Source organism: Polaribacter sp., from assembly GCF_024639685.1.
Classification (GTDB): domain Bacteria; phylum Bacteroidota; class Bacteroidia; order Flavobacteriales; family Flavobacteriaceae; genus Polaribacter.
The window spans coordinates 57672-115342 of sequence record NZ_JAHEHX010000019.1 but is presented as its reverse complement, the minus strand read 5'-3'; the positions used below and the strand labels follow the sequence as shown (position 1 = coordinate 115342).

Annotated in this window: 60 protein-coding genes and 2 pseudogenes (2 of these 62 cut by a window edge); 38 read left to right on the top strand and 24 right to left on the bottom strand. The window is 29.3% G+C overall.

Features of this window, described 5'->3' with window-relative positions; all coding sequences use genetic code 11:
- Positions 1-526, top strand: the final stretch of a protein-coding gene (rlmD, locus tag Q0L44_RS06455; protein ID WP_296636834.1) for a 23S rRNA (uracil(1939)-C(5))-methyltransferase RlmD. Its footprint begins 926 nt before the window's first position; only the last 526 of its 1452 coding nucleotides appear in the window; the start codon falls outside the window, past its left edge; the stop codon is at positions 524-526.
- Between the two features lie 12 nt (positions 527-538).
- On the opposite strand, the gene Q0L44_RS06450 is transcribed toward rlmD, so the two are convergent.
- Both Q0L44_RS06450 and Q0L44_RS06445 read right to left on the bottom strand, forming a co-directional pair.
- Positions 539-1006 carry a DUF6702 family protein gene (locus tag Q0L44_RS06450; RefSeq protein WP_296636832.1) on the bottom strand — a complete coding sequence of 156 codons (468 nt, stop codon included), beginning with the start codon at positions 1004-1006 and terminating at the stop codon, positions 539-541.
- Complete coding sequence (locus Q0L44_RS06445; protein WP_296636830.1) at positions 1003-3585, bottom strand: sulfatase-like hydrolase/transferase; 2583 nt, start codon at positions 3583-3585, stop codon at positions 1003-1005. Before Q0L44_RS06445 ends, Q0L44_RS06450 begins: the two co-directional genes overlap by 4 nt.
- A 256-nt stretch (positions 3586-3841) precedes the next feature.
- Between Q0L44_RS06445 and Q0L44_RS06440 the strand changes: the two genes are divergently transcribed.
- The 10 genes from Q0L44_RS06440 to Q0L44_RS06395 all read left to right on the top strand — a co-directional run bounded on the left by Q0L44_RS06440 (position 3842) and on the right by Q0L44_RS06395 (position 9827).
- Complete coding sequence (locus Q0L44_RS06440; protein WP_296636826.1) at positions 3842-4087, top strand: hypothetical protein; 246 nt, start codon at positions 3842-3844, stop codon at positions 4085-4087.
- A 13-nt stretch (positions 4088-4100) separates the two neighbouring features.
- On the top strand, positions 4101-4391 hold the full coding sequence (locus tag Q0L44_RS06435) for a 4a-hydroxytetrahydrobiopterin dehydratase (protein ID WP_296636825.1): 291 nt from the start codon (positions 4101-4103) through the stop codon (positions 4389-4391).
- A 1-nt stretch (position 4392) separates the two neighbouring features.
- Entirely contained in the window at positions 4393-4845 is a 453-nt protein-coding gene (locus Q0L44_RS06430) for a DUF6452 family protein (protein ID WP_296636822.1), read from the top strand.
- Positions 4826-5530, top strand: a complete 705-nt coding sequence (locus Q0L44_RS06425; RefSeq protein ID WP_296636820.1) for a DUF6048 family protein — start codon at positions 4826-4828, stop codon at positions 5528-5530. The genes Q0L44_RS06430 and Q0L44_RS06425 overlap by 20 nt, the downstream gene beginning before the upstream one ends.
- Positions 5531-5656: 126 nt before the next feature.
- Positions 5657-6604 (top strand): 2-oxoglutarate and iron-dependent oxygenase domain-containing protein, encoded by a 948-nt coding sequence (locus Q0L44_RS06420; protein ID WP_296636817.1) that lies wholly within the window; start codon positions 5657-5659, stop codon positions 6602-6604.
- 36 nt (positions 6605-6640) lie between these two features.
- Complete coding sequence (locus tag Q0L44_RS06415) at positions 6641-6964, top strand: translation initiation factor (protein WP_296636815.1); 324 nt, start codon at positions 6641-6643, stop codon at positions 6962-6964.
- Positions 6965-6996: 32 nt separating this feature from the next.
- Entirely contained in the window at positions 6997-7941 is a 945-nt protein-coding gene (locus Q0L44_RS06410) for a DUF1835 domain-containing protein (protein WP_296636813.1), read from the top strand.
- Positions 7942-8811 carry a nucleoside phosphorylase gene (locus Q0L44_RS06405; protein WP_296636811.1) on the top strand — a complete coding sequence of 290 codons (870 nt, stop codon included), beginning with the start codon at positions 7942-7944 and terminating at the stop codon, positions 8809-8811. It begins immediately after the preceding gene.
- Positions 8812-9672, top strand: coding sequence for a substrate-binding domain-containing protein (locus Q0L44_RS06400; RefSeq protein WP_296636808.1), 861 nt, complete (start codon positions 8812-8814; stop codon positions 9670-9672).
- A gap of 17 nt (positions 9673-9689) precedes the next feature.
- On the top strand, positions 9690-9827 hold the full coding sequence (locus Q0L44_RS06395) for a hypothetical protein (protein ID WP_296636806.1): 138 nt from the start codon (positions 9690-9692) through the stop codon (positions 9825-9827).
- Between the two features lie 87 nt (positions 9828-9914).
- Here Q0L44_RS06395 and Q0L44_RS06390 read toward each other — a convergent pair whose 3' ends face one another.
- Positions 9915-10580, bottom strand: a complete 666-nt coding sequence (locus Q0L44_RS06390) for a uracil-DNA glycosylase (protein ID WP_296636801.1) — start codon at positions 10578-10580, stop codon at positions 9915-9917.
- A gap of 37 nt (positions 10581-10617) precedes the next feature.
- Here Q0L44_RS06390 and Q0L44_RS06385 point away from each other — a divergent pair, with 37 nt between their 5' ends.
- On the top strand, positions 10618-12822 hold the full coding sequence (locus Q0L44_RS06385) for a DNA mismatch repair protein MutS (RefSeq protein WP_296636799.1): 2205 nt from the start codon (positions 10618-10620) through the stop codon (positions 12820-12822).
- A gap of 3 nt (positions 12823-12825) precedes the next feature.
- Here the strand turns inward: Q0L44_RS06385 and Q0L44_RS06380 are convergent, their stop codons facing one another.
- Positions 12826-13050 carry a hypothetical protein gene (locus tag Q0L44_RS06380; RefSeq protein ID WP_296636797.1) on the bottom strand — a complete coding sequence of 75 codons (225 nt, stop codon included), beginning with the start codon at positions 13048-13050 and terminating at the stop codon, positions 12826-12828.
- A gap of 24 nt (positions 13051-13074) precedes the next feature.
- Complete coding sequence (locus Q0L44_RS06375; protein WP_296636796.1) at positions 13075-13581, bottom strand: DinB family protein; 507 nt, start codon at positions 13579-13581, stop codon at positions 13075-13077.
- Between the two features lie 80 nt (positions 13582-13661).
- Between Q0L44_RS06375 and Q0L44_RS06370 the strand changes: the two genes are divergently transcribed.
- From Q0L44_RS06370 to secA, 4 genes are all read left to right on the top strand, one after another.
- Positions 13662-14153: a hypothetical protein gene (locus Q0L44_RS06370; protein ID WP_296636795.1), complete on the top strand. Its 492-nt coding sequence runs from the start codon at positions 13662-13664 to the stop codon at positions 14151-14153.
- A 57-nt stretch (positions 14154-14210) separates the two neighbouring features.
- Positions 14211-14786 carry a cob(I)yrinic acid a,c-diamide adenosyltransferase gene (locus tag Q0L44_RS06365; RefSeq protein ID WP_296636794.1) on the top strand — a complete coding sequence of 192 codons (576 nt, stop codon included), beginning with the start codon at positions 14211-14213 and terminating at the stop codon, positions 14784-14786.
- 90 nt (positions 14787-14876) lie between these two features.
- Positions 14877-15098 (top strand): DUF2795 domain-containing protein, encoded by a 222-nt coding sequence (locus tag Q0L44_RS06360; RefSeq protein WP_296636792.1) that lies wholly within the window; start codon positions 14877-14879, stop codon positions 15096-15098.
- Between the two features lie 140 nt (positions 15099-15238).
- Positions 15239-18577, top strand: coding sequence for a preprotein translocase subunit SecA (gene secA / locus Q0L44_RS06355; RefSeq protein ID WP_296636789.1), 3339 nt, complete (start codon positions 15239-15241; stop codon positions 18575-18577).
- A gap of 69 nt (positions 18578-18646) precedes the next feature.
- Here the strand turns inward: secA and Q0L44_RS06350 are convergent, their stop codons facing one another.
- From Q0L44_RS06350 to nadC, 6 genes and pseudogenes are all read right to left on the bottom strand, one after another.
- On the bottom strand, positions 18647-23389 hold the full coding sequence (locus tag Q0L44_RS06350) for a glycosyl hydrolase (RefSeq protein ID WP_296636787.1): 4743 nt from the start codon (positions 23387-23389) through the stop codon (positions 18647-18649).
- Positions 23390-23574: 185 nt separating this feature from the next.
- Entirely contained in the window at positions 23575-24240 is a 666-nt protein-coding gene (gene folE / locus Q0L44_RS06345; RefSeq protein ID WP_296636784.1) for a GTP cyclohydrolase I FolE, read from the bottom strand.
- Positions 24241-24375: 135 nt separating this feature from the next.
- Positions 24376-25740, bottom strand: a complete 1365-nt coding sequence (gene hisS, locus Q0L44_RS06340; protein ID WP_296636781.1) for a histidine--tRNA ligase — start codon at positions 25738-25740, stop codon at positions 24376-24378.
- Between the two features lie 103 nt (positions 25741-25843).
- The gene (locus tag Q0L44_RS06335; RefSeq protein WP_296636778.1) at positions 25844-26788 is read right to left on the bottom strand and encodes a YihY/virulence factor BrkB family protein; all 945 of its coding nucleotides are present in this window, start codon (positions 26786-26788) and stop codon (positions 25844-25846) included.
- A 6-nt stretch (positions 26789-26794) separates the two neighbouring features.
- Positions 26795-27364, bottom strand: coding sequence for a pentapeptide repeat-containing protein (locus Q0L44_RS06330; RefSeq protein WP_296636776.1), 570 nt, complete (start codon positions 27362-27364; stop codon positions 26795-26797).
- Between the two features lie 6 nt (positions 27365-27370).
- A pseudogene (nadC, locus tag Q0L44_RS06325) lies at positions 27371-28227 on the bottom strand (carboxylating nicotinate-nucleotide diphosphorylase).
- A gap of 59 nt (positions 28228-28286) precedes the next feature.
- Between nadC and rlmH the strand changes: the two are divergent.
- The 5 genes from rlmH (at position 28287) to Q0L44_RS06300 (ending at position 32387) form a co-directional block, all read left to right on the top strand.
- Entirely contained in the window at positions 28287-28760 is a 474-nt protein-coding gene (gene rlmH / locus Q0L44_RS06320) for a 23S rRNA (pseudouridine(1915)-N(3))-methyltransferase RlmH (RefSeq protein ID WP_296636775.1), read from the top strand.
- 80 nt (positions 28761-28840) lie between these two features.
- On the top strand, positions 28841-29416 hold the full coding sequence (locus Q0L44_RS06315) for a non-canonical purine NTP diphosphatase (protein WP_296636773.1): 576 nt from the start codon (positions 28841-28843) through the stop codon (positions 29414-29416).
- Between the two features lie 59 nt (positions 29417-29475).
- Positions 29476-30474, top strand: coding sequence for an iron ABC transporter permease (locus Q0L44_RS06310; RefSeq protein ID WP_296636769.1), 999 nt, complete (start codon positions 29476-29478; stop codon positions 30472-30474).
- A gap of 1 nt (position 30475) precedes the next feature.
- Positions 30476-31273 carry an ABC transporter ATP-binding protein gene (locus Q0L44_RS06305; protein ID WP_296636767.1) on the top strand — a complete coding sequence of 266 codons (798 nt, stop codon included), beginning with the start codon at positions 30476-30478 and terminating at the stop codon, positions 31271-31273.
- 70 nt (positions 31274-31343) lie between these two features.
- Positions 31344-32387 carry a M28 family metallopeptidase gene (locus Q0L44_RS06300; RefSeq protein ID WP_296636765.1) on the top strand — a complete coding sequence of 348 codons (1044 nt, stop codon included), beginning with the start codon at positions 31344-31346 and terminating at the stop codon, positions 32385-32387.
- Between the two features lie 63 nt (positions 32388-32450).
- Here the strand turns inward: Q0L44_RS06300 and Q0L44_RS06295 are convergent, their stop codons facing one another.
- Positions 32451-32903, bottom strand: coding sequence for a DUF1569 domain-containing protein (locus tag Q0L44_RS06295; protein WP_296636763.1), 453 nt, complete (start codon positions 32901-32903; stop codon positions 32451-32453).
- A 9-nt stretch (positions 32904-32912) separates the two neighbouring features.
- Positions 32913-33914, bottom strand: coding sequence for a DNA polymerase III subunit delta (gene holA, locus Q0L44_RS06290; protein ID WP_296636760.1), 1002 nt, complete (start codon positions 33912-33914; stop codon positions 32913-32915).
- Between the two features lie 17 nt (positions 33915-33931).
- On the opposite strand from holA, the gene Q0L44_RS06285 reads away from it, so the two are divergent.
- Positions 33932-34375, top strand: coding sequence for a type I restriction enzyme HsdR N-terminal domain-containing protein (locus Q0L44_RS06285; RefSeq protein ID WP_296636758.1), 444 nt, complete (start codon positions 33932-33934; stop codon positions 34373-34375).
- Between the two features lie 46 nt (positions 34376-34421).
- Positions 34422-35420 carry a glycosyltransferase family 2 protein gene (locus Q0L44_RS06280; RefSeq protein ID WP_296636755.1) on the top strand — a complete coding sequence of 333 codons (999 nt, stop codon included), beginning with the start codon at positions 34422-34424 and terminating at the stop codon, positions 35418-35420.
- Positions 35421-35422: 2 nt separating this feature from the next.
- On the opposite strand, the gene Q0L44_RS06275 is transcribed toward Q0L44_RS06280, so the two are convergent.
- The 8 genes from Q0L44_RS06275 to nusB all read right to left on the bottom strand — a co-directional run bounded on the left by Q0L44_RS06275 (position 35423) and on the right by nusB (position 41889).
- Complete coding sequence (locus Q0L44_RS06275) at positions 35423-36043, bottom strand: L-threonylcarbamoyladenylate synthase (protein WP_296636752.1); 621 nt, start codon at positions 36041-36043, stop codon at positions 35423-35425.
- A gap of 65 nt (positions 36044-36108) precedes the next feature.
- Positions 36109-36810 carry a response regulator transcription factor gene (locus Q0L44_RS06270; protein ID WP_296636749.1) on the bottom strand — a complete coding sequence of 234 codons (702 nt, stop codon included), beginning with the start codon at positions 36808-36810 and terminating at the stop codon, positions 36109-36111.
- A gap of 10 nt (positions 36811-36820) precedes the next feature.
- Positions 36821-38389 (bottom strand): HAMP domain-containing sensor histidine kinase, encoded by a 1569-nt coding sequence (locus tag Q0L44_RS06265; protein ID WP_296636746.1) that lies wholly within the window; start codon positions 38387-38389, stop codon positions 36821-36823.
- 112 nt (positions 38390-38501) lie between these two features.
- The gene (gene coaE / locus Q0L44_RS06260; RefSeq protein WP_296636743.1) at positions 38502-39092 is read right to left on the bottom strand and encodes a dephospho-CoA kinase; all 591 of its coding nucleotides are present in this window, start codon (positions 39090-39092) and stop codon (positions 38502-38504) included.
- 1 nt (position 39093) lies between these two features.
- Positions 39094-40032 (bottom strand): hypothetical protein, encoded by a 939-nt coding sequence (locus Q0L44_RS06255; RefSeq protein WP_296636741.1) that lies wholly within the window; start codon positions 40030-40032, stop codon positions 39094-39096.
- A gap of 98 nt (positions 40033-40130) precedes the next feature.
- Entirely contained in the window at positions 40131-40424 is a 294-nt protein-coding gene (gene yajC / locus Q0L44_RS06250; RefSeq protein ID WP_296636738.1) for a preprotein translocase subunit YajC, read from the bottom strand.
- Between the two features lie 13 nt (positions 40425-40437).
- Positions 40438-40899: a DUF1573 domain-containing protein gene (locus Q0L44_RS06245; protein WP_296636735.1), complete on the bottom strand. Its 462-nt coding sequence runs from the start codon at positions 40897-40899 to the stop codon at positions 40438-40440.
- Positions 40900-40950: 51 nt separating this feature from the next.
- On the bottom strand, positions 40951-41889 hold the full coding sequence (gene nusB / locus Q0L44_RS06240; protein WP_296636733.1) for a transcription antitermination factor NusB: 939 nt from the start codon (positions 41887-41889) through the stop codon (positions 40951-40953).
- A 145-nt stretch (positions 41890-42034) separates the two neighbouring features.
- Here nusB and Q0L44_RS06235 point away from each other — a divergent pair, with 145 nt between their 5' ends.
- On the top strand, positions 42035-43789 hold the full coding sequence (locus Q0L44_RS06235) for an ABC transporter ATP-binding protein (protein WP_296636730.1): 1755 nt from the start codon (positions 42035-42037) through the stop codon (positions 43787-43789).
- A 78-nt stretch (positions 43790-43867) separates the two neighbouring features.
- Positions 43868-44236, top strand: coding sequence for a PUR family DNA/RNA-binding protein (locus Q0L44_RS06230; protein WP_296636727.1), 369 nt, complete (start codon positions 43868-43870; stop codon positions 44234-44236).
- Positions 44237-44306: 70 nt separating this feature from the next.
- On the opposite strand, the gene Q0L44_RS06225 is transcribed toward Q0L44_RS06230, so the two are convergent.
- Positions 44307-45371: a chorismate-binding protein gene (locus Q0L44_RS06225; RefSeq protein ID WP_296636725.1), complete on the bottom strand. Its 1065-nt coding sequence runs from the start codon at positions 45369-45371 to the stop codon at positions 44307-44309.
- 7 nt (positions 45372-45378) lie between these two features.
- A complete protein-coding gene (locus Q0L44_RS06220; RefSeq protein WP_296636722.1) occupies positions 45379-45795 on the bottom strand; it encodes a PaaI family thioesterase in 417 nt (138 codons plus the stop codon).
- Between the two features lie 71 nt (positions 45796-45866).
- On the opposite strand from Q0L44_RS06220, the gene Q0L44_RS06215 reads away from it, so the two are divergent.
- The 8 genes from Q0L44_RS06215 to Q0L44_RS06180 all read left to right on the top strand — a co-directional run bounded on the left by Q0L44_RS06215 (position 45867) and on the right by Q0L44_RS06180 (position 55211).
- A complete protein-coding gene (locus tag Q0L44_RS06215; RefSeq protein ID WP_296636719.1) occupies positions 45867-46367 on the top strand; it encodes a hypothetical protein in 501 nt (166 codons plus the stop codon).
- 89 nt (positions 46368-46456) lie between these two features.
- The gene (locus Q0L44_RS06210) at positions 46457-47356 is read left to right on the top strand and encodes an ATP-binding cassette domain-containing protein (RefSeq protein WP_296636717.1); all 900 of its coding nucleotides are present in this window, start codon (positions 46457-46459) and stop codon (positions 47354-47356) included.
- Between the two features lie 19 nt (positions 47357-47375).
- Positions 47376-48221: an ABC transporter permease subunit gene (locus Q0L44_RS06205; protein ID WP_296636714.1), complete on the top strand. Its 846-nt coding sequence runs from the start codon at positions 47376-47378 to the stop codon at positions 48219-48221.
- Positions 48222-48446: 225 nt separating this feature from the next.
- Complete coding sequence (locus Q0L44_RS06200; protein WP_296636713.1) at positions 48447-48983, top strand: T9SS type B sorting domain-containing protein; 537 nt, start codon at positions 48447-48449, stop codon at positions 48981-48983.
- Positions 48984-49061: 78 nt separating this feature from the next.
- Positions 49062-50705, top strand: a complete 1644-nt coding sequence (locus Q0L44_RS06195; protein ID WP_296636710.1) for a carboxyl transferase domain-containing protein — start codon at positions 49062-49064, stop codon at positions 50703-50705.
- Positions 50706-50829: 124 nt separating this feature from the next.
- Positions 50830-51549, top strand: a complete 720-nt coding sequence (locus Q0L44_RS06190; RefSeq protein ID WP_296636708.1) for a YebC/PmpR family DNA-binding transcriptional regulator — start codon at positions 50830-50832, stop codon at positions 51547-51549.
- Positions 51550-51590: 41 nt separating this feature from the next.
- On the top strand, positions 51591-53354 hold the full coding sequence (locus tag Q0L44_RS06185; RefSeq protein ID WP_296636705.1) for an AMP-dependent synthetase/ligase: 1764 nt from the start codon (positions 51591-51593) through the stop codon (positions 53352-53354).
- Positions 53355-53429: 75 nt separating this feature from the next.
- Positions 53430-55211 carry an AMP-dependent synthetase/ligase gene (locus tag Q0L44_RS06180; RefSeq protein WP_296636704.1) on the top strand — a complete coding sequence of 594 codons (1782 nt, stop codon included), beginning with the start codon at positions 53430-53432 and terminating at the stop codon, positions 55209-55211.
- A gap of 57 nt (positions 55212-55268) precedes the next feature.
- On the opposite strand, the gene Q0L44_RS06175 is transcribed toward Q0L44_RS06180, so the two are convergent.
- On the bottom strand, positions 55269-56051 hold the full coding sequence (locus Q0L44_RS06175) for a S1/P1 nuclease (RefSeq protein WP_296636701.1): 783 nt from the start codon (positions 56049-56051) through the stop codon (positions 55269-55271).
- A 123-nt stretch (positions 56052-56174) separates the two neighbouring features.
- Here Q0L44_RS06175 and Q0L44_RS06170 point away from each other — a divergent pair.
- The 5 genes and pseudogenes from Q0L44_RS06170 to Q0L44_RS06150 form a co-directional block, all read left to right on the top strand.
- Positions 56175-57034 (top strand): annotated as a pseudogene (locus Q0L44_RS06170) (SPFH domain-containing protein).
- Positions 57035-57036: 2 nt separating this feature from the next.
- On the top strand, positions 57037-57189 hold the full coding sequence (locus Q0L44_RS06165) for a hypothetical protein (RefSeq protein ID WP_296636699.1): 153 nt from the start codon (positions 57037-57039) through the stop codon (positions 57187-57189).
- The gene (locus Q0L44_RS06160; protein ID WP_296636697.1) at positions 57189-57383 is read left to right on the top strand and encodes a hypothetical protein; all 195 of its coding nucleotides are present in this window, start codon (positions 57189-57191) and stop codon (positions 57381-57383) included. Before Q0L44_RS06165 ends, Q0L44_RS06160 begins: the two co-directional genes overlap by 1 nt.
- Complete coding sequence (locus Q0L44_RS06155) at positions 57370-57528, top strand: DUF4177 domain-containing protein (RefSeq protein ID WP_296636695.1); 159 nt, start codon at positions 57370-57372, stop codon at positions 57526-57528. Before Q0L44_RS06160 ends, Q0L44_RS06155 begins: the two co-directional genes overlap by 14 nt.
- A gap of 1 nt (position 57529) precedes the next feature.
- Positions 57530-57671, top strand: the 5' end (the start) of a protein-coding gene (locus Q0L44_RS06150) for a hypothetical protein (RefSeq protein WP_296636693.1). 368 nt of this gene lie beyond the right edge of the window; the window shows 142 of its 510 coding nt (coding positions 1-142); its start codon is at positions 57530-57532; its stop codon lies off the right edge, out of view.

Below are 57671 nucleotides of genomic sequence, written 5' to 3'. Positions count from 1 at the left end.
TCAAACCAATCCAAAATCCGCAGAAAAGTTATACTCAAAAGTAGTAGATTACGTTTTAGAAGATAAATCTAAAGTAGACAATACTGTAGTAATGGATTTATTCTGTGGTACAGGAACTATTGGGCAAATTGTAGCATCAAAAAGTAATAATGCAAAAATTGTAGGTGTAGATATTGTTGCATCAGCTATCGAAGATGCAGAAAAAAATGCCAAAAGAAATACTATTGAAGGTCTTAAATTTTATGCAACTGATGTTGGTAAGTTTTTAGCTCAGCACCCTGAATATCAAGATAAAATTAAAACTATTATTTTAGATCCTGCAAGAGCTGGTATTATGCCAAAAACATTGCAAAAAATTATTAACCTAAATGCAGACAGAATGGTTTATGTGTCTTGCAACCCAGCAACACAAGCCAGAGATACAGAGTTATTAAGAGAGGCTGGTTATCAAATCAAAAAAATTAGTTTGGTTGATCAATTTCCACATACAAGTCATATTGAAACCGTGGTTTTGTTTGAAAAATAAAATGAATAAAATTTAATTATAATCTACCTTAATTTCTCTTCTATTTTTATTCAAATTATAATCTTTAAAGGTATCATTAACATCTAATTCTATAATATTAGAATGCTCAGTTACGTTCAATAAAAATTCATTTTTGATTTTAATAGATTTTATATTTTTATTAGAATTAGAATTAGAATTAGCTAATAAACAAATCACTTTTGTATGATGTTCTTTAGATTCTATTTTTAATACCTGTGGTATTAATTTTTCTCCATCAATTTCCCAACTCGTTGTTTTATTTAGGTAATTGCTTAAATCTTCTTTAGTAACTTTAATGCTTTTAGCAGCATCCAACTTTAGAAAATTAAAGGTATCAAAATCAATTTCAAGCATTAACACATGTCCTCTTTCAATAATATTAAAAGTTGCTGAAACAGAATCATGTAAATTATTATTTATATTTAAAAAAGCAAAAAATGTGATTATTAAAATTCTCATTTTACTATAATTTTAGTTGTTCCTAATAACTGGCCATTTTCCACAATTCTTAAAATGTATATTCCTGCACTTTTATTAGTATTAAAATCTAAAACTCCAGTACCCGATTTTTTACTAATTAATTTACCAGTGATAGAAAATAATCCAGCTTGATACTTTTCTAAATGGGTAGATATTACAGAAAAATTACCATCATTAGGATTTGAATTTACATAAAACCCTAATTCTTCTAAATTAAATTTATGAACACCTAAAGTTGAACCACAGCTTTCATCGAAAGTAGTTGAAGGATCATCTGTAGCAAAAGGATTTATATTTGGGTTATTATCATCACAATCATAAGCACTAACAAAACCATCTGAGTCTGCATCAACATCATTCAAAGGGCCTGCACTACTAATAAAACTATCATTAAAATTCCCTTTCATACATCTTGATATCTGAGGAAAATCTTGTGTTACAACATAATAATATTCAAAAGTTTCTTCACCTTGTGCAGTAGTTAAGGTAACTGAAGCTTCAATTCCATTACATTCATCTAAATCTCCTTTACCTGCTACATATCCAAAATCATTTGTGTATTTTCCTGAATAAGGTCCACAAGGAGCACTAATTCCATCTCCAGGTCTTAAACCACTTTTCAATTGAAAACTTGGAAACATTTCTTTGATATTCCCTTCTTTATCAGGACCAAAACGATACAAAATAGGAAATCCATCAGAAGCCCAACCTACTTGTAATAATTCTACAGGTGGAGTTTCTAAAGTAGAAATACCTGGTTTTAGCACTTCCACATATCCAAACATATTTCCATGATAATGATAACCAGAATTAGGATTAACGTGTGCAGAAGCACAATCTAAAGCAACAAAATCTCTTCCATCACCAATATTTGTAGTCGGTTCAAATACCCAATCCCAATTGTATTGCCCAGTATTAAGGTCTTCAAAAATAAATGGTGTAGCTGGAGCTGGCATCATATATACTCCATTTAAACTAATTCCAAAAAAGTTTACTGGTCTTCCATTTGTTCTAATTAAGCTTGTTGTAGTTCCTGACAATGTAGGATTTAAATCGAATTTATAAGTTCTATAGTATTGTTCTGGAATTCTAGGAGAAACATAAGAAAAATTATGATTAGGATAATTGTTAGAATATACTACTCTTTGATTTCCTTCAAGAAATTCGTAATAAACACTGGGATTTGTAGGGGAATCTGTACAAGCAATATTATCATAACTTAATACATCAGTAACTCCACAATCATCATTACAATCGTCTAAGGTCGTTTCAGTTCCATTTTTAATGCCATCATTACAAGACCAATCAGTTCTAATTACTTGAGCTTCTTGCTTTAACATTTCTTTTATGGTTTCTTGTTCTGTGGTTAATATTCCAATTAAATTGGTTTCCTCTTTAATATCATCTACTATATTATAAAACTCTTCATTACCATTTTCATCTTCAATTAACTTATAAGTAGCATTTCTAGTAGCCCAAGATTCTGTGTTATTGCTTTCATAATCAGTATAATTTATCTGTCTTGATGTTTGGTTTTCAAATTTTAAGGCAGGTTTCAAACTTAAACTATTCTCTGTTCCTCCATTTAATTGTATCCCTGCTAATTCCAGAATTGTTGCGTGTAAATCTGTAGCTTGTGTTAAACCTGCTTCTACTTCATTTACCCTTTCAACAGATTTTCCAGTAATAATCATTGGAACTCGAATTCCACCTTCATATAAAGAAGATTTTGCATGTCCATTTGGCCAATAGGTATTTGTTCTTCCTGGAGTTCCATTATCACCAATAAAAATAATAACAGTGTTTTCTAATGTTTCTTCGTCCATACTTTCTATCAACCTATTGATTTCAAAATCTAAATTTTCTACCATTGATAAATAAGTTGTTCTATCATTAGTAGGTGTAGTTGTATAAGTTCCTGAAGGTGGTGTCTGAAAAGGTGTGTGTGGTGCAATATGAGACAACCACAAAAACCAAGGTTTTGTTTGATTGTCTACCCAAGAAATTGCTTTATCAGTTAAATGAGTTGTAATGTATTCATTTACTTGTTCTTCATTTCCTTCATTATTTAATTTTGTCCAACTATAATAATCATCTACTTGAGCTGTAAAAACACCTTCATAATAAGGAATTCCAGAGTCTTTTGGGTGACTAAAATTACTGTTACTATTTCCTCCTATATGCCATTTACCAATAACCCCCATACTATAATCTGTTGTGCTCTGTTCTTTTATTTTAGTAAATAAAGAAGTGTGACTTGTGTCTAAAATTAAAGGAGGCCTCATAACTCCTGTTTTAATTCCGAATTTACCACTCATAATTGCTGCACGAGTTGGCGAACATTGTGGAGTTGCCCAAGTATTTGTAAACGTTACACCTTTTTCTCTAAAAGAATCTAAAGTTGGTGTGACTGGTAAATCTCCATTAATTCCAAATCCTGGAGTAGAATCGATACCTAAATCGTCTGCGATAATTAATAATATATTTGGTGATTGTTGTTGACTAAACAATGTTGTTGTGATAAAAAACAGCAATAGAAATGTTTTTAATGTTCTCATATTAATGGTTTAAGTAGTTGTAAGATATAATTTAAAATCTTTAAAATGAACATTAAAGCATAACAAAAATGTTATCAAATGCTATTTTGATAATTTAGACTATTCACTATTAAAAAGGTTTAATTGATAAAAGTTTATTTTACTATTTTCAAACTAAAATGATTTATTTGTGAGAAACAAATTTTAATTCAATTAACTAGTAATATTTCATAAGCAAATAAAAATAATTGTATATTCATTTTAATATATTTGTAAAATGATTAAGAAATTTTTGGGAGTAATCTTTATACCAATAGCTTCAATATTAAGTTTAAGTTTTCTAATAGGTTTACCGAAAATAATACTTATGCTATTTTCAAGTTTTTCTGCTTATAATATTGGATATAAAGTTACTTCTTTATTTTTTCTAGGATTATCTATATTTTTATTTAAATTAGGAATTAAATGGATTAAAAATAAACCTAAAACAGTTGATACAATCAATGAAATTGGTAAAAATTAAATACTCTCCCACTATGAAAAAACTAACAAATACAGAAATTGAAACAAGATTAGAAAACCTAACAGATTGGGATTTCTACGATGATGCTTTACATACAGATTTTGAATTCGATAATTTTAAAGATTGTATGTCTGCGATGAATCGAATTGCTTTTGAATGCGAAGCCTTAAATCATCACCCTGAATGGACAAATGTATATAACACTTTAGACATTTCTTTAACCACTCATGATGCTGATGGAGTTACAGAATTAGATTTTAAATTAGCAAAAGCTATCAACAAAATTGTTGAAGTTGAAGAATAATATGAGAAAAACACTTGTTTTTTTAAGTTTAATAATCTTAACATTTTTGAGTTGCGAAAAAGACGATTTTTGTACTCAAAATCCTGTAACACCAAACTTAATTTTACGCTTTTATGATGATTCCAATAGAGAGACTTTAAAAGTTGTAGACAATCTATATGTTTGGGCAGAAGGTAAAGACAGCTTATTTATCAACGCTAGTTTAGACTCATTGTTTATTCCATTAAATTCGGCTGCAACAGAAACTGTTTATAATTTTTCTAAGAACAATATTATTAACCAATTTACCATTCAATATACTATAGAAAACGAATATATTTCACGCTCTTGTGGGTTTAAGGTAATTTTTAATGATGTTAATTTTGCATCAAACAATACTTGGATAACCGATTTTGAACCAGCCACATTAACCGTTGAAAAACAAACTGAAGCTCATGTACAGATTTATCATTAGCCTAATTGTACTTTTTGTTTTTGGCAATGGTTTTGCTCAAGAAACAGAAGTACAGAAGAAAAAAATAGAGCAAGATTCAATTATTTATAAAACAGCCTACGGTTTACGTTTAGGAATAGATATAAGTAAACCTATAAAAGTAGCCTTTGAAGATTCTTACAATTCAGGCTTAGAAATTGTTGCTGACTATAGAATTTCTAAACGTTTTTTTATTGCAACAGAGGTAGGTTTTGAAGAACAAACAAGCAATGAATATTATAACAACTCTTCCTCAAAAGGAAATTATATACGATTAGGATTTAACTATAATGCTTATGAAAACTGGCTTGACATGAATAATGAAATTTTTGTTGGATACAGATATGGTTTTAGTAGATTTGAACAAAGTTTAAATAACTTTACCCCCAACATAAGCAACACCTATTTTCCTGCAAATACTACATCCCCAAATACTACAGCCAATTTAAATGCACATTGGTCTGAACTTATGGTAGGATTAAAAGTTGAAACACTAAAAAATATTTTTGTAGGTTTTAGTGTAAGTTATAAGGTATTAATGAGCGCCAAGGAACCTGATAATTTTAAAACACTTTTTTCACCCGGTTTTAATAGAATTTTTGAAAGTAGAACTGGTTTTGGATTTAATTATACAATAAGCTATACCATTCCTTTTGCAAAAAAATAATTTCACTTAACACATAGATATTAATTTCTCGAACAGAATTTTCAAAAATTGTTCCATTTTCTTTTATGCTTAAATATTAACTTTTTTTGTAACTTTAAAATCTCTTTTTATTAAAATTAAAATAGAATGAATAAAATACCAAGCGTTAATTTAGCCGATTTTTTATCTGATGATGAATCTCGCAAACAAAAATTTATTGATGAAATTGGTCATGCATATGAAAATATAGGTTTTGTAGCTCTAAAAGGTCATTTTTTAAATGACAAGTTGGTAGAGAATCTTTATAAAGAAATAAAGAACTTTTTCGATTTACCTACAGATGTAAAAGAAAAATATGAAATTCCTGGAATTGGTGGTCAAAGAGGCTATGTGTCTTTCGGTAAAGAATCTGCAAAAGGGAAAAAAGAAGGAGATTTAAAAGAATTCTGGCATTTTGGCCAATATGTAGATAAAGATTCTAAATATGCTAATGAATATCCAGAAAATGTAGTTGTAGAAGAATTAGAAAACTTTAATAAAGTTGGTAAAGAAACTTACCAAATGTTAGAGAAAACAGCTAAATATGTGCTAAGATCTTTAGCACTACATTTAGGCTTAGAAGAAGCCTATTTTGATAACTATATTAAAAATGGTAACAGTATTTTAAGACCAATTCACTATCCACCAATACAAACAGAACCAAAAGGTGCAGAAAGAGCTGCAGCACATGGAGATATAAATTTAATTACCCTTTTAATGGGCGCACAAGGTAAAGGTTTACAAGTGCAAAATCATGAAGGAGAATGGATAGATGCAATAGCTGAACCAGATGAATTAATGATTAATGTTGGAGATATGTTATCTAGACATAGTAACAACAAATTAAAATCTACCATTCATAGAGTTACAAATCCTCCAAAAGAAATGTGGGGTACTTCTCGTTATTCAATTCCGTTTTTTATGCACCCAGTTTCTGATATGAAATTAAATGTATTAGAAAATTGTATCAATGAAAATAACCCTAAAAAATTCGAAGACATTACAGCTGGCGAGTTTTTAAATGAGCGTTTAAAAGAATTAGGACTTAAAAAATAAAAATCAGTAATTTTTAAAACTGATTACAAGCAACATATGGATTTAAAAGATCAACTAAAAAACTTATTTCCAGAACATAAAGAATCCCTTGAGACCCCAAAGGAAAATTCGAATATTTGGTTGCAAGATGATCCAATACTTTGTAAGTACGAAAAAAGAAAAGGCAAACCTATTACCATTTTAGATGGTTATACAGGTGCAACATCAGACTTTAAAATTTTAGCCAAAGAGATTAAAAAGAAACTTTCTGTAGGTGGTAGTTTTAAAGATGATAAAATAATTATTCAGGGAGATTATAGAGATAAAATCATGGCCATGTTAAAAGAAAAAGGATTTAAGGTAAAACGTGTTGGAGGTTAAGAACTTCCAAATCAAAATTCTGTTATTAAAATATGGGGGCTTCAATCTTACATATCACAAATGGTGATAGCACAACAAATTACTTAAAAAACTTACGGTTTTCGGGTGAATTTATAACCTGGAGAGAAATGCTTTGCGAAGGTAAAACAAGCACAGATGTAGGTAGTGAAACCTTTTGGAAAAATAGATTTCAGTTTTTAAAATCCTCATACAACATTAGTAAAAAAAAGTTTATTGATTATACTTTAAAAGAATACAGAACACTTTGTAACAGAAAAAATCATGATGAAATTGTTTTGTGGTTCGAGTTTGATTTGTTTTGTCAGATAAACATGATTGCAGTTTTAAGCTGGCTAAAAAGACATAGAAAAGGGTACAACATTTCTTTGGTTTGCAGTGGTAAAATTGGTAAATCAAATAAAATGCATACTTTACCAGAATTGAATGAAAATCAAATTCAAAATCACTTTGATAAAAGAATTTTACTTACTGAAGACGATATAGCCTATGCAGATTATATTTGGCAGTTATATTGCTCAGATTCTCCACTAAGATTAGAAACAGTTTATAAGTTTAAAAACAAAAACCCTTTTCAATATTTAGCATCCGCTATAGAAATGCATTTAAAACGATTTCCTTCGATTGAAAATGGTTTAAATGAAGTAGAAAATAGAATTCTAAAAACTGCAGATAACAAGCACCCAGTAACTAAAAATAAATTAACTCACCATTTACTGAAAGAACAGAGTGATTATGGTTTTGGTGATATTCAATATGAAAATAGCATCAATGAATTAAAAAAGCTGTTTTCTTCTTTTAACCCTGTAGAGCTGAGTAAAAAAGGAAAACAGGTTTTAGAAAATCAAATAAATTATTACGCTCATTTAAGAAATGATAATTCTTATCTTGGAGGTTCTAAAAAATATAGCTTTTTATATCACAACAAAGCAAACAAGCTTTTACAAATTACCTCTTAAATGTCTATAAAAGAATCTGAATTAATCTTGAATCCTGATGGAAGTATCTATCATTTAAATTTAAAACCAGAACATATTTCAAACAATATAATTTTTGTTGGAGATCAAGAAAGAGTAGATCAAATCACAACACATTTTGATCATATTGAATTTTCTACTCAAAAAAGAGAATTTAAAACAACTACTGGATTGTACAAAGGAAAACTTTTAACTGTTCAATCTACAGGAATTGGACCAGACAATATAGATATTGTTTTAAACGAATTAGATGCTTTAGTAAACATCGATTTTAAAACTAGAGAAATTAAAAATAATCATACAGCTTTAAACATTATAAGAATTGGTACCTCAGGTTCTCTGCAAGCAGATATTCCTGTAGATTCTTTTTTACTGAGTTCTCATGCTATAGATTTAAACGGAATGTTACAAGCCTATAAAATTGATAAAATTGCACATCCAGAAATTGAAAGAGCCTTTATTTCTCAAACTAATTGGAGTGAAAAAAAAGCGGATCCTTTAGTTATCAGTAATAGCAGTTCACTTGCCAATAAAATGATGTCTAATATTATTTATACAGGTATTACAGCAACAGCAGGTGGATTTTACGGACCACAGGGCAGAGTTTTACGCTTGGCGCTACAGGATGCTCAATTAAATTCAAAAATTGATTCCTTTAATTACAAAGAACATCGAATTACAAACTTAGAAATGGAAACTTCAGCTATATATGGACTTGCAAAACTTTTAGGACATAATGCTGTATCTATGAATGCAATTTTAGCCAATAGAGTTAACGGTACATTTAGCAAGAATCCATCAAAAGTTATAGAGGAATTAATTAAGTACACGTTAGAAAAAATAGTTGAATAAATGACTAATTTAAAAGTAGGTGGCGTTCCAGAACATTTTAATTATCCTTGGTATTTAACTTTAAAAAATAAAGAATACACTAAGAATAATATTAATTTGAGATGGCAAGATTATCCAGGAGGTACAGGCCAAATGTGTAAAGCCTTAAGAGAGGGTGCTTTAGATATTGCTATTGTCCTTACAGAAGGAATTATTAAAGACATTTCTAATGGAAACCCTTCTAAAATTGTTCAAACCTTTGTAAAATCGCCTTTAATTTGGGGTATTCATGTTGGTACTAAATCAAAATTTAAAACTATTAAGGATTTAGAGCATGCAACTATCGCAATCAGTAGATATGGTTCTGGCTCTCATTTAATGGCCATTGTAAATGCACACAATCAAGGTTGGGATGTTACCAAACTACAATTTAAAGTCATTAAAAATTTAGAAGGTGGTATAGAAGTTTTAACAAATGGAGAAGCTGATTATTTTATGTGGGAACATTTTACCACAAAACCTTTAGTAGATAATGGTACTTTTAGAATAATAAACGACTGCCCTACTCCTTGGCCCTGTTTTGTAATAGCTGTAAGAAATGAGGTTTTAGAAAATAATTTTGACGAAGTTCAAAAAGTTTTAGAAATTATAAATGCAAAAACTAAAAACTTTAAATTTATAAAAGATATCGATAAAATACTGGCTAAGAGATACAAACAAAAGCTAAAAGATATTAAAAAGTGGCTAAAAATAACAACTTGGAATAGCAGTAAACCAATCACTAAAAATTTAATAACGCGAATTCAAAATAAAATGATAACCTTTAACGTTATTGAAAAGAAGAAAAATTCTAGTGATTTCGTAAAAAATATGTACCTTTAAAAAGTAAATAAAATAGAATGAAAAAAGTAGTATTTATTGCAGTTTGTATTTTAGGAATTATTTGTTTTTCTTCTTGCAGAAGCACATCAAGTTCATGTGGTTTGGCTGATAATGTAACTAACCAAACAATCGTAAAACAAGCAGATTTAGTTTAAATCTATTTGTTTCTTAATTTCAAATTCAATAAATCCACTTTCTATAAGTGGATTTTTTTTGCTTATTATTTTAATGAAACTATTGAATTACCACATAATTTTTACTTTTCCTAACGAAGATAATAACTTATTAGTTTTAGAAAAATGTTTATTACCAAACCAATATCCTCTATTTGCACTTAACGGTGATGGATGTCCAGACTCAAGAATATGGTGCTTTTTAGCATCTATCAATTTTGCTTTTTTCTTTGCAAAACCACCCCAAAGTAAAAACACAACACCTACCTTCTGATTTGATATTTCTTGAATTACTTGATCGGTAAACTCCTCCCATCCCTGTTTTTGGTGACTTCCTGGTTCATTTGCTCTAACTGTTAATGTGGCATTTAATAGCAATACTCCTTGTTTTGCCCATCTTTCCAAATTTCCATTCTTTGGGTGAGGAAGTTTTAAATCGGTTGTAATTTCTTTAAAAATATTAGTTAAAGATGGTGGGTGTGCAATACCATCTTTAACAGAAAAACACAAACCATTGGCTTGATTTGGTCCATGGTAAGGGTCTTGACCGAGTATTACTACTTTTAAATCGTTAAAATTACAGTAATCAAAAGCAGCAAAAATATCAGCTCCTTTAGGGTAGCAAGTGAAGTTCTGAAAATCATTTTTAACAAAACTAACCAACTCTTCAAAATAAGATTTCTCAAATTCTTGATTTAAAATATTTTTCCAAGGTTCAGCTATTTTTACTTGCATTGTTTCTTATTTTTGTAATAAAGTCAAAGATATCATTTTGAGTAAAAATATTTCAGAAAAAACACTTCAAGATTTAGAATTTTCTACAGTCTTACAACACATTTCAGAGTTTTGTATATCTGGTTTAGGAAAACAAAGAGTCCTACAAACAAAACCAATCCCTAGTAGGAAGTACTTATTTAAAGAATTGCATTTAGTGGATGAGTATTTGTCTTCTTTTCAAAATGAAAATAGAATACCTAATCACGGCTTTGATAACATTTCTGAAAGTATAAAACGTTTGGCTATAGAAAATAGTTTTATAGAAACAGATGCCTTTCTAAAAATTGCTGCAACTTCTTTAACTGTAAATGAGCATATAAAATTCTTTAAAAAATTTCAAATTCTCTTTCCAACTTTTTTTAAATTAACACAGAGAATTGAATTCACTACTTATGTAGACGATGAAATTAAAAGAATAATTGATATTTCTGGAGAAGTTAAAAACAATGCTTCTTCTGCATTAAAACAAATTAGAAGAGATATTAATAACGTTCGTGGCAAAATTGGAGCAAGTTTTTCATCAGCTTTATCCAAAGCAGTTGCTGCTGGTTATTTAGATGATATTAAAGAAACTATAGTAGATAATCAAAGAGTTTTGGCAGTATCTGCTATGCATAGAAGAAAAGTTTCTGGTAGCCTTTTAGGCTCTTCTAAGTCTGGAGGAATTGTATATATTGCTCCACAAGCAACTTTGGCTTACAGCAGAGAATATCAAAATTTAGTTTACGAAGAAAAGCAAGAGGTTATTAAAATTTTAAGAACGTTGGCAGATACTATTCGTCCAATGGTTTCTTTGTTAGAAGAATATTTAGAATTTTTAACACATCTAGATGCAGTAAGTGCAAAAGCAAAATATGCAAAAGATATGGATGCTATTTTGCCAAAAATTTCTAAAAACAAGAAGATGTTTTTTAAGGATGCTTATCATCCTGTTTTATGGAAAAAAAATAAAGAACAAAAAATAAATACAGTTTCGCAAACCATTCAATTGGATGAGCAACAACAAATAATTGTTATTTCTGGGCCAAATGCTGGTGGTAAAAGTATCACCCTAAAAACTATTGGTTTACTGCAAATTATGGTACAAAGTGGAATTTTGATTCCTGTAGATGAAAAAAGTGAAACTTATATTTTTGATACTGTTTTAAGTGATATTGGAGATAATCAATCTATAGAAAATCAATTGAGTACTTACAGTTATCGTTTAAAAAACATGCGTTACTTTCTAAGAAAATGTAATGAGAATACCTTGTTTTTAATAGATGAGTTTGGTACAGGTTCAGATCCTGAATTGGGTGGAGCTTTGGCAGAAATTTTTTTGGAAGAGTTTTATCATAAAAAAGCATTTGGAATTATTACCACACACTACTCAAACTTAAAAGTATTAGCCAATGAGCTAGACAATGTTACCAATGCAAATATGCAGTTTGATGAACGCAGTTTAGAGCCTTTATACAAGCTTTTTATAGGGCAAGCAGGTAGTTCGTTCACTTTTGAGGTTGCACAGAAAAATGGTATTCCATTTAGCTTAATAAATAAGGCTAAAAAACGAGTTGAAACAGAAAAGGTACGTTTAGATAAAACCATTTCTAAATTACAGAAAGAAAGAAATCGTTTACAAAAAACTTCTGACAGTTTAGAAAGTCAAAAAGAAAAAGGAAAAGAGCATTTAGAAAGTTTACAAGAAAAGGAGCTAAGAATACAACAAAAATTATCTGGCTTTCAAGAACTGTATGATAAAAATCAAAAGATGCTTTCTATTGGTAGAAAGATTAATGAATTGTTAAACAAATACTTTCAAACCAATAATAAAAAGCAGCTAAATACTAGTTTTAACAAATGGGTAGCAGATGAAAAAGTAAAATATGCTAAAAAGAATCCATTAAAACTTAAAACTAAATCTCAGAAACAGAAAGCCAAGGTTGTTGAAAAACAAATACAAGAAGTCATTAAAAAAGTAGAAAAAGAAGTATTAGAAAAAGTCGTAGCAGTTAGAAAAGAGAAAAAAATAGAAGAAGCAAAAATTGCAAAAGCAAAATCTGAGTATGTTTACAAGCTAAATGATAGAGTAAAAATTATAGATTCTAATTCTGTAGGTACAATTGATAAGATAGACCGCAAAAACGTAATTATTAATTACGGTGTTTTTACTACAAAAACTACTTTAAATAAAATAGAATTAGTAGAAAAGGCAAAATAATATTTACTGATATTGCTTCATTTCTTCATCATAAAATTCACCAGCTTTATCCATTAAAATAGCCAATTCTGTTGCAATATCTTCTTCGTTTTCACCAGTTAAATCTTCAAACCACTCTACTTCGTCGTCTTTTAAATTAATCATAAAACGAGGAAATTCTGTATGTAAAACAAAAATATCTTCAGGATGATTACTATTATCTGATAATAAAAATTTTGGTAATTCCATGTTAATAATATTTAGAAAGCAAAGTTACAAATATCTTTCTTTAACTATGTTTAAATGATGTATTTGATGACCAGAAAATAAATAACCTAATGCTCTTACAGACATCTTATTATTAGAAGCTACACCAATTCTTTCAAAAACTTCATTAGAAAAACTCTTAAAAAGAGCAATAGAGCTTTCTCTAACAACTTTCATTTCATTTAATAAATCTTCAAATTTCCTTTCGTTAGAATTGTCATTTTGAGTAAAAATATCTTGATCAAAACCAGGTAAATCTGTTTTATCATTCCTTGCAAAACAGAGAGCTCTATAAGTAAAAATACGTTCAGTATCTATGGTATGTTGTACTAATTCTTTAAGAGTCCATTTGCCTTCTGAATAAGCAAAATTGTGTTTGAAAGCATCTAAATTACTTAAGGTAGCTTCAAAGTCTTTTTGTGAATCTATTAAATTTTCCGATATACTCTTCTCTTGATCTACCAACTGTAAATAGTGCTCAAAATACGGAGCGTACTCATTTTTAGGAACCATTTATTGCTATTTTATAGTTTAATACAACGAATTTAGTCATTTTTGTAAAACTTTAAATGTTTTACAATCCAATAAGAAAAATGGTATATAAATTCATCTCTTATTTAAAATTTTTAATAAAATCTACTAATCAACATGGGGTTCATTCTCCATTTGTGTACAATTTTGTTACAAAAGGCTTATATACTAAAAACACAAAATCTCCATTAACAAAAAAATATTCAGAATTAAAAACATTAAGTAGTAAAGAAATAAAAGTACTTTCAAAAACCATTACCTATTTTAATGTTGATGAAATATTTTTTCAAAATAATCTTTCTAATTTACAATTGAATCAACTAGATAAGCGAGAGTTAGTGTTTTTAAATGATTTAAAACAATTGCAACTAATAAACTTATCTACCCATTTTTTTATTGTAGCACAGAATATTTATAAGGATAAAAAAAGCTATACTACTTGGTTAAACTATCTTGAAAAAACGGAGAATATAGTTACCATAGACACATTTACTTATGGAATAATTTTCTTTAGACCCCAACAAGCAAAGGAGCATTTTATAATAAGAGTTTAACATATCTATAGGTAGAAAGTTCGTATTTTTGATACTTTTAAATAACACAACCAATTCATGAAAATATATACAAAAACTGGTGATGAAGGTACTACTGCCCTTTTTGGTGGTACAAGAGTAAAAAAATACAATTTAAGAATTGATAGTTATGGAACTGTAGATGAATTAAATGCATATATAGGCTTAATTAAAGATCAAAAAATAGAAGATGCTACTAAAAACTCTTTATTGAAAATTCAAAATGAATTATTCACTTTAGGAGCAATGTTAGCAACTCCGCCAGAAAAAGAAACTTTAAAATCTGGAAAAGAACGATTAAATATTCCAAAAATAAATAGCAATTCTATTGAGTTTTTAGAAGATGAAATTGATGCTATGGATTCAGAACTTCCCCAAATGACGCATTTTATTTTACCTGGAGGTCATCAAGCAGTGTCATTCTGTCACGTAGCAAGATGTGTTTGTAGAAGAGCAGAACGTCTGTGTGTAGAGTTAAATGATGAAGAAGCTATAAATTCTGATATTTTAAAGTACTTAAACCGACTTTCTGACTACCTTTTTGTATTGGCACGAATGTTGTCTAAACAGTTACAGGTAGACGAAATTAAATGGATTCCTACCAAAAATAATTAAGTTCTTTTTTTATTGATGTTATATTTCTTAAAAAAGACTTGCATAATTCAGCAAAAAAATTATTTTTGCACCAAAATTAAACAATAAGAAATGTATTGGACATTAGAATTAGCATCTTATTTAGCAGATGCACCTTGGCCAGCAACCAAAGACGAATTAATAGATTACGCTATTAGAACTGGAGCTCCTTTAGAAGTTGTTGAAAACTTACAGGATATTGAAGATGAAGGTGATGCTTACGATTCGATTATAGAAATTTGGCCAGATTATCCAACCGAAGATGATTATCTTTGGAATGAGGAGGAATACTAAACTCAATAAAATAAAAAAAGTCTCTACAGAGGCTTTTTTTTTGTTTTTTTTTCTGCATTTGAGTAGAAATAAAATCAAATAGAATTTTATTGATGTAAAAAATGTAATACAGTTAATTTTAACTGATAAAAAATTTGATAATGGGTATATTAGATTCAGTAATAAAACTCTTTGTTGGCGATAAACAAGAGAAAGATTTAAAATTATTACAACCAGTTGTAGAGAATGTTAAAAAATTTGAAGCAGAAATTGCTAAACTTTCACATGATGAGTTAAGAACAAAAACGTTATCATTTAAAGAACAAATTAAAGAAGCTACAAAAACCTTAGATGAAAAAATAACTGTATTAGAAGCAGAAGCTAAAGCTGCAGATATAGACAGACAAGAAGATATTTACGCAGAAATAGATGCTTTAAAAGACGAAGTATACACTATTTCAGAAAAAATTTTGGCAGATATTATGCCAGAGGCTTTTGCTGTTATAAAAGAAACTGCTAAACGTTTTGTAGAAAACGAAGAGTTAGAGGTAACTGCAACTCCTTTTGATAGAGAATTATCAGCACAAAAAGAAAATGTATCATTAGAAGATGATAAAGCTTATTGGGCTAATTCTTGGGATGCTGCTGGTAAACCAGTAACTTGGGACATGATTCATTATGATGTTCAGTTAATTGGTGGGTCTGTTTTACATCAAGGTAAAATTGCAGAAATGATGACTGGTGAAGGTAAAACATTAGTTTCTACACTACCTGTTTACTTAAATGCGTTAACAGGTAATGGCGTACACGTTGTTACTGTAAACGATTATTTAGCAAAACGTGATAGAGCTTGGATGGCTCCTATTTTTGAATTTCATGGCTTATCTACAGATTGTATCGATTTTCATCAACCAAATTCAGATGCTAGAAGAAAAGCCTACAATGCAGACATTACTTATGGAACAAATAACGAATTTGGTTTCGATTATTTAAGAGATAATATGGCTAGTTCTAAAGACGATTTAGTACAAAGAACACCAAACTACGCCATTATTGATGAGGTAGATTCTGTTTTAATTGATGATGCAAGAACTCCTCTTATTATATCTGGACCAGTACCTAAAGGAGATGTTCATGAATTTAATGAGTTAAAACCCTTAGTATCAGACTTAGTATCTCTTCAAAAACAAAACTTAGTAAAAGTTTTAGCAGAAGCTAAAAAATTACTTTCTGAAGGTGATGAAAAAGAAGGTGGGAAATTATTATTAAGAGTTTATAGAGGATTACCAAAAAATAAGGCATTAATCAAATTTTTATCTCAAGAAGGTATCAAACAAATTCTGCAGAAAACAGAAAATACCTACATGCAAGACAATAATAAATTGATGCCAGAGATAGATCAAGATTTATATTTTGTTGTAGAAGAAAAAAACAATCAAATTGACTTAACTGATAAAGGAATTGCTCATCTATCAGAAAAAACGAACAACGATACATTTTTTGTATTGCCAGATATTGGAGTAAATGTTGGTGAAATAGATGCTTCTGAAAAAACTACAGAAGAAAAAGCAGTTTTAAAAGAAGAACTGTATAAAGATTTTAGCATTAAGAGCGAACGTATTCATACTATGAACCAACTTTTAAAAGCATACACTGTTTTTGAAAAAGATGTTGAGTATGTAGTTATGGAAAACAAGGTAATGATTGTTGATGAGCAAACAGGACGTATCATGGATGGACGTCGTTATTCCGATGGTCTGCACCAAGCAATTGAAGCAAAAGAAAACGTAAAGATTGAAGATGCTACTCAAACTTTTGCAACTGTAACTTTACAGAATTACTTTAGAATGTACAGAAAACTGTCTGGTATGACAGGTACAGCAATTACAGAAGCAGGTGAATTTTGGGAGATTTACAAATTAGATGTTGTAGAGATTCCTACAAATAAACCAATTGCAAGAGATGATAAAGATGATTTAGTATACAAAACTGCTCGTGAAAAATACAATGCAGTAATTGATGATATCGTAAAACTAGTTGCTGAAAAAAGACCAGTTTTAGTAGGTACAACCTCTGTAGAAATATCAGAATTATTAGGTAGAATGTTACAAATGCGTAAAATTCCACATAATATTTTAAATGCAAAATTACACAAACGTGAAGCAGATGTAGTTGCAGAAGCAGGTAAACCTGGAGTTGTAACTATAGCTACAAACATGGCTGGTCGTGGAACAGATATCAAGTTATCTAAAGAAGTAAAAGAAGCTGGTGGTTTAGCAATTATTGGTACAGAAAGACATGATTCTAGACGAGTTGATAGACAGCTTAGAGGACGTGCTGGAAGACAAGGAGATGTTGGTTCTTCTCAATTTTATGTGGCTTTAGACGATAATTTAATGCGTTTATTTGGTTCTGACAGAATTGCAAAAATGATGGACAGAATGGGTCTTAAAGAAGGTGAAGTTATTCAGCATTCTATGATTTCTAAGTCTATAGAAAGAGCTCAGAAAAAGGTTGAAGAAAACAACTTTGGTATTCGTAAGCGTTTATTGGAATATGATGATATTATGAACGCTCAACGTGAGTTTGTTTATAAAAGAAGAAGAAATGCTTTAGATGGTAAACGTTTGCAAGTAGATATTGCAAATATGATTTATGATATATGTGAAGCAATAGTTTCAAACAATAAAGGTGTTAAAGATTTTCAGAATTTCGAATTCGAATTAATTCGTTTTTCTTCTATGACTTCGCCTATTTCTGAAGATGAATTTAATAAGTTATCAGAAAAGGAAATTACAGATCAATTGTATAATATCGTAACCAAACATTACAAAGATAAGATTGAAAGAAATGCTGTTTTAGCATATCCTGTAATTAAAGATGTTTTTGAAAATGAAGGTGACAGATATGAACGTATTGTAGTACCATTTACAGACGGAATTAAATCTTTACAGGTTGTAACCAATTTAAAAGAAGCTTATGAAACTGAAGGTAAAAGTTTAGTTACAGACTTCGAAAAAAATATTACACTTGCAATTATTGATGAAAACTGGAAAGATCATTTACGTAAAATGGATGACTTAAAACAGTCTGTACAGAATGCATCTTATGAGCAAAAAGATCCTTTATTAATTTATAAGTTTGAAGCTTTTGAATTGTTTAAAAGGACTGTAGATGAAATCAATAGAGAAGTTTTATCTTTCTTATTTAAAGGTGAATTACCAGCACAAGATAGTAACCAAATTTCTGAAGCTCGTCAGCAAAAAAGAGAAAGTTTAAGTACTAGCAAAGCTGATGTGCAAAACACAACAGAACAGGCTATTCAAAATTCTCGTCAGCAATCTTCAGAACCTGTTGAAACAGTTGTTAGAGAACAGCCAAAAATTGGTAGAAACGAACGTGTTACAATTAAAAATGTAATGAGTGGTGAAGAAAAGGTTGTGAAGTTTAAACAAGCCATTCCTTTAATTGAAAAAGGAGAATGGGTTTTGGTAAACTAAAATCTACCTTATATAAAAAAAACCCGTTTAGAAACTTTCTAAACGGTTTTTTATTAATAACGATTTTACTTATTCTTTTATAAATTTAGTAGTGTAAAATCTATTTTCATTATAAACTTTTATCAAATATAAACCACTTGATAAGTCTTCAACATTAATTTTATTCAATTTAGATTGAAATACTTTTATCTTTTTCCCTGTAACTGTATAGATTTCAATTTTAGTTAACTTGATATCTTTCGCCTTAATATTTAAAATATTATTTACTGGATTTGGATAGATTTGCAAATATTCTCTAAGCGAATTATCAACTGTACTCAATGTGCAATTATCTCCAACTGTATAAGATAAATATTCTGTAACTGCTAAGCCTCCTGCAAATGCAAACTTACAAGCATAACTTATAGTTTCTCCCTCAGTTAAACCAGATAATGTTTTAGAAAAACGTTGTTGCCCTGTACTATTCATTTGTACTTCAGAAAAAGGAGTTTGCTCCCATAAATAAGCAACTACACCACTTTTATCTGTATCTAATAGCTGAAAATTAATAGTAACTTCTGTTCCATTTGTAATAAATTCATAAGAGTAACCAATAGAAAAAGAACCTTGTGCTGCACTACTTGAAGTACCTGAACAATCTGAATTTGTATTTTCTGAAGTGGTTGCTTCTAAAAATATAGAGTTATTGGCTGCTTCATTTCCTGATAAATCTTTTGCAGATATTGAAAAAGAATAAGCAGTTTCAGCACTTAAGCCATTTATAATAATTGATTTTTCTACACCTGAATCTTCACTTACACTTTGTGTAGTGTTATTATAAGACACATCATAAACTACCCTTCCTGAATTGTCTGTTGCTTTTAAGAGAAGTTCTACACTAGAAGCTGTAATATCGCCAATTGAAGCTGCAAAGTTCTCAGGAATAGTTGTGTCTGAACTATCTGCTGAACAATTAGTACCCACAACATAATCAAAATATTTAGTAGCAGAAAGGCCTCCTGCATAAGCAAATTTACATGCAAAACTTATTGTCTCACCTGTTGTAAGACCACCTACTGTACTTGTAAAAAGCAATCCAGACTCTTGACTCATTTGAGTTTCTCCAAAAGGAGATTTCTTCCATAAATATGCAACTACACCTGCTTTATCTGTATCTAATAATTCAAAATTAATGGTAACTGCATTTCCGATAGTTTCAAAAGAAACTTTATATCCTTGAGAAAAACTACCTTGACTTGCTTCTGTTGAAACCTCTTCACATTTTTGTTCTTCAATAACAGAAATTGTAATTGCTGCAGAAGTTGTTTTTCCTCCAAAATCATCTGTTGCAACTGCAGTAACCTGATGTGATCCTATAGCTGCATTAGTCCAAGTATAAGAAAATGGAGTATTTATTGCTTCACCTAATTTAGTTGTACCATTAAAAAACTCTACAAGTTCTATAGAACCATCTAAATCGTTTGTAGTTGTTGTAATATTTATCTCATCTCCTTCTTTAAATGTAGCATTGTTAGTTGGGCTATTTATACTTATAGTAGGATTCACGTTTCCATTAGATGTTACAACTACTAAAACCTCATCTGTATCTTCATAAGTTCCATCACTTACTGTTAGTTTAAATTTATATACACCATTTTCTAAATTAGAAATGCTTGGATTTACAACATTATTATCGCTAATAACAGCTGTTGTAGGTCCATAAATTTGTTGCCAACTATAAGTAATAGCCTCTCCTTCAGGATCATTGCTTGCAGAACCATCTAGATTAGCATTAGAAGTTGGTGCTATTATTGAAATAATCGCACCTGCATCCGCTATTGGCGGTACATAAGATAAAGCTCTATTGTATGAAAAAGATAGTTTACCGATATTAAATTCACCACTAACAATATGTAAGCGTAAAACCTGTACACCAGATGTTAATTCAATATTAGAAACAGAGGCTGTTTGCCAATTGTCCCAATCAGAAGTATAATTTACAGTTATATCTGAACTCACTTTTTTACCTTCTACTTCAAAATAAAAAGGCCCTCCTCCACTTTCATTACCTGATGCATATCTAAAATCTAAATTATAGTTCCCTGAATTCTGAACATCTACTGTAAATTCTAACCATTCTCCTGCAGCATTCCAACCTACAGTTGCTCCTTCTCCATTCACAATAACTGCATCTATATTTTCATCAGGTCTAAAAGTTCCATTATTACCTACTGAAGTATCTACATAACTAATATTTTGTCCAATTCCGCCTTCAAAAATATCATAATGACCTACCTCTATTTCACCTGGAATAGTATGTGGATTTCCTAAATAAGAAATTTGTTCACCCACTTGAACTTCTATAATGTTAGTTACATTAAACGTCAAATTTTCATAAACTTTAGCGTAAAAACCATGTATTCCAGGAGTAAGATCTTCTGCTTTTAATTGATATGGAGCTGTTGAAACTTCTCCAATCTTAGTAGATCCATCAAAAAACTCAACTTTTGTAATATTAGCACCTGTAGTAGTTACAGATAAATCTACACTACCATTAGTAAAAGCCTGTGTAAAATTAGAAATTAAAACTCCTGATACATTTACATCTTTACTTGTTTTCATTTCATTAGCAGGAACAGTTAATTGATATCCATCAGAAAAAGTAACTACAGTTGGTGTATTTGAATAATTATGAGCTACATAGGTAATATCTCCATCTTTAGAAAACGCAGCTGCTATTGGGTAATCTGCTGTAATTGTTGCATCTATAATACCCAATGCATTAACTGAGTGAAGCCAATGATATGTTTGTGCATCAGAAATACCAAACTTTAAATTCCTATCAGGATAAGCATCATATAAATTCACAGCTTCTTGAGGATTGGTCATTGATAAAAATTTCCAATACGTATCATGCCATAGATTATCATTATCCTCTTGGTTTAATACACCCGTATTTTGACTTATTTCTAACCAAAGATTTTTAGCATACTCTTGATGATGCCCCAAATAAAATGAACCACCATGAATTGGGTACATTTCTATACCATATGATGCAGAAATATCCGAGGTCCAGAATGTTCCATTATCATAAGAATTTCCCCAAACTCTAGAAACTAAACTATACTGCTGATTGCTTGCAAAATTCCGATTATGAATATCAAACCAATATTCTTCTACAGCTGTTTGTTCTGTAGTATAAATATAAATACCTAAATCTCTAATTTGTTCATTTTCAGTTATTGTGCCCCAATGAATTAAAGATGATGCAAATTGCATACTTTCCGAAGTTGATTCCTGATCATTTCCTTGAGGAAAACTAGCAAAACCATTAGCCCAACTATGACCTGCATAAGGACTAAAGTTTCTTAAAAAAGGAAAAAGAGCATCTGTTCTGTCATAAGAAGCTGCATCCTTTATTAATGTATTAATCATTGCTCCCCATTGAGAAGCCCAACCTGGTTGAAATTGTTCCATAAATGAAGCAGCATGAATAAAGTAACCCCAATGAAAATGATGATCATTGATATTAGTATCTTGTCCATGACCTGAAGGATATCCTAACATTGCAGACCAAGCTTGGTTGTAATAAAATAGAAATGCTTTTTCACCAGATTCAAAAGTTAACCAGTCTTCTAGTCTTTCTTTTACAGTTGCAATAATTTTATCTCTAGCAATGATATTACCTGTTTGATCTGCAATTCTTGCAGTCTGTATTAATCGATTCATAACCTGACCTTCATTATAGGAGTCTGTCCAAGTAGCTAACCCATCGTTTTCTATTTGCGAGATTTTAGCATCTAAGGCAGAAGGACTAAAACCTTCACTATAGTTTGCTAAATATGGTACTGTTGGTAATATTCCTTTAAAAGTATTTTCTACAATAAAACTATTACCTGCTAACATTTTTAATTCACCTCTTACAGAACTGTAGGTGTACGAACTTGGTACTGGTGAGTTACTGCTAGTATTATACCATTGGTGTGGTAATAAACCAAGTAACATATTAGTATTATTACCTTCTTTTACATCTGTGTCTACTAAAAAGGTAGTTGTTAGCTTAGAATTCGATTCATTATAACTCCAACTAGTGGATGTATTTGTTGGAAAAACATATGCATATTCTTGCAATTCTATAGCCGTTGCATTTACATCATTACTGTTTTGAGGCAACATAACCATAGACCAATATGTTTTATCATTTAAATTAGATGTAAAAGTATTTCCAGTTTGAATCCATTCACTTCCACTTGGCGCATAAAACACAAAGTCTTGACCATCAGATGCGTTTTCTACAATCAATAACTCATTATTTATAGTTGTTGTACCTGAATTTATTTTTATCTCAACAACATCGTCAGTGTCTTTTTCATAATAAAGAAAAGGCATTCCAATACCTGAAGTTACTTGTAACTCATTATCTGTGTCTTTCCAATTCATAGTAACTGTCCAATCTGAATAATCTGATACTGTAGTTTTTGATGTATTTAAACCAACTAAACTGACCTCTATAGGTGCAGAATCTCCGATAACACCCCAAGGAATATAAGTTACAATTAAACCTGTGTTTATGGTTTTCATAGTTAAAGGATAATTGAATAAATTATCTGCATGATCTTCTTTGACTAGTTTAGACCACCAGTCGTTTGTAGGAACTGGTTTACCTGAAACATCTCCAGATAATTGAGGAGTTCCCGAAGGAAATCCGTTTCTACCTGCAGAATCTGTACCTGGAAATGAAGTTGTATAACTACCAGCACCTAACTGTTGAGTTTGAGGTTTTATAGATAAACTAAAAAAAGTAAAAAGTAATAAGAATCTAATTTTAAACATTTATAAATGGTTTTTTGTAAATCTAAGATATAAACTGATTTAAATTAATTATTGTAGCCATACAAAAACTATACAAATTTTGTCTAAGTAATGTATTTCTTTATTAAAAGTCTATACAAACTTTATTGCATAAAAAAACCGTTTAGAAAGTTTCTAAACGGTTTTTTTTTAATATTTACAATAATTTAAAAATTAGTATCCATTTTTAGATAATCTAAAAATTCTCTTTTTGTTTCTTTCTCATTAAATTTACCTCCAAATTCTGCAGTTACTGTAGAACTTTCTATGTCTTTAATTCCTCTTGAGTTTACACATAAATGTTTTGCATCTATCACACAAGCAACATCATCTGTACCTAATGCTTCTTGCATTGCTTGTACAACTTGCATTGTTAAACGTTCTTGTACTTGAGGTCTTTTTGCAAAATACTCTACAATTCTGTTCATTTTGGATAAACCAATAACTTTACCGTCAGAAATATAAGCAACATGTGCTCTACCTACAATTGGTAGTAAGTGGTGCTCACAAGTAGAATATACAACAATGTTTTTTTCTACTAACATTTCACCATAATTATAATTATTGTCAAATGTTGATGCTTTGGGTTTGTTCTTAGGATTTAAACCCATAAAGATTTCGTTTACATAAGCTTTTGCAACTCTTTTTGGAGTTCCTTGTAAACTATCATCAGTCAAATCCATACCTAAAGTGTTTAAAATATCTTTAACACTTTCTTCTATTCTCTTTATTTTTTCATCATCAGAAATATCAAAAGCGTCAGCTCTTAATGGAGTTTTTGCAGAAGTTCCTACGTGATTTTCTCCTATTTCTTCAATTCTATCTTCGTTCATTATGTTATTTAATTCAAACTTTTTGAAACTTATTATTCTGCAAATTTACGTGTTTGCAATGTATTTTAACCTTTTTTGCAACAATAATCATTATTGGAGTATAATTTTGCAGCAATAAGAAAAAGGAATATAATTCTATTTTAACTTTTTAATTAAATCTGGTTTTGAACATTTTTGTTGTTCTCCAGTAATCATATTTTTTAATGTAAAAATTTCTTGTTCTACTTCTTGAGAACCAGCCAACACAACATATTCAATTTCTCTATTATTGGCATAGGTCATTTGTTTTTTCATCTTTGCTGCATCTGGATACAACTCTGCTTTAATATTCTGTTTTCTCAGTTCAGATATTACTTTCATACAATACAAGCCTTCTGTATATCCAAAATTGATAAAAAGTACTTTCGGTTTTGGTAAATCTACAGTTTTAAACAAACCAAGTTCTTCTAGTACTAAATAAATTCTATCTAAACCAAAAGATATTCCAACACCAGAAACATCTTTCATTCCAAAAATGCCTGTTAAATCATCATATCTTCCTCCTCCACCAATAGAACCCATTTTTACACCTTTTGGTGCTGATACTTCAAAAATTGCTCCTGTGTAATAGTTTAAACCTCTTGCTAAAGTTACATCTACCTCTAAATTTGCAGATTGCAAGCCTAACTCAGTAGTTGCATTAATTACAAAACGTAATTCTTTTACACCTTGTAAACCTTCTTCTGATGCAGCTAGTAATTGTTCTAAAGCCTCTAAGTTTTCTAAATTGGAACCTTTAAAATTAAATAAAGGTTGTACTTTTTGAATGGCTTCTTCAGAAATACCTTTTGATAGCATTTCTTCTTCTACTTTAGCTTGACCAATTTTATCTAACTTATCTAAAGCTACTGTAAAGTCGATTAATTTATCCTGGGCACCAATAACTTCTGCAATACTAGAAAGTATTTTTCTATTATTGATTTTAATAGTTGTTTTTGTTAAACCTAGCTTAGTAAAAACAGTATCATATAATTGTATAAATTCTGCTTCTTGCCATAAAGATTTGCTACCAACAACATCTGCATCACATTGATAAAATTCTCTAAAACGTCCTTTTTGAGGACGATCTGCCCTCCAAACAGGTTGTACTTGATAACGTTTAAAAGGAAATGTAATTTCGTTTTGGTGTTGTACTACATATCTTGCAAAAGGCACTGTAAGATCGTATCTTAACGCTTTTTCCGAAATTTGCGAGGTTACTTTTATACTCTCTTTATCTGTTAGTAACTGCTCATCTGCTTTCTTTAAAAAGTCGCCAGAATTTAAAATTTTAAAAATAAGACGATCTCCTTCTTCTCCATATTTACCCATTAAAGTTGACGAGTTTTCAAAACTTGGAGTTTCTATTGGTTGAAATCCAAAAATTTCAAAAGCAGTTTTAATTGTGTTCATAATATAAGAACGATTAGCTACTTCTGATGGCGAAAAATCTCTTGTTCCTTTTGGGATACTTGGCTTCATAAAATTAAGTTATCAATGTTAAATTATCATTTATCTAGACTTAAAAAACTTTTTAATTGATAAAAAATAATTATTTTTTGTAACTGCAAATATGGTGAAAAACTTACAGATTTTTAACGCTAGACTTGCTTTTATTTAACACTTGTAAAGAATAAATTGATGCATTTAACTCAAAACCAAGCAACAAAATAATGGCATTCAACCAAATAAATAACATAATTATTAATAACGTTCCAATAGAACCATATAACTCGTTATACTTTGCAAATTCAGTCACATAAAAGCCAAATAAATAAAAAGACAATACAGATAAGGCAGTTGTAAATACAGCACCTGGAGAAAAGAACTTAGTGTACTTTGCGTCTTTAACTCCATAATAATATAACATAGAAACCGTACTAAATATCATTGCTAAGAAAATAACACCTCTTACAATTTGAAGCCAAGTAATGTGATCTTCTAACCATCCTAAACTAACATAGTACTTTAAAATTAATTCAAAAAAAAGTATAATTATAACTGTAATTAATAAAAAAACAACAATTATTATAGAAACTAGCATGGCTAAAAAATAACCTTTAAAAACATTTCTAATTTCTTTAACATGATAAGAAAATTCAAAACCTCCAAAAATAGCACTAACTCCATTAGTCATTAAAAAAATTGACCCTATGAAACCAAAAGAAAGCAAGCCTCCGTATTGATTGTTAATTATATCGATAATAACCGTGTCTACGGCTTCGTAGGTTTTAGGAGGTAATACGTTACTTATTATTGTTAACAACCCTTCTTGAGCTCCTTCTATGGGTACATAAGGTATTAACGTTAAAATGAATAATAAAAATGGGAAAATTGCCATAAAAAAACTAAAAGCAATACCACTTGCTCTAGTTGTTAGAGCGCCTTCAACAATACCAATAATATACATTTCAATCACATCTAACAAAGACATACCTTCTAAACCAGGAATTTTAATTTTCTTTCCTAACCTTACTAAGGTATTAACCACAGGTATTTGATCAAATCTATTTGCTTCGCTTTTATACATATACCACTAATCTATAACAATTTTATATTTTGATAAAAGCCCCTCAAGATTTTCTTTGCTAAATTGTGCTCCTTTCACTTTGTTTTGCTCTAAACTAAAAGTAAAGTTTTTTGCAGTTCTAAAATCTGCTTTTTCTACAATAGTATTTTCAAAAATGATATTATGTAAGTCTGAGTTACTAAAATCTGAACCAATAAGATTACATTCAGTAAAATCTACCTCTTCTAAGTTAGTACTAATAAATTTGGTATTTGGAATATTTAGTTGGTAAAAAGAACTAAAGTTTAATTGGCAATCTTTAAAACTGAATTGCAGCAAAAAAGAATCACATTCATTAAATTTTACCCCAATCATTTTACAATCCACAAAAGAAACATCTTTAAAAGCTGTATTGCTTACAATTGTATTACTAAAATTGCAACCTATAAATTGACACTCTACAAATTGAATGTTAGAGGCATGGATACCTTCAAAGTTACAGTTTAAAAATGTACAGTTATCATATTCTCCTTTTTTGATTTTAGTATTCGTAAAATCAATTTTTGTGTAATTTTCATAATCAAAAAAACTTAACATAGAAATTTATATAGCTTTTAAACTTAAATCTAAATTATACACAGAATGTGTTAAAGATCCAGAAGATATATAATCTACACCACATTCTGCATACTTTCTAATAGTATTTTCATTTATACCTCCAGAAGATTCTGTTAAACATTTGCCGCCAATTAAAGATACTGCTTTTCTAGTATCTTCGTAATTAAAATTATCAATTAAAATTCTGTACACACCTTCGTTGGTCAAAATTTCTTCAATTTCTTCTAAACTTCTTGCCTCTACAATAATTTTTATATTTATTTTTTTTCTGCTAAATACTTTTTCGTTCTGTTTATAGCAGCTGTTATACCACCTGCAAAATCTATATGATTATCTTTAATCATAACCATATCATATAATGCAAATCTATGATTTTCTCCTCCTCCAATCTTTACAGCCCATTTTTCTAAAGCTCTAATTCCTGGTGTTGTTTTTCTTGTATCTAAAACTTTAGTTGATGTACCTTTCAGCAAGTTTGAAAAAAATGCTGTTTTAGTTGCAATTGCAGACATTCTTTGCATAGCATTTAACACCAAACGTTCTGCCATTAAAATTGATCTTGACTTACCTGAAACATGAAATACAATATCTCCAAACTTAACTTCATCACCATCACTCATAAAATTTTCAACTTCTAAATCTGGATCTACATAAGAAAACACTTGCTTTGCAAATTCTACACCAGCAATTACGCCTGTATCTTTTACTAACAATTTAGCTTTACCTTCTGCTTCTAAAGGAATACAAGAAAGAGAAGTGTGATCTCCATCACCAATATCTTCTCTTATCGCATTTTTTATTATTAAGTCTAATTCGTTCAAAAATTGTACTTCTGTAATCATATCATTTAATTCTGATGTAAAAATAGCAATTCAAACGTCATAATTCGTAATTTTGATTCATGAAAATTAAACTTTTAGCGATAGGAAAAACAGATCATAAACAACTATCGCTTTTGATAGACGAATATCAAAACCGTCTAAAACATTACATTAAGTTTGAGATAGATATAATACCAGATATTAAAAATGTTAAAAACCTAAGTGAACTCCAGCAGAAAGAAAAAGAAGGTGAACTTATTCTTAAAAAACTACAAAACACAGATTTTTTGGTGTTGCTAGATGATAAAGGAAAGCAGTTTACATCTATTGAATTTTCGAAATATCTACAAAAGAAAATGAACGCTGGACTAAAACAATTGGTTCTGGTTATAGGAGGACCTTATGGGTTTTCTAATGCTGTATACCAAAAATCACAAGGAAAAATATCGCTTTCTAAAATGACATTTTCTCATCAAATGATTCGTCTTTTTGTAGTTGAACAAATTTACAGAGGTTTTACAATTTTAAAAAATGAACCTTATCATCATGAGTAAACCAATCTTTTTGCTGTGTAATTTTTCACATAGATCTACTTTATAAAATGATTACATTTGTATAAATCAATTTAGTTTTAATGAAATTAGTCTTCGCAACAAATAATCTCAACAAGCTTAGAGAGGTGCAACAAATGTTATCAAATTCTATAGAAATATTAAGTTTAAAAGACATTAATTGTACTGAAGAAGTAGATGAAACTGAGGTTACTTTAGAAGGTAATGCCAAATTAAAAGCAGACTATATTACCAAAAATTATGGTTATAACTGTTTTGCTGATGACACTGGTTTAGAAGTAGCTGCTTTAAATGGCAAACCTGGTGTATATTCTGCACGTTTTGCAGGTGAACCCAAAAATACAGAAAGAAATATGCAAAAATTATTGGATGAATTGAATAATGAATCTAATAGAGAGGCTCAATTTAGAACTGCTATTTGTTTAAATTTAAATGAAGAGCAATTTTTATTTGAAGGAATTTGTACTGGTACAATTTTAACAGAAAAACAAGGTGAAAAAGGTTTTGGGTATGACCCAATCTTTAAACCTACTAATTACAACGAATCTTTTGCAACCATGAGTTCATCAGAAAAAAATAAAATTTCTCACAGAGGTTTAGCAGTTCAAAAATTAGTTGATTTCTTAAAAAACTATTAGCCTATTTACAAGATTGTCCTTAATTAATTATGATTACAAAAAACTACACAGTCCACTTTATGATTTTATCAGTTTTACTGGTAATTTTATTTTTTGTAAATGTTAGTTTAGGTTCGGTATCCATTCCAATTAAAAATATACTTTCGATACTTTTTGGAGGTATTTATTCTAAAGAAAGTTGGGAAATCATAATTCTCAATTTTAGATTCCCCAAAGCAATTACGGCAATTTTAGTGGGTTCTGGTTTATCAATTTGTGGTTTGCTAATGCAAACTTTATTTAGAAACCCGTTAGCTGGTCCTTTTGTTTTGGGTATTTCGTCTGGAGCAAGTCTTGGAGTGGCTATACTAATTTTAGGTACTTCTTTTTTTAGCGGAATTTTAATTACGCCAACAATATCAAATTGGTCTTTACCAATCGCTTCAAGTTTAGGTGCCTTTTTGGTATTAACAGCAGTTATAGTTGCTGCAAATAAAGTAAGAAATATAATGTCTATTCTAATTATAGGTCTAATGTTTGGCAGTTTAGCATCAGCTATTATTAGTGTTTTGGCTTACTTTTCTAAAGCATCAGAAATCCAACAATATATATATTGGAGCTTTGGTAGTTTAGGTAATTTAAGTTGGGCAGAAATAGCTGTTTTTGCTACTATTTATTTTATTGGTATTTTAGGTAGCTTAACGATTATTAAACCATTAAATAGTTTTTTATTAGGTGAACATTATGCGAAAAGTATAGGAATAAACGTCAAAAGAAACAGGAATATTATTCTACTAATTACAAGCATTTTAGCAGGTGTAATTACAGCATTTTCAGGGCCAATTGCTTTTGTTGGTTTGGCTGTACCTCATATTTCAAAATTACTTTTCACAACATCAAATCATAAAATATTAATACCTGCAGTTGCTATTTTAGGTGGAATTATACTTTTAATTTGCGATTCTATTGCACAATTACCAACAAGCGGGTTTACTTTACCTATTAATGCAATAACCTCTTTATTTGGAGCACCAGTAGTCATTTGGTTATTAATTCGGAAAAAGAAAATTTTTATTTAAGATGGATAAAAATCAAAATAATATCGTTTTAAAGACTGAAAAATTATCTATTGGTTACGTGAATAGAAAAAAGAAAACTATTGTTGCAAAAGACATCAATCTAAATTTAAAAGAAAAAAACTTAATTACAGTTTTAGGAAAAAACGGAATTGGTAAATCTACATTTTTAAGAACCATCGCTAAAGTTCAAAATGCATTATCAGGTTCAATTTTTATTAACCAAAAAAACTTAGAAAGCTATACTAATAGAAATATTTCTACCTTATTAAGTTTAGTTTTAACGGAACGTTTACCCGAAAGCCAACTCACTGTTTTTGAATTAGTAGCTTTAGGAAGACAACCTTACACCAATTGGATAGATAAATTATCTGATAATGATGTCGAAAAAATAAACATTGCTTTACAACAAACAGAAATTGAACACTTACAACACAAATTCTTTTATGAATTGAGTGATGGTCAGTTACAACGTGTTTTAATTGCAAGAGCCTTAGCCCAAGATACAGCGATTATAATTTTAGATGAACCAACTGCTCACTTAGACATACATCATACTTTAAAAATATTTGCACTTCTTAAAAAATTGGTTCAAAAAACTTCTAAAACCATAATTATCTCCACACATCAGGTAAATTTAGCATTACAATTTTCTGATAATGTTATTTTATTTAAAGACAATAAAGTTATTTCTGGATCAATAGATGAGTTAAATAACATAAATGCTCTAGAAGATTTATTTCCTGATACTATTATTAATTACGATACCAAGTTAAAACAGTTTGTTATTAAAGCAAACTAATTTTGAATTAGGAGTAACTTTTTGTTATTTTTGAGATACTAGTTTTTTAATAATTAATAAAATTAAATCGATGAAAAAAATACTTTATGTTGCAAGTGCTTTAGTTTTTATGGCTTGTGGTACTAGCAAAGAAGCATCTATTGAAGATGCAAATGTAGATCAGGCAGCAAAATACGCAGCAACTATTACAGCAAAAGATTTAGGTAATCACTTATTTACATATGCTTCTGACGAGTTTGAAGGAAGAGAAACTGGTGAACCTGGTCAAAAAACTGCCGTAGAATATTTAAAAAACTTTTATAAAAGTCAAGGTATAGTTAGTCCAATTGGTGGAGATGATTATTTTCAAGAAGTTCCTGCAGAATGGATTAATAAAAATACAAGAAGAGGAAAGTTTAAAGATTCAGAAAATGTAGTTGCATTTATAGAAGGATCTGAAAAGCCAGAAGAAATTGTAGTAATTTCTGCGCATCTAGATCATGAAGGAGTTAAAAACGGTATAGTTTATAATGGTGCAGATGATGACGGCTCAGGTACTGTTGCTATGTTAGAGATTGCAGAAGCTTTTCAAATTGCCGCTAAAGCTGGTAAAGGTCCCAAAAGATCTATTTTGTTTTTACATGTTACTGGTGAAGAAAAAGGACTGTTAGGTTCTAAATACTATACTGATGTTGATCCTATATTTCCTTTAGGAAATACAGTTTGTGATTTAAATATAGACATGATTGGTAGAATTGACAGCAGACATAAAGCAGATCCCAACTATGTTTATTTAATTGGTTCAGATAAGTTAAGTACAGAATTGCATACTATTTCTGAAGCAATGAATAAGAAGTATACAAACATAAATTTAGATTATAAATACAATGATGAGAATGATCCTAATCGTTTTTACTACAGATCAGATCATTATAACTTCGTAAAAAACAATGTGCCAATTATCTTTTATTTTAATGGTACTCATGTTGATTATCATAAACCAACTGATACACCAGATAAAATTAACTATGAATTATTAGAAAATAGAACAAAGTTAGTTTTTCATACTGCTTGGGAAGTTGCGAATAAAGAAACTAGAATTATAGCTGATAAAGCTAAAAAAGAAGAAAATTAAGAAGTAGTATTTCTTAATCTAGAGATAAAAAAGCCTGATTGAAATATCAGGCTTTTTTTAATACTATACTCCAAATTGAGTTAAGTGATGATCTAAATGTTTGTAGAACATAATATTCCATTCTGCAGTTGTAAGCTTACCAAACGAATTAGATTCTTTTCCGTCAAAATGTGTTTCTCCCAATTCTTGAGTTTGAATAATATAATTTTCAAGCTTCTTTTTCTCTTCTAAAAAATCTTTCTGATCTGTAATTAAAAACTGAGGAGCTGTTCTACTGTTTTTAGGATATGGTTTTTCTGATACTACTGCACTTTTAACAATTGTTTTAAGAATCCATCTTGTAAAAGCATTTGGCTTTTGGTTTTTTTTTGTGTAAACCATTTCATAAGTTACAGAGCAATGTGCTAGCATTTGTGAAACTGACATTTTACCCCATTTTGGTTGTGTATCTTTAGTAAGATTGTTAATTCTTTCTAGAACTTCTTCAGTAATTTTTTGGCTGAATATATTTTTCATAATCTAAATTTAGTGTAATATTTTAAAAATCAATTCTTTTAAAATATCACCTTGAGTTTGGTTTGCCCCTACTCCTTTACTTTTTACATCTGCATCTCTTAAAAATGCAATTATCTGCGCTACTTTACGCATTGGGTAATTTCTAGAAGCCAAAAAGTAATCTTCTACAAAATAAATGTTTACCCCTAATGCTTTAGATACAGCATCTTTAGACTTATTTTGTAGACCGTGAAATAATAAAAGCTTAGTGAAAAAATTATTCAACAAAGAGATTGTCATCACTGTTGGATTATTCTTAGGGTTGTCGACAAAATAATTAATAATTCTATTTGCCTTTAGAACATTTTTATCACCAATAGCTTTTAATAATTCAAAATTATTAAAATCTTTAGAAATACCTATATTCTCTTCTATGTGATTATCATTAATAATGGTTTCTTTAGGTAGTATTAAAGTTAACTTATCTAATTCATTTGATATTTTACTTAAATCAGTTCCTAAAAAGTCAACTAACATTTGTGCAGCCTTAGGAGCTATTTGATAATTTTTACCATTTAAAACTCTACGAATCCAATCTGCTACTTTATTATCATATAACTTTTTACTTTCATAAACTAAGCCAGTTTTAGCAATTGCTTTATGCAGTTTTTTACGCTTATCTAGTCTTTTGTATTTGTAATTGATAACCAATACTGTAGTTGGTTGAGGGTTATTTGCATAGCTAACTAATTTTTCTATAGATCTGCTTAAATCTTGAGCTTCTTTAATTATAATAACTTGCTTTTCTGCCATCATTGGGTAACGTTTAGCAGAAGCAACAATATCATCAATAGAAGCGTCTCTTCCGTACATTACCTGTAAGTTGAAACCTTTTTCTGCTTCTTCAAGCACATTTTCTTCAATATAATCAGAAATTTTATCAATATAGTAAGGTTCTTCACCCATAAGAAAGTAGATGGGTTTTATAGTTCCATTTTTAATATCTGAAACAATGTTTTTAATTTCGTTCATTTTCTTACTTTTGATTGATGCAAAAACTCAATCTGCCTAACATTAATTATAAAGTCAAAAATAGCGAAAATAAGGTGCTTATTTTTGATAATTTGAGAAAAAAATACTTGGTTCTTACTCCAGAAGAATGGGTTCGTCAGCACTTTATACACTATTTAATTGGTAAAAAACGATATCCAGAAAGCCTTATAGCTTTAGAGAAGCAACTTGTTATTAATAATCGTAAAAAAAGAACTGACATCTTAATCTTTAATAAAAATGGAAAACCAGAGATAATTGTAGAATGCAAAGCACCTTCTATAAAAATTACCCAAGATACTTTTGATCAAATTGCACGTTACAATTTAAAACTGAATGCAAACTACTTAATAGTTACTAATGGGTTGCAGCACTTTTACTGCAAAATGGATTTTGAAAAGGAAACTTATATTTTCTTAAAAGACATTCCAAGTTACAATTAAGAAAACTTTATTAAAAAACTCAGTTATAAAATGTAAATTCGCAACCTTGAAAACCGCGATTGTTATATTAAATTGGAATGGTAAAAAACTATTAGAACAGTTTTTACCCTCTGTTGTAAATTTTAGCTTGCCACAAGCAGAAGTTTATGTCGCAGATAATGCGTCTACAGATGAGTCCATTGCTTATATAAAAGAATCTTATCCTACAATAAAAATTATAGAGAACAAAAAAAATGGTGGTTATGCAAAAGGCTATAATGATGCTTTACTTTCTATAGATGCAGATATTTATGGATTAATTAATTCTGATATTGAGGTTACAGAAAATTGGTTAAATTCTATTACTAAGGAGTTTAAACAAAATAAAAACACAGCTGTCGTACAACCAAAAATTTTAGACTTTAAAAATAAAAATAAATTCGAATATGCAGGGGCTGCAGGTGGTTTTATAGATTTTTTTGGTTATCCTTATTGTAGAGGGCGTATTTTTAATTATCTTGAAAAAGATAAAAATCAATTTAACGATATTGCTGATATTTTTTGGGCATCTGGTGCTTGTTTATTTATACGCTCATCAGTTTTTAACGAACTAAAAGGTTTTGATGAAGATTACTTTGCTCATCAAGAAGAAATAGATTTATGTTGGAGAACTCAAAATTTAGGATATGATATAAAGTACATTGGTACATCTACTGTATATCATGTTGGAGGCGCTACATTACAAGAAACGAATCCTAGAAAAACATTTTTAAACTTTAGAAACAGTCTATTTAACTTAGTAAAAAATGTACCTAATCAATGGTTTTTATTTGTAATCTTTTCAAGACTAGTTTTAGACGGGATTGCTGGTATTAAATTTATTTTTCAATTAAAACCTATTCATACTTTGGCTATTTTAAAGGCTCATTTAAGTTTTTATAAAAATTTAATTAAGTTTTTAAATAAAAGAAAACAATTAAGTAAAAAAGGGGATTACAATTTACACAAAACTGTTGTTTGGCAATATTTTGTATTGGGTAGAAAAAAATTTAATCAACTAAAATAAGACTAAAGAATATCTAAGCTACCTTTACCTTCTCTTATAACCTCTGGAATATTATCTGTTAAATCTATAATTGTAGAGGCCAAGTTGTCTCCATAACCACCATCTATAACTAGATCTACCAAATTATTCCACTTTTCAAAAATTAATTCTGGATCTGTAGTATACTCTAAAATATCATCATCATCTCTTATAGAAGAAGAAACAATTGGGTTACCTAAGGCTTCAACCAAAGCTCTAGCAATGTTGTTATCTGGTATTCGAATACCTACTGTTTTCCTCTTTTTAAAGGCTTTGGGTAAGTTATTACTTCCTGGTAAAATAAATGTATAAGGCCCAGGTAATGCTCTTTTTAATAGTTTAAATGTAGATGAGTCTATCTGTTTAATATAATTAGATAAATGACTAAGATCATTACAAACAAAAGAAAAATTCGCTTTTCCTAATTTAACACCCTTTATAATTGCTATTTTCTCTAGTGCTTTTGTATTTGTAATGTCGCAACCTAAACCATAAACAGTATCTGTTGGATAAATTATTAAACCTCCATTTTTTAAAACCTTAACCACTTTTTGAATTTCCTTAGGATTAGGATTTTCGTTATAAATTTTTATAAAATCAGCCATTGTATAAAAATACAAAAACTCAACTTAAAAATAACTTGAGTTTTTATATTAAGGAAGTATCGTTTTTATGATTTATCTACCAATCTAAAACCCTCTCCATGAATATTTAAAATTTCTACATTTTCATCTTCTTTTAGATATTTACGAAGTTTTGCAATATAAACATCCATACTTCTAGAAGTAAAGTAGTTGTCATCTCTCCAAATTTTTGTTAATGCCAACTCTCTAGGCATTAAATCATTTTTATGAATAGCTAGCATACGTAATAACTTGCTTTCCTTTGGAGATAACTTGTTTGGCTCTGCTTCTTTATCTTTAGATAAGTGTCTTAACTTAGAATTAAAAAAGAATGAACCAATCTGAAATTCAAACTGTTCCGAATCTGTTGTTTTATCAGATTCTTTTCTATGTAAAATAGCTTTAATTTTATGTAATAATACCTCAGAGTCAAAAGGCTTATTCAAATAATCATCAGCTCCAACAGCATATCCTTTTAGAACATCTTCTTTTAATGTTTTTGCCGTTAAAAATATAATTGGAATTTCTTTATTAGTAGTTCTAATATCTTGAGCTAAAGAAAAACCATCTTTTCTTGGCATCATCACATCCAAAATACACAAATCATAATCACTATTTTTAAACATAATAAGACCTTCTATACCATCTTTTGCGTGTGTTACATTGTAATCATTTAACGCTAAATAATCTTTTAGAACTGTTCCAAAATTTGGATCGTCCTCCACTAATAAAATTTTTTTACTTCCCATTTTTAAACTTTTAAATTAAAGGTAACTTTACTGTAAATATGCTTCCTTTTCCCTTTTCACTCTCAACAAAAACTGTTCCATGATGTTTTTCTACAATTTCTTTCACATAGGCTAAACCTAAACCATGACCTTTTACATCATGGATATTTCCCTTTTGCTCTCTATAGAACTTATCAAAAACATTTTTTTGTACATTTTTATTCATTCCAATTCCTTCATCTTTTATTTTAAATATGAAAAACTTGTTTGTACTTTCTGTAAATACATCAATCTCAGGCGCTCCAACAGAATATTTAATTGCGTTTTCTAACATATTTACAATTACGTTAGTTAAATGGAATTCATTCCCAGATATCTCTGAAGTTAACGCTTCTAAGTGTGTAGTTATAATTCCTTTTCTGTCCTGAATTAACAAATGCACATGACTTAAGGCTTCCTCTATTGTGTCGTGTATATCTATTGTTTCCTTACTAATATCTAATTGATTTTTTTCTAATCTAGAAATTCTTAAAACATTTTCTACTTGAGTATGCATTCTCTTATTTTCATCTCTAATCATATTTACATAACGTTCTACCTTTTCTTTATCTGATATGATTTTAGGATTTTTAATTGAATCTATTGCTAAATTTATTGTTGCAATAGGAGTTTTAAACTCATGTGTCATGTTATTTATGAAATCGGTCTTTATTTCTGAAAGCTTTTTTTGCTTAATTAATTGATAGAGAGAACTAGAAAATGCAATTATTATAATAAAAATAAAAAATAAAGACAACAATAAAATACCAGAGATTCCCGACAATATATGATTGTTTTTTGTTGGAAAGGTTACGTATAAAAAATGTACAGGTAAATCTTCTGTATTAAAAAATAAAGGATACCTATAGCTGTTTTTTTTATTAATCGTGTAGTAGCCAGATTTTAATTTTGTTGCCAAACCGTCAACACCATAAACACCATATTTAAAATCTAAAAAAATATTTCTTTTATTCAATTCATCTTTAATAGTTGCAGTTAACTCTCGGTTACTAACGCGTTGATGTATTGGTTTTTTTTCAAATAAGCTTCTAAAAGTTTCATAGTTGTACTCTTTTTCTAAATTAGTATATCTTTTAGTAAAAGAAGATCGTATGCCTTCAGAATTCGATTTCTTGTCAATCCCTGTGAAAGTTTTGGTTTGAAAAAAATCTTTCTTACCGGAAATTCTTTTTAAAATAATGCTATCATTGTCTAAAAAATCTTCACTTGGTAATTTAAAGTTTTCTTCTAAGTAAGTTGCTCCTAAAGAAAATGTTTGTTTTGTAGTAGTGTCTATTTCTTGAAAAAAGTAATTTTTTATTTGAGCAGCATTTGCCAACCCAATATTCTCTATCATTCCTTCAATCTTTCGATCTATTAAATCTTGCTCTTTTTCATTAATTCTTTCTGCAACTCTACCTAAAGATTTTTGGACATCGTTCCTAAATTGTTGCTTTTTACTCTCAACAGCATTATCAATCCAATAGAGTTGAACAGCAATTATTCCAATTAAGGAAATGCTCATTAAAATTACGATAAGAACAAACATTTTTTTGCCCATAAATCAAAGTTAAGTCTTTAAAAAATTGAAAAATATCTTTTTAACGTTGATTAACAGATTTAATTCAATTTTAAGAGCAATTTAACAAAATCATTAATAATAATTAAAACAATTAAGATTTTTCTGTTAAAATTTTATGGACTTTCTGGACTTGATCTTTAGTCTTATTAAGATCATCATTATAAATAATATAATTAGATTGCAATAACTTATAGGTATCAGATAACTGATTTTTCATTCTGTACAAAACATTTTCTTTTGATACATTATCTCTACCAATTACTCTTTTTATTCTTGTGGAAGAATTTGCATAGACAGTAATTATAAAATCACAAAATTGACTATTATCGCTTTCAAAAAGAATGGCTGCTTCATATATTATTATCTCCTTATTTCTTTGCTCTTTCACAAAATTATGAAAGTTTTTTCTTACTTCCGGATGTACAATTTTATTTAAAGCATCTAATTTAGAGCTATCCTTAAAAACAATATTAGAAATATATTTTTTGTTTAAATAGTTGTCTATGTAAGCATTAGCTCCAAAAACTTCATTTATCTTTTGTTTAATTATTTGTGATGTTTGCATTAGCTTTTTAGCTTCTTCATCTGCAATATAAATTGCTACATTATCAAAGGATGAAAAGTAATTTGCCACAGTAGATTTACCACTTCCAATTCCACCTGTTAGACCAACTATTTTCATATTATTTTTGAATTAAAAAGTCAATTTTTGAAGGTAACAATTTTATATTTCTCACAAAACTTGGTTTTAAAACTACTTTAGGAATCAAATATGATAAATTATTTTTTTTAGATAATAAATAATCACATTCTATTTTAAAAGAGGCTTTAGAAACGTTGTTAAAATTAGATAATGCAACTACAAAAGCTAATTGAATTTCATCGTTAAGTATGGTTAAATTAACTTGCTCTGGCTTATTTTTAATTGTAAAAGGGACCATAATTTTACCTTCTGTAAATTTATCTACACTACCAGACAAAACAACCTCATCTCTAGCATACTGAATATTCTTTAATTCAGTTATTTTTTTTATGGACAACGTTTTTGTGAAATCTTTTTTTACATCTGTAAGAACAAGTGGCAATAATTCTAGGTTATCTATTTCTTTTATCTGTGACAATGGACCTGAAATTAAAATTGAATCAGGCTTTAATACTATTGGCTCTAAGAGATCATAACCAATATGATAATTTAAATCTAAATTTGGCTTTAAGCCAACGTACTTAGAAGTCAACTCACCTATTTGTAAAGGTATTGTGTCTAATTCTATGGATTGTAAATGAATACCAGTGAATAATTGTTTTTGAATTTTTAAGAAATGATTTTTAGAAAGTAAATAATAGCTACCTTTTTTATTTTTATTTAGTTTTGAAGCATCAATACTTATTTTTCTATTACTAATTTGTGTTGTTAGTAAATTAAAACCAGAAGATTTCACAGACAAACTTAAAATTTTAAGATAAGGCTCTTGTAATAGTTTATTCTGAGGAATATTTTTAAATGTAATTGGTAAACTTATTTCTGTAGTATACTCTTTAGAAAATGTAATTAACAACCATATAAAAAAGGAAATAAATAAAAAAACAATAAGTGTTTTCGGTATTTTCTTAAAATTTTTCAAATTAAAAATTTTTAATGCAATCTAATGAAAAGTCAAATAACAAAAAAGTGGATTTTCCTCCAAAAAGAAGAAAACCCACTTTCAGTAAATCTATTTTATTACTTTTTTGCTGGAGCTAAATATTTCTTACTTAGTTCCATAGAAATTGCAGAACGTTCAAACTTTATTTTTCCTGCGCCTGTTTCTAAAGTTATAGTATTATCTGTTTCATTAACTTCTACAATTTTACCGTGTATACCACTTGCTGTAATAACTTTAGTCCCTTTTTTAATCTCTGCCTGAAATGCTTTTTCTTTTTTCTGACGTTTCATCTGTGGCCTTATCATAAAAAAATATAAGACTAATATCATTGCTAAAAAAGGCAACATACTTGCTAAACTTCCTGAATCCATTTGTTGTATTGTTTTATGCTTTTGGAGTAACCATTCCTTTAAGCGTTAATATTTCTCTTCCAGATTCTGTATTAGTGATTAAAGTAATATTTTTTTGTTGTCTATTACTTTTACCATTAGTATTAAATCTTACTTTGATTTCTTCTTTTGATCCTGGTTTAATAGGTGTTTTTGGCCAAACAGGTACAGTACAACCACAAGTTACCTGAGCATCTGTAATAACTAAATCTGTTGTACCTGAATTTGTTAAATTAAAAACAGTTTCTACAATTTCACCTTCTGTAACTGTACCAAAATCGTACTCAGTTTTATCGAAAATTACTAGTGCAGCTCCGTTTTTAATTTCTACATCTCTAGTTTTTGCACTTTCTAAATTGTCTTTATTTATTTTTGATGAAGCAGTGTTGCTGTTTCCACAAGAGATAAATACTAATGAAGTTGCTAGAAGAGCAACTAAAATTACTGATTTTTTCATTATATATTAAGTTTTTGTAAAAATAATAAATTAAAATTTGTTAACCCAAATTTAAAGTAATCCTCTACCTATTTTTACGATTTTTTTAGTTTCTAAAAACTCTTTTGAAATTTTATCTAAAACACCATTTATAAAATAACTACTTTTGGTTGTAGAATAATCTTTTGCGATTTCTATATATTCATTTATAGTTACTCTAACAGGTATTGACCCAAAATTCACAAACTCTATTATTGCCATTTTTATTAATATCATATCAATATAAGCAATTCTATCTGTTTCCCAATTTGGTGTTTTATTTGTAATATCTTGTTCGTATGTTTTATGTTTTAATACCGTTTTTCGAAACAATTCAGAAACAAAATCTTCATCATCTTGATCTTTATATAACTTACCAAGCTGAAATGTTTTTCCTTCTTTTTGCTTGTTTAACGTTTTTAAAATCCATGTATTTACAAAAGGGATATCATCTACCCAAGAAATCATTTTATCTTCATAAAATTCTGCTAACTTTTCATTTGGCGCAATAATTTGCTTGTAAAATTCAATAACAAATGCTTTATCTGATTTGAATGAAATTTCTTTACTATTTATGTAATCTTTGTAAAAATCACTTTTTTGTAGTGCATCAAAAATAATTTTTACATACTCATCGTCAAAAGACCAATGATTAAGTTTATTAAGCGATAAATAACTTTCTAGAGCAATGCTATCTGCAATAGAAGTTATTAAAGTATTATCTATAAATTTTGTGTTAGGTTGTAAATCTTCTGAAGTCGCTAAGATTTTCTTTTTAGATAATGCTATTTTTTTAGCTGCTAATTTCTGCACCTCTACAAGCAGCTGAATGTTAAGCACATAAAGATCAAATATTTTTAAAATACTATGTTTTAAAAATATTTCTTCTCTTACCATATCATCATTATGAGATTGTTGCATGGCGTATACAGATTGCATTACTTTAACTCGAATATGTCTTCTGTTAATCATTATAAAGAACTTAAATATATTGCTTTTGGTTGCGATGCAAAAGTAGTATTATTTTACTTTTGAATAGCCTCTTTTTAATTCTTTTTTAAGAAAGTTTATACTCCCGAAACTTGTATCTTCGTATTTTCTTTTTAATATTTTTCCATTGAAAGCATTACAATACATAAATAAATATTTATCTAAATATAAATGGCGAATTATTATTGGTTTGCTAATAACCATACTTTCTAAACTACTTACTCTTCAAGTGCCTAGAATTATTGGAAACTCTTTTAATATTGTTGAAGAATATTTAAACAATACAGTAACAGACATTGCATTTGTAAAACAAGAACTCTTAAAAAATGTACTTATTATTATAGGAGTAGCTTTACTAAGTGGGTTCTTTACTTTTTTAATGAGACAAACAATTATTGTAACATCTAGGCTAATTGAATTTGATTTAAAAAATGAAATTTATCAACAATACCAGCGCTTATCTCTAAACTTTTATAAAAAAAATAGGACAGGAGATTTAATGAATAGAATTAGTGAAGATGTTTCTAAAGTTAGAATGTATGTTGGCCCAGCTATTATGTACACAATGAATATGATTGTTTTATTTGCTGTTGGTTTTACACAAATGTTACAGGTAGATAAACAACTTACTATGTACACATTAATTCCTTTTCCGCTTCTATCTATATCTATTTTTGTTCTAAGTAAAGTTATTCATAAAAGAAGTACAATTGTTCAACAGTATTTATCAAAACTAACTACATTTAATCAAGAATTTTTTTCAGGAATAAATGTTGTAAAGTCTTACGGAATTGAACAATCTATAATTAAAGATTTTGATGCTATTTCAAACGAGAGTAAAGAAAAAAACATCAATTTACAAAAAGCAAACGCTTTGTTTTTTCCCTTAATGATATTACTAATAGGAATAAGCAATTTGATTGTTATTTACATTGGAGGATTGCGTTATATTAATGGCGAAATACAATCTGGAGTAATTATTGAATTCATTATGTATGTTAACATCTTAACATGGCCTGTAGCAGTGGTAGGATGGGTAACTTCTATGGTCCAACAAGCAGAGGCATCACAGGCTAGAATTAATGAATTCTTAAATGAAGTTCCTGAAATAAATAATAACAATAATAATAAAACAAACATATCAGGAAAAATAACATTTAAAAACGTTTCTTTTACCTACGATGATACAAATATTACAGCTCTAAAATCTATTAATCTAGATATTAAATCGGGGGATACACTTGCCATACTAGGAAAAACTGGAAGTGGAAAATCTACAATAATAGAATTAATAACTAGACTTTATGATGTTACAGAAGGAACAATTTTAATAGATGACAAACCTATCACAGAATGTAATCTAAACGATGTTAGAGCACAAATAGGTTTTGTGCCACAAGACCCTTTTCTTTTTTCAGATACAATTGAAAATAACATTAAATTTGGAAAAGAGGAAACTAATAAAGAGGAGATAATAGCAGCTGCAAAAAATGCAGTAGTACACAATAACATCATAGATTTTACAAATGGCTACCAAACAATACTAGGAGAGCGTGGAGTAACTTTATCAGGAGGACAAAAACAAAGGGTCTCTATAGCTAGAGCTATTATAAAGGATCCTAGAATTTTAATTTTTGACGACTGTTTATCTGCTGTAGACACTGAAACAGAGGAAGAAATACTATCTAACCTAAAAAAAATATCTAAAAATAAAACAACTTTTATTATTAGTCATAGAGTTTCATCTGCTAAAAATGCTGACAAGATAATTGTATTAGATAGTGGGGAAATTACACAACAAGGAACTCATAATCAACTTATAAAAACAGATGGGTATTACAAAGAACTTTATGAACAACAACTTTTAGAAAAAGAAATTTAATGTTTCGTATTGCTAAGTAAAATATTTTATTAGATTTGTAACAGTAACAATTATAATGTAAATACTATAGCAAAGATTATGGCAGAGAGAGTTGAACAAGAAGAAATTTTTTCACAAGTACTAAGAGCTGGAAGAAGAACCTACTTTTTTGATGTTAGAGCTACTAAAGCAGACGACTATTACTTAACAGTAACTGAAAGTAAAAAATTTACACATGATGATGGTTCTTTTCATTATCAAAAACACAAGATTTACCTTTATAAGGAAGACTTCTCAGATTTCCATGAAATGTTAAAGAAAGCAACTGACTACATTGTTGCTGAAAAAGGAAACGAAGTGATCTCTGAACGTCATCAGAAAGATTATAAGAAGGAAGAAAATACAAATTCAGAAGATTCTACAGAAAGTGCAAAAGACTTTACAGATATTTCTTTTGATGATATTTAAAAATAACAATTAATTCAAATTCAATTTTACACTTGTAAAACCACAACTTCTCATAGTTGTGGTTTTGTTTTTATAGAACTTGTTTCATAGTATTACTTTTTGCTACAGTTTCTAACCATTCTTTTTCTGGATCACTATCTTTAGTGATACCTCCACCAGCATAAATTTTAGCAACATTAGAAGCAATCGACATACAACGAAGATTTACAAAAAGTATTGACCTTTGTTTATCGTTTTTACCATTACTAAGGTTTAGCTCACCTAAGAACCCAGTATAGAAATCTCGGTTATAAGACTCATTTTTTAGTATAAATTTTTTTGACTCCTCTCTAGGCAATCCACAAACTGCAGGTGTTGGATGTATAGCTCTAATTAGATTTTCTAAAGATATATTCTTCTTTAACTGCCCCTCTACTCTGGTTCTTAAATGCAAAAGAGTACCTGCCCTAACTGTTTCTGTATTATTAATTTTTAAGTAAGAAGAAATTGGTTGTAGTTGTTTTTTAATAAAATTGGTAACTAGAATTTGTTCTTCTAACTCCTTACTCTTCCAAATAGGGTTTTTATTTTCATTAAAAAGTTGTGTTCCTGCTAAAGACATTGTTTGAAATGAGTTTTCAGACACATGTAATAACGTTTCTGGTGTTGCACCCAACCAAAGCCCTACTTTTGGGTGAAACCATACGTATACAAAAGCATTTCTATAATAATGAAGCAATGATTTAAATACCGCTAATAAATCGAAACTTGTTAATTGTATTTCTTCAAATCTGGAAATTACAATTTTCTTGCAATTTTGTTCTTTAATTTTAGCAATTGCTTTTGCTACTATTTCTATATGTTTCTCTTTTAAAGTAACATCTAGATTATCTAAAACCGATTTACTTTCTAAAAAGGTATCCATAAAATAGAGGTCTTCATTAATACACTCAGACTGCTCTAGAGGAAAAATAATAGCATCTTCATCTTCATTAAAAGGAGCAAAAACAAATCCTGAAGCATTGAAATCAGTATTTTTTTGTAAAGTATCATTAGAAAGAAAAAAACCAGAGAGTAATGTTTCATTTGGCTTATTGTAAGCAACAAAAGGTTTGTTTTTCTCGTAAGAATCTGCTATTTTTTTAAATAAACTCAACGTAGTGCTATTTTTTTGCTAAAACAATGTTCGTCATTTTTGCTACTGATATTAAGTTTTGTAACTCATCCACTATTGTCACTTCCCAAAGATGCGTACTTTTTCCTTTATGAATATTTTTTGCAGTAGCATATACCACTCCATCAGTTTTACTTTTAATATGGTTAATAGAGAGCTGAATACCATTTATAAATTGATTTTTAGAATCAATAAAAAAATTTGACGCTGCACTTCCTACAGTTTCTGCTAGCGCTGCAGTAGCTCCACCATGCAATTGTCCATAAGGTTGATGCACCTTAGAAGAAACCGGCATCTTAGCAGTTAAAAAATCTTCTCCTATAGCAACATACTCAATATCAAGCGTTTCCATTAATGTGTTTTTATTTCGACTGTTAAATGCTTGTAAAAGACGTTTTGTATCCATATCTGCTTGAATTATGATGTAAAAATACACATAAAAAACTGTATTTTTGCAACTGAAAATCATGTAATTTTATGTATAAAATAAGAATTATTCTAGATACTAAAGAAGATGTTTTAAGAACTATTTTAGTTAAAAATTCAATAAATTTAGAACATTTACATTTTATTATCGCAAAATCATTTGGTTTTGAAGGTCAGGAAATGGCGTCTTTTTACAGAACAGATTATGAATGGAATCAAGGTGAAGAAATTCCTCTTTTTAATATGGCTGAAGCAGGAGAATCAATATCAATGCAAACCTGCATTTTAAATGAAACACTCCCTAATGAAAACAATAAACTCATTTATGTCTATGACTTTTTAAAAATGTGGACATTTTATGTAGATGTAGTTGAAATAAGTGAAGATAAAAGAACAGATTTACCACAGACTATTTTAGAAGTAGGGTCAATACCAAGTAAAGCTCCAGAAAAGGAATTTATAGCAGACAAATTAGGAAATGATTTTGATGATCAAGATGATTTAGATGACGAATTTGGAGATTATGATGACTTTGATTATAATGATTTTTAGAATTATTTAAAGAAATTCTCTTCAAAAGTTTTCGTAACAAAATTGTATTTTAATCGTCTTATCTTATATAACTGGCTAAATCAATTTCATTGGAAACTATCTTATCACTCAAAAATCTTGACAAAAAATATGGCAAAGTTCATGCTGTAAATAATTTATCTTTTGATATAAAAAAAGGTAATGTTTATGGTATTCTTGGCCCAAATGGAAGTGGGAAATCTACGACCTTAGGAATCATTTTAAATGTTGTTAATAAAACTTCAGGTGAGTTTTCTTGGTTTGATGGAAAATTATCTACCCATGATGCCTTAAAGAAAGTTGGCGCAATTATTGAGCGCCCAAACTTTTACCCTTATATGACTGCTACACAAAACTTATCTTTAATCTGCAGTATTAAAAGTATCTCTACAGAAAAAATTGAAGAAAAATTAAAAACAGTAAATCTATTTGAAAGAAGAAATAGTAAGTTTAGTACTTTTTCACTGGGTATGAAACAACGTTTAGCAATTGCATCTGCATTACTTAACGATCCAGAAATTTTAATCTTAGATGAACCTACAAATGGTTTAGATCCTCAAGGAATTCATGAAATAAGAGAAATTATAAAAACAATTGCAGCTAATGGTACTACAATATTATTGGCTTCTCACCTTTTAGATGAAGTTGAAAAAGTATGTAGTCATGTAGTTGTAATTAGAAAAGGAGTAAAATTATATTCAGGCAAGGTTGATGAAATGACAGCCTCGAAAGGTTTGTTCGAACTTAAAATAGATAATAATGAAGATGAATTAATTTCATTATTGGAAAATCATGATGCTATTTTAAAAGTTACCAAAGAACAAAATCTAATTATTGCAACATTGAATGAAGAGATTTCTGCCTCAGAAATAAACAGTTTTTTATTTAAAAATAGACTCGTATTAAGCCATTTGGTAAAACGTAAACCAAGTCTAGAACAACAATTTTTAGATTTAACAAAAAGCAACTAATCAACTAAAAAAAACAGTCATGTTTAGACTTCTTAATATAGAATTTCATAAATTAAGGTATAATAAAGCAAGTAAAATATTATCTATTATTTACTTTGGTTTGCTAACATCAATCGCTTTAATAGCTGCAATTAAATTTGAATTTGGTAGTTTTAAATTACACCTATCTGACGCTGGTATTTTTAATTTTCCATACATATGGCATTTTAATACTTTTATAGCTGCGATTTTAAAGTTTTTTTTATTACTTGTTATTGTTTCTGTGATGTCTAATGAATATAGTTTCAAAACCCTGAAACAAAATTTAATTGATGGTTTAAGTAAAAAAGAATTTATACTTTCTAAGTTTTACACGGTAATTGCTTTTGCTTTAATATCAACCCTATTTGTATTCGTAGTTTCATTAATATTAGGTAAAGTGTATTCAGATTATGATGAATTTTCAATCATAATATCAGATTTAGACTATTTATTAGCCTTTTTTGTAAAACTAGTTGGCTTTTTCTCTTTTGGATTATTCTTAGGTATTTTAGTAAAAAGATCTGCTTTTGCAGTTGGAGCAATGTTGGTTTGGCTATTTATAGAAAGTATCTTTAAAGGGTATTTATACTGGCAATTTCAAGGTGCTGAAAATACAGGTGAAAAAGTAGACGCTATTATGCAATTTTTACCCTTAGAGGCAATGTCTAATTTGATAAAAGAACCTTTTTCTAGACTAGGAGCTGTAAGATCTGCCGCAAATACGATGGGTGAAGTGTTTACTAAGAGTTACGCAGTAGAATTTTCTAATGTACTTATTGTTTCATTATGGACATTTATTTTTATTTATTTATCATACAAATTATTATTAAAGAGAGATTTGTAAATAATATCTTATAATATTGGTGTAGAAAATCCTGCTGATAATTATACCTATGTTTGGACAGATGAAAATGGAACAGTTTTAAACACTACTTCTGTAGATAATATAGATATTTCTGAAGGAGGAAGATACAAAGTAACTGCAACTACCACAGATGGTACTATGTGTTCTAGAGAAAAAACTATAGAAGTAAATTAGTCTAATATAGCCACTTTAGAAGCTAGCTTTGTGACAATTGTAGATGAGTCAAATAGTTTAGGAAGCACCAACAATTTATCCATTTCTATTGATGTTATCAATAATGATTTAGGGCCTGGTGATTATCAATTTGCAATCATTAATAAAGATGATAATACTAGGATTCCTTTTACAGGTTATCAAGACGAACCACTTTTCGAAAATTTAGAGGGTGATATTTATCAAATTATTGTAAATAACAAAAATGGTTGTTCTCCAAACACAACACTATTGGTTTCTGTAATTCAGTTTCCAAAATTCTTTACTCCAAATGGAGATAATAATAACGATACTTGGGTTGTAAAAGATGCAAATCAAACTTTTTATCCTAATGCTAGTATTAACATCTTTAATAGATTTGGTAATCTAGTTGCACAAGTACCTATCGATGGAAATGGTTGGAATGGAACGTACAGTGGTAAATTGTTGCCTTCTGATGATTATTGGTACAATATAACGTTAGTACCTGCAGACACAACAAAACCAACAATTAACAAAAAAGGAAACTTCTCTTTATTGAGAAAATAAGGTTATGAAAACCTGTTTTTTATTAAAATTTTTACACTTAAATTTCTTAATTTAGCTCAAAATTAAGAACGCTATTTTATGGATATTAACTTCAACAAAAACGAAGACTACAATAAACTATTAGTTTCAGATTTAAAAAATCGTTTTGCGAAAGTTAAACTTGGTGGTGGACAAAAAAGAATTGACAAACTACACGAAAAAGGAAAAATGACAGCTCGTGAAAGAGTCGACTATTTATTAGATAAAAAAACAAAAAGCATAGAAATAGGCGCCTTTGCAGGAGAAGAAATGTACGAAGAACATGGAGGTTGTCCTTCTGGCGGTGTTGTTGTAAAGATTGGCTACATCAAAGGCAAACAATGTATCGTTGTTGCAAATGATGCAACTGTTAAAGCTGGGGCTTGGTTTCCTATTACAGGAAAAAAGAACTTAAGAGCTCAAGAAATATCAATAGAGAATAAATTACCAATTATTTACCTTGTAGATTCTGCAGGAGTTTATCTACCCATGCAGGATGAAATTTTTCCAGACAAAGAACATTTTGGAAGAATATTTAGAAATAATGCTATTATGAGCTCTATGGGTATTACCCAAATTTCTGCGGTCATGGGTAGCTGTGTTGCAGGTGGTGCATACTTGCCTATTATGAGTGATGAAGCTTTGATTGTAGACAAAACTGCAAGTATATTTTTAGCAGGAAGCTATTTGGTAAAAGCTGCTATTGGTGAAAGTATTGACAATGAAACTTTAGGAGGTGCAACCACACATTGTGAAATTTCTGGTGTCACAGATTATAAAGCTAAAAATGATAAAGACGCTTTAGATAAAATTAAATTTATAGTTAATAAGATAGGTGATTATGATAAAGCAGGTTTTAGTAAAACCGAATCTTTTGAGCCTAAAGAAAATCAAGATGAAATTTTCGGAATTCTACCAAAAGAAAGGAATGCACAATATGATATGTTAGAAATCATAAAACGTTTGGTAGACAAATCTGAATTTGAACAATATAAAGAAGGATATGGACAAACTATTCTTACAGGTTATGCAAGAATAGATGGTTGGGCAGTTGGCATTGTTGCCAACCAAAGAAAATTAGTTAAAACTACTTCTTCAAAAACCAAACCTACAGAAATGCAATTTGGTGGTGTAATTTATAACGATTCTGCAGACAAAGCTACACGTTTTATTGCCAATTGCAATCAGAAAAAAATTCCATTGGTATTCTTACAAGATGTTACAGGCTTTATGGTTGGCTCTAAATCAGAACATGGAGGAATTATAAAAGACGGTGCTAAAATGGTAAACGCGGTTAGTAACTCAGTAGTACCTAAATTTACCATTATTATTGGTAATTCTTATGGTGCAGGTAATTATGCCATGTGCGGTAAGGCATATGATCCTAATTTAATTGTGGCTTGGCCAAGTGCTGAACTTGCAGTGATGAGTGGTAATTCTGCTGCAAAGGTTTTATTACAAATAGAAACAGCATCACTTAAAAGGAAAGGTGAAGAAATTACACCAGAAAAAGAGGCTGAATTATATAAAGAAATTAAATCTAGGTATGACAAGCAGATTTCTCCATATTATGCCGCTGCAAGAATTTGGACAGATGCCGTAATAAATCCTTTAGACACCAGAACTTGGATTTCCATGGGAATTGAAGCTGCAAACCAAGCTCCTATTGAGAAAAAATTTAATATGGGAATCTTACAAGTATAATCTATACTTTAAAAACGCTAAAAAATTAATACAGAAATAACCTCAAAATACACAAATTAAAAAATTGCAAATCATGTTGCTTATTTTTACATTTGTATGGTTTAAAATAGAATAAAAAATAGAAATGGGTAGAGCATTTGAGTTTAGGAAAGCAAGAAAAATGAAGCGTTGGTCTGCAATGGCGAAAACATTTACTAGAATTGGTAAAGACATTGTTATGGCTGTAAAAGAAGCTGGCCCAAACCCAGAGACAAACTCTAGACTAAGAGCTGTTATACAAAATGCAAAGGCAGCAAATATGCCTAAAGATAATGTAGAACGTGCTATAAAAAAAGCTTCAGACAAAGATACAGCGGATTATAAAGAAGTACTTTTTGAAGGATATGCTCCTCACGGAATTGCTATTCTTATAGAAACAGCTACAGACAACAACAACAGAACTGTTGCTAATGTAAGAGCTGCCTTTAATAAATGCGAAGGGAATTTAGGAACTTCTGGCTCTGTTTCATTTATGTTTGATCACACTTGTAATTTTACCATCAAAAAAGAAGACATTACCATTGATATGGAAGAACTTGAATTGGAGTTAATTGACTTTGAAGTTGAAGAGGTTTTTGATGACGAAGAAGGTGTAATTATATATGCTCCCTTTGAACAATTTGGAGCTTTGCAAGGATACTTTGAAGAAAATAATATTGAAATATTATCTTCTGGGTTTGAGAGAATACCTACAACAACAGTTAAATTAAACGATACTCAAAAAGCTGATGTAGAAAAGTTAATAGAAAAACTAGAGGAAGATGATGATGTAAACTCTGTTTACCACTCTATGGAAGAATCTTAGATTTCAAACTTTTTTAGTAAATTGTCAGAAAATAATCGTTAATGTCTGACGAAATTACAAGAATCTTTGATTTCCCATACTATCAGCTAGATAATGCTCCACTACAAAAATCTTATAATTTTAAAAAAGATGGTAAATGGCAATCAATATCTACAGAAACCTTTATTAAAGAAGTAAATAAAGTTAGCAGCTCTCTACTGTCATTAGGAGTTAAACCAGGTGAAAAAATTGCAGTTATAACTGAGAACAATAACCCCAATTGGCATATACTAGATATCGGTACTTTACAAATTGGCGCACAAAACGTTCCCTTATACGCAACACTTTCTAAAAAAGATTATGAATACATATTAAACCATTCTGAAGCAATCTATTGTTTTGTGTCAAGTGAAGAACTTTACGAAAAAGTAGCAGCAGTTGCCAATAAAACAAAATTGAAAAAAATATTCTCTTTAAACGAAATTCAAAAAGATTATGATTGGAAAAATTTTTTAGCTTTAGGAAGTAATATAAATTACACAGCTGCAATTAATAACTTAAAAAAGAATATAAAACCTAACGATTTAGCGACAATTATTTATACCTCTGGAACTACTGGAACTCCTAAAGGAGTAATGTTATCTCATAAAAACATTATATTTTCAGTTTTTAGCACTGCTAAAAAATTAAATCTTAGCACAGGTAATAAAAAAATAGTGAGCTACCTACCCATTTGTCATATTTTTGAAAGAGCTGCATCTTACTATAATGTGTTTATGGGATTCGAAATATATTTTTCTGAAAGTATTGATGAATTAGGCGAAACAATTAAAGAAGTTCAACCTCATTATTTAGCTATAGTACCAAGGCTATTGGAAAAGATTTACGACAAAATTATTGCAAAAGGAAGTGAACTTTCTGGACTTAAAAAATGGCTTTTCTATTGGGCTTTAGCGATTGGAGAAAAATATGAACCATATCACAAAAATAGCAGGTTATATGATATAAAGTTAAAACTTGCGCAAACAATCATTTTTAAAAAATGGAGAGAAGCTCTTGGAGGTAATATACAATTTATGATTTCTGGAAGTGCTCCCTTACAAGCCAAACTAATTAAGGTATTTACAGCTGCAGGAATGCCAATTTATGAAGGGTATGGTATGACAGAATCTTCGCCAGCAGGCACGCTAAATGATAAGCGAAATAAAGGGTTAAAAATTGGATCTGTAGGAAAAGTTTTAGAAGGAGTAACAATAAAAATTGCAAAAGATGGCGAAATCTTAATTAAAGGAGCTAACGTAATGTTAGGGTATTTTAAAAATAAGGAATTAACCGAATCAACAATTATCAATGATTTTCTTCATACTGGAGATATTGGTAAAATTGATGAGGACGGATTTTTATATATAACAGACCGAAAAAAAGAAATATTTAAAACATCTGGAGGAAAATATATTGCTCCAACAGTGTTAGAAAATGCCTTAAAACAATCTCGATTTATAGAACAGGTTATGGTTATTGGAGAAGGAGAAAAAATGCCAGCAGCTCTAATACAACCAAATTTCGAATTTTTAAAAGTTTGGAGTAAACGTCATAAACATGTAATTAAGGATATAAGCACCGATGTAAATATAATCTCAAGAATTCAAAAAGAAATTGATTATTATAATCAAGACTTTGGACAATGGGAGCAAATAAAAAAATTTGAAATCACATCTAATGAGTGGACAATTGATGACGGACTTTTAACACCTACGCTTAAGATGAGAAGAAAAAATATTAAAGAAAAATATAAAAATCTTTATCAAAAAATTTATAATTCGTAAAAATATAAGACTAAAAATATCTTTTTGTAAAATACGGGATATTTCATTAATTTTACGAGATACAAAATATATTATATGCCAATAGAAATTACAAGGTTATTTGATTTTCCTTACTTTCAATTAGAAAAATTTAATCTTAATAAAGCTTTAAATACAAAATACAATGGTAAGTGGGAATCACTTTCAAGTCAAGAATACGTAAACAAATCAAATCAACTTAGTAGAGGACTATTAAAACTAGGAATAACTCCAAATGAAAAAATAGCTATTATCTCAACAACAAATAGAACAGAATGGAATATTTGTGATATTGGATGTTTACAATTAGGAGCACAAACAGTACCTATTTATCCTACAATTTCTAAAGAGGATTATGAATATGTTTTAAATCATTCTGAAGCAACTTATTGTTTTGTATCAGATGCAACTATCTTAGAAAAATTAAATCAAATTAAGGGAAATACAAACCTTAAAGGTGTTTATACTTTTGACGCTATAGAAGATGAAAAAAATTGGAACGAAGTTTTAGAACTTGGAGTTTCAGAAGAAAATCAACCTGAAGTTGAAGCAAGAAAAAAAGCTGTTAAACCAGGAGATTTGGCAACACTTATATATACTTCTGGTACAACAGGAAAACCAAAAGGTGTTATGTTAACTCATCATAATATTGTTTCTAATGTTCTAACAAGCGAAAAAAGAGTACCGTTAGAAAAAGGGAATGATAAAGCATTAAGCTTTTTACCAGTATGTCATGTGTTTGAACGAATGATATTGTATCTATATCAGCTTTGTGGTACTGAAATATATTTCGCAGAAAGTTTAGAAAAATTAACGGAAAATGCACAGGACATTAAACCTAATGTTATGACTGCAGTACCAAGATTATATGAAAAAATTTATGATAAAATTATTCTTAAAGGAGAAGATTTATCTGGTATTAAAAAAGCTTTATTTTTCTGGGCAGTAAACTTAGGCTTAAAATATGAACCTTATGGTGCCAATGGCTGGTGGTACGAAAAACAATTAGGTTTAGCAAGAAAACTAATTTTTTCTAAATGGCAGGCAGCTTTGGGGGGTAATTTAAAATTAATGGTTTCCGGAAGTGCTGCCTTACAAGCAAGGTTAACAAGAATTTTTGCTGCAGCAGAAATGCCGATTATGGAAGGTTATGGTTTAACAGAAACCTCTCCTGTAGTTACTGTAAATTGTGTAGATGAAAATGGAAAAAAAGGATTTAGAATAGGATCTGTAGGAAGAGTAATTGACGATGTTGAAGTTAAAATAGCAGATAATGGAGAGATTTTGGTAAAAGGCCCTAACATTATGCAGGGGTATTACAAACAGGCAGAAAAAACAGCAGAAGTTTTAAAAAACGGCTACTTTCATACAGGTGATAAAGGAGAACTAGATAACGAAGGTTATTTAAAAATCACAGGAAGAACAAAAGAAATGTTTAAAACCTCTGGTGGTAAATATGTGATTCCACCTTTATTAGAAGGAGAATTAAAGCAATCTATGCTTATTGAACAGGTAATGGTTGTCGGAGAAAATGAAAAAATGCCAGCAGCTATAATTCAACCTAACTTTGAGTTTCTTTCAGATTGGGCAAAATACAAAGGAATATCATTTTCTTCAATAGAAGAATTAATAAACAATGACAAGGTTATTGATAAATATCAGAGAACCATTAATAAATGTAACCAAAATTTCGGAAAATGGGAACAAATTAAACGATTTGAGCTAACTGCAGACGAATGGTCTATAGACGCAGGCCATTTAACACCTACAATGAAAATGAAGAGAGAAATAATCTTAGAAATATATAAAGATTTATACGATAAAATTTATAGAGCTTAAATAAAAAAAACTTAGTTAAATAACCTAAGGTTTTTTTATGTAAAATTATATTAAAACTTAATTAAATATATCGTTTAAAACACTTGCCAATCGAATTCCTCCTTTCTGCAATTGTTGCCTTACAATTCCAAAATGATCATAAGAATATCTATATTTTAAGTTCTCTCCTACCTTTACAGAATTATAAACATCGTTTGTAATTTGGTGTACTTCATTTACCCAATCTACTACAGAACCTTCTGCGATATATGCTATTTTTTTTCTAGACAAAGCTTCTACATTATTAGCTAAGTCTGTATAACTCATGTTATAATCATCTATCATTTTACTATCCCAAACACTGTGCAAGTTAGTTCCCCTTCCAAACCAACGAATTTGAATATCGTTACCCCCTTTGTCTTCTTTTCGACCAATATGCATTGGTTGATGTAAATCTCCTATAAAATGAACTAACATTTTTAAGTGAAAAATTTTATCAGCTTTAGTGCTTTTTTTGTCTTTTAGAACTGAAATACATGTATTTATTCCTGTCACTAAATCTCCTTTCGGATTTTTTTCTGAATCCTCATAAGTTTCATCTAAACGCATATTTATATAATGCCAAGGAGAATAAGACCTATAAGCTCTATCAGATTTTATTTCATCGGCATAAGTTGAAACAAATGCCAAACTCTGCCCATTTAAAATTTTATCAATTTTCCTTTTTGCTCTTTTTGTCAAGTACTTTTGAGCGATTTGACCTGTAACTCTATGTCCATTTTTACCCCAAAAAACAACTTCATCAGAAGATGCACTTATCATTAAAAATGAAGATATCAACAATAATAGTTTAAATTTCATTGAATTGATTTAAAATTAATTTTTAACAAAAGTAAAAAAATAATGATAAGAAATTTTGGAAAAACACAAAAACATAGTATATCTTTGTGATATCAATTTAATATCAATATAAAACTCATTTAAATGGAAGAAGAAAAAATTATCAAACCCGCTAATGGTTTCATTATGTTATTAGTAGTTCTCGTCTTATTCTTTGGAGGCATTACAATGTCTATCATTCAGCAAACACCTTTATACATACCTGTTATTATTATTGGTTTTTTTGTTTTTTTGGTTTTATCCTTGTCAATCCAAATACTTCTAAAGTTATTTTATTGTTCGGTAAATATGTAGGAACTATAAAAGCAAATGGTTTGTACTGGGCAAACCCTTTTTACACTAAAAAGAAAATATCCTTAAGAGCAAGTAACTTTGATAGTGAGCGTTTAAAAGTTAATGATAAACTAGGAAACCCAGTTATGATTTCTACAATTTTAGTATGGAGGGTTACAAATACTTACAAAGCTGCTTTTGATGTAGACAATTACGAGAACTTTGTAAGAGTACAAACAGATGCTGCAGTTCGTAAATTAGCTAGTATGTATCCTTATGATAATTTTGCAGACGAGGGACATGACGAAGATATTACATTAAGATCTAGTGTAAATGAAGTTTCTGAAGCCTTAGAGAAAGAATTAGAAGAACGTTTAGCAATTGCTGGCATTGAGGTTTTAGAAGCAAGAATTGGGTATTTGGCTTATGCACAAGAAATTGCATCTGCCATGTTAAAAAGACAACAAGCAACTGCAATTGTTGCTGCAAGGCATAAAATTGTACTAGGAGCAGTAGAAATGGTAGAAATGGCTTTAGAAGAATTGAATAAAAAAGAAATAGTTGAATTAGATGAAGAACGCAAAGCTGCCATGGTTAGTAATTTACTAGTTATTCTATGTGGTGATAAAGAAGCATCGCCTGTTGTAAATACGGGAACTCTGAGTCATTAATTATGGATAAAAAAGGAACAGGAATAGCAATTGGCTTATCAATTGGTACAGCTATTGGAGTTGCCCTAAATAATATTGCTATTGGTATTTCTTTAGGATTAATTTTTGGAATTTTATATGATTCTAAAAAAAATAAAATCTCAAAATACCAATAATGAATAACAAAAAAATTGTTACTGTTGCTATTGGAGTCGCTTTTGGATCTTCTATAGGAACTACAATTGGCGCAGTTATTGGAGAAGTAGCTATAAGCTCAGTTTATGGATCAATGATTGGAGTTATAATTGGTCTTGTAATTGCATTTACAATTTTCAATGAAGATAAAAATAAAAAAAATGAAAGAATATAAAGTAGAAGAATTAAAATTAGGCTTTAGAAATAGAACGCAAATTTTTGAAGATTTACTAAATCAACATGCAAGAGAAGGTTGGCGTTTTGTTAAAATACCACATGGCTGGAATAGTATGATTTTAGAACGAGATAAAAACAGATAACATGAAAGTGTTTAAAGAAGAACAACGATTTACACAGTCTTGGTTTATAGTTGTAATGGGAATTAGTTTAATTGTACCTCTTTTATTTATAATACAAGAGTATATGAAAGAAGATTCAAAGTTTACGACTGCAGGTTTTCTAG

Coding starts and splice junctions, on each gene's coding strand:
- folE (WP_296636784.1), bottom strand. CDS start 24,240: ATGAACGAAGATAGAATTGAAGAAATAGGAGAAAATCACGTAGGAACT.
- Q0L44_RS06300 (WP_296636765.1), top strand. CDS start 31,344: ATGAAAAAAATACTTTATGTTGCAAGTGCTTTAGTTTTTATGGCTTGT.
- Q0L44_RS06335 (WP_296636778.1), bottom strand. CDS start 26,788: ATGTATAAAAGCGAAGCAAATAGATTTGATCAAATACCTGTGGTTAAT.
- hisS (WP_296636781.1), bottom strand. CDS start 25,740: ATGAAGCCAAGTATCCCAAAAGGAACAAGAGATTTTTCGCCATCAGAA.
- Q0L44_RS06315 (WP_296636773.1), top strand. CDS start 28,841: ATGAAATTAGTCTTCGCAACAAATAATCTCAACAAGCTTAGAGAGGTG.
- Q0L44_RS06430 (WP_296636822.1), top strand. CDS start 4,393: ATGAGAAAAACACTTGTTTTTTTAAGTTTAATAATCTTAACATTTTTG.
- Q0L44_RS06370 (WP_296636795.1), top strand. CDS start 13,662: ATGGTATATAAATTCATCTCTTATTTAAAATTTTTAATAAAATCTACT.
- Q0L44_RS06405 (WP_296636811.1), top strand. CDS start 7,942: ATGTCTATAAAAGAATCTGAATTAATCTTGAATCCTGATGGAAGTATC.
- Q0L44_RS06350 (WP_296636787.1), bottom strand. CDS start 23,389: ATGTTTAAAATTAGATTCTTATTACTTTTTACTTTTTTTAGTTTATCT.
- holA (WP_296636760.1), bottom strand. CDS start 33,914: ATGAACGAAATTAAAAACATTGTTTCAGATATTAAAAATGGAACTATA.
- Q0L44_RS06155 (WP_296636695.1), top strand. CDS start 57,370: ATGAAAGAATATAAAGTAGAAGAATTAAAATTAGGCTTTAGAAATAGA.
- Q0L44_RS06445 (WP_296636830.1), bottom strand. CDS start 3,585: ATGAGAACATTAAAAACATTTCTATTGCTGTTTTTTATCACAACAACA.
- Q0L44_RS06360 (WP_296636792.1), top strand. CDS start 14,877: ATGTATTGGACATTAGAATTAGCATCTTATTTAGCAGATGCACCTTGG.
- rlmH (WP_296636775.1), top strand. CDS start 28,287: ATGAAAATTAAACTTTTAGCGATAGGAAAAACAGATCATAAACAACTA.
- yajC (WP_296636738.1), bottom strand. CDS start 40,424: ATGGATTCAGGAAGTTTAGCAAGTATGTTGCCTTTTTTAGCAATGATA.
- Q0L44_RS06220 (WP_296636722.1), bottom strand. CDS start 45,795: ATGGATACAAAACGTCTTTTACAAGCATTTAACAGTCGAAATAAAAAC.
- Q0L44_RS06450 (WP_296636832.1), bottom strand. CDS start 1,006: ATGAGAATTTTAATAATCACATTTTTTGCTTTTTTAAATATAAATAAT.
- Q0L44_RS06165 (WP_296636699.1), top strand. CDS start 57,037: ATGGATAAAAAAGGAACAGGAATAGCAATTGGCTTATCAATTGGTACA.
- Q0L44_RS06205 (WP_296636714.1), top strand. CDS start 47,376: ATGTTTAGACTTCTTAATATAGAATTTCATAAATTAAGGTATAATAAA.
- Q0L44_RS06185 (WP_296636705.1), top strand. CDS start 51,591: ATGTCTGACGAAATTACAAGAATCTTTGATTTCCCATACTATCAGCTA.
- Q0L44_RS06365 (WP_296636794.1), top strand. CDS start 14,211: ATGAAAATATATACAAAAACTGGTGATGAAGGTACTACTGCCCTTTTT.
- Q0L44_RS06410 (WP_296636813.1), top strand. CDS start 6,997: ATGGGGGCTTCAATCTTACATATCACAAATGGTGATAGCACAACAAAT.
- Q0L44_RS06440 (WP_296636826.1), top strand. CDS start 3,842: ATGATTAAGAAATTTTTGGGAGTAATCTTTATACCAATAGCTTCAATA.
- Q0L44_RS06175 (WP_296636701.1), bottom strand. CDS start 56,051: ATGAAATTTAAACTATTATTGTTGATATCTTCATTTTTAATGATAAGT.
- Q0L44_RS06330 (WP_296636776.1), bottom strand. CDS start 27,364: ATGTTAAGTTTTTTTGATTATGAAAATTACACAAAAATTGATTTTACG.
- Q0L44_RS06215 (WP_296636719.1), top strand. CDS start 45,867: ATGTATAAAATAAGAATTATTCTAGATACTAAAGAAGATGTTTTAAGA.
- Q0L44_RS06390 (WP_296636801.1), bottom strand. CDS start 10,580: ATGCAAGTAAAAATAGCTGAACCTTGGAAAAATATTTTAAATCAAGAA.
- Q0L44_RS06190 (WP_296636708.1), top strand. CDS start 50,830: ATGGGTAGAGCATTTGAGTTTAGGAAAGCAAGAAAAATGAAGCGTTGG.
- coaE (WP_296636743.1), bottom strand. CDS start 39,092: ATGAAAATAGTTGGTCTAACAGGTGGAATTGGAAGTGGTAAATCTACT.
- Q0L44_RS06415 (WP_296636815.1), top strand. CDS start 6,641: ATGGATTTAAAAGATCAACTAAAAAACTTATTTCCAGAACATAAAGAA.
- Q0L44_RS06245 (WP_296636735.1), bottom strand. CDS start 40,899: ATGAAAAAATCAGTAATTTTAGTTGCTCTTCTAGCAACTTCATTAGTA.
- Q0L44_RS06305 (WP_296636767.1), top strand. CDS start 30,476: ATGGATAAAAATCAAAATAATATCGTTTTAAAGACTGAAAAATTATCT.
- Q0L44_RS06400 (WP_296636808.1), top strand. CDS start 8,812: ATGACTAATTTAAAAGTAGGTGGCGTTCCAGAACATTTTAATTATCCT.
- Q0L44_RS06275 (WP_296636752.1), bottom strand. CDS start 36,043: ATGGCTGATTTTATAAAAATTTATAACGAAAATCCTAATCCTAAGGAA.
- Q0L44_RS06395 (WP_296636806.1), top strand. CDS start 9,690: ATGAAAAAAGTAGTATTTATTGCAGTTTGTATTTTAGGAATTATTTGT.
- Q0L44_RS06195 (WP_296636710.1), top strand. CDS start 49,062: ATGGATATTAACTTCAACAAAAACGAAGACTACAATAAACTATTAGTT.
- Q0L44_RS06435 (WP_296636825.1), top strand. CDS start 4,101: ATGAAAAAACTAACAAATACAGAAATTGAAACAAGATTAGAAAACCTA.
- Q0L44_RS06375 (WP_296636796.1), bottom strand. CDS start 13,581: ATGGTTCCTAAAAATGAGTACGCTCCGTATTTTGAGCACTATTTACAG.
- secA (WP_296636789.1), top strand. CDS start 15,239: ATGGGTATATTAGATTCAGTAATAAAACTCTTTGTTGGCGATAAACAA.
- Q0L44_RS06285 (WP_296636758.1), top strand. CDS start 33,932: ATGCAAAAACTCAATCTGCCTAACATTAATTATAAAGTCAAAAATAGC.
- Q0L44_RS06270 (WP_296636749.1), bottom strand. CDS start 36,810: ATGGGAAGTAAAAAAATTTTATTAGTGGAGGACGATCCAAATTTTGGA.
- nusB (WP_296636733.1), bottom strand. CDS start 41,889: ATGATTAACAGAAGACATATTCGAGTTAAAGTAATGCAATCTGTATAC.
- Q0L44_RS06160 (WP_296636697.1), top strand. CDS start 57,189: ATGAATAACAAAAAAATTGTTACTGTTGCTATTGGAGTCGCTTTTGGA.
- Q0L44_RS06310 (WP_296636769.1), top strand. CDS start 29,476: ATGATTTTATCAGTTTTACTGGTAATTTTATTTTTTGTAAATGTTAGT.
- Q0L44_RS06425 (WP_296636820.1), top strand. CDS start 4,826: ATGTACAGATTTATCATTAGCCTAATTGTACTTTTTGTTTTTGGCAAT.
- Q0L44_RS06420 (WP_296636817.1), top strand. CDS start 5,657: ATGAATAAAATACCAAGCGTTAATTTAGCCGATTTTTTATCTGATGAT.
- Q0L44_RS06380 (WP_296636797.1), bottom strand. CDS start 13,050: ATGGAATTACCAAAATTTTTATTATCAGATAATAGTAATCATCCTGAA.
- Q0L44_RS06265 (WP_296636746.1), bottom strand. CDS start 38,389: ATGGGCAAAAAAATGTTTGTTCTTATCGTAATTTTAATGAGCATTTCC.
- Q0L44_RS06295 (WP_296636763.1), bottom strand. CDS start 32,903: ATGAAAAATATATTCAGCCAAAAAATTACTGAAGAAGTTCTAGAAAGA.
- Q0L44_RS06180 (WP_296636704.1), top strand. CDS start 53,430: ATGCCAATAGAAATTACAAGGTTATTTGATTTTCCTTACTTTCAATTA.
- Q0L44_RS06230 (WP_296636727.1), top strand. CDS start 43,868: ATGGCAGAGAGAGTTGAACAAGAAGAAATTTTTTCACAAGTACTAAGA.